The sequence below is a fragment of the Streptomyces sp. NPDC028991 genome (genome assembly GCF_055564775.1).
The window spans coordinates 388,344-446,014 of record NZ_JBVHVP010000002.1; the positions used below are offsets into that span (position 1 = coordinate 388,344).

General features: G+C 72.6%; 46 protein-coding genes and 1 riboswitch (2 of these 47 cut by a window edge). Of the genes, 24 read left to right on the forward strand and 22 right to left on the reverse strand.

What is annotated here, in order from left to right; translation table 11 throughout:
- Both ACZ4V1_RS05935 and ACZ4V1_RS05940 read left to right on the forward strand, forming a co-directional pair.
- On the forward strand, positions 1-68 hold the 3' portion of the coding sequence (locus ACZ4V1_RS05935) for a PspC domain-containing protein (RefSeq protein WP_468329898.1). The gene continues 1,225 nt to the left of window position 1, outside the view; only the last 68 of its 1,293 coding nucleotides appear in the window; its start codon lies off the left edge, out of view; its stop codon occupies positions 66-68.
- A complete protein-coding gene (locus tag ACZ4V1_RS05940) occupies positions 65-811 on the forward strand; it encodes a LuxR C-terminal-related transcriptional regulator (RefSeq protein ID WP_468329901.1) in 747 nt (248 codons plus the stop codon). Before ACZ4V1_RS05935 ends, ACZ4V1_RS05940 begins: the two co-directional genes overlap by 4 nt.
- A 15-nt stretch (positions 812-826) precedes the next feature.
- Here the strand turns inward: ACZ4V1_RS05940 and ACZ4V1_RS05945 are convergent, their stop codons facing one another.
- Positions 827-1,885 carry a C40 family peptidase gene (locus ACZ4V1_RS05945; protein WP_468329904.1) on the reverse strand — a complete coding sequence of 353 codons (1,059 nt, stop codon included), beginning with the start codon at positions 1,883-1,885 and terminating at the stop codon, positions 827-829.
- Between the two features lie 311 nt (positions 1,886-2,196).
- Here ACZ4V1_RS05945 and ACZ4V1_RS05950 point away from each other — a divergent pair, with 311 nt between their 5' ends.
- Positions 2,197-2,550: a hypothetical protein gene (locus ACZ4V1_RS05950; protein ID WP_468329907.1), complete on the forward strand. Its 354-nt coding sequence runs from the start codon at positions 2,197-2,199 to the stop codon at positions 2,548-2,550.
- Here the strand turns inward: ACZ4V1_RS05950 and ACZ4V1_RS05955 are convergent.
- Together ACZ4V1_RS05955 and ACZ4V1_RS05960 are read right to left on the reverse strand one after the other, a co-directional pair.
- Positions 2,528-3,550, reverse strand: a complete 1,023-nt coding sequence (locus ACZ4V1_RS05955; protein ID WP_468329910.1) for a tellurite resistance/C4-dicarboxylate transporter family protein — start codon at positions 3,548-3,550, stop codon at positions 2,528-2,530. The two genes, ACZ4V1_RS05950 and ACZ4V1_RS05955, sit on opposite strands and share 23 nt — an antisense overlap.
- 27 nt (positions 3,551-3,577) lie before the next feature.
- Positions 3,578-4,768, reverse strand: coding sequence for a C40 family peptidase (locus tag ACZ4V1_RS05960; RefSeq protein ID WP_468329913.1), 1,191 nt, complete (start codon positions 4,766-4,768; stop codon positions 3,578-3,580).
- A 7-nt stretch (positions 4,769-4,775) separates the two neighbouring features.
- Positions 4,776-4,953, reverse strand: a riboswitch (cyclic di-AMP (ydaO/yuaA leader).
- Positions 4,954-5,203: 250 nt separating this feature from the next.
- Here ACZ4V1_RS05960 and pcrA point away from each other — a divergent pair.
- A complete protein-coding gene (gene pcrA, locus ACZ4V1_RS05965) occupies positions 5,204-7,711 on the forward strand; it encodes a DNA helicase PcrA (protein ID WP_468329916.1) in 2,508 nt (835 codons plus the stop codon).
- A gap of 93 nt (positions 7,712-7,804) precedes the next feature.
- Here pcrA and ACZ4V1_RS05970 read toward each other — a convergent pair whose 3' ends face one another.
- Together ACZ4V1_RS05970 and ACZ4V1_RS05975 are read right to left on the reverse strand one after the other, a co-directional pair.
- The gene (locus ACZ4V1_RS05970) at positions 7,805-9,427 is read right to left on the reverse strand and encodes a M23 family metallopeptidase (protein WP_468329919.1); all 1,623 of its coding nucleotides are present in this window, start codon (positions 9,425-9,427) and stop codon (positions 7,805-7,807) included.
- Positions 9,428-9,656: 229 nt separating this feature from the next.
- Complete coding sequence (locus ACZ4V1_RS05975; protein ID WP_468329922.1) at positions 9,657-10,739, reverse strand: esterase/lipase family protein; 1,083 nt, start codon at positions 10,737-10,739, stop codon at positions 9,657-9,659.
- A gap of 507 nt (positions 10,740-11,246) precedes the next feature.
- Here ACZ4V1_RS05975 and ACZ4V1_RS05980 point away from each other — a divergent pair.
- Entirely contained in the window at positions 11,247-11,663 is a 417-nt protein-coding gene (locus ACZ4V1_RS05980) for a cobalamin B12-binding domain-containing protein (protein ID WP_468329925.1), read from the forward strand.
- A gap of 283 nt (positions 11,664-11,946) precedes the next feature.
- Here the strand turns inward: ACZ4V1_RS05980 and ACZ4V1_RS05985 are convergent, their stop codons facing one another.
- Both ACZ4V1_RS05985 and ACZ4V1_RS05990 read right to left on the reverse strand, forming a co-directional pair.
- Positions 11,947-13,569, reverse strand: a complete 1,623-nt coding sequence (locus tag ACZ4V1_RS05985) for a DUF5691 domain-containing protein (protein ID WP_468329928.1) — start codon at positions 13,567-13,569, stop codon at positions 11,947-11,949.
- A gap of 44 nt (positions 13,570-13,613) precedes the next feature.
- Positions 13,614-14,972 (reverse strand): SWIM zinc finger family protein, encoded by a 1,359-nt coding sequence (locus tag ACZ4V1_RS05990; protein ID WP_468329931.1) that lies wholly within the window; start codon positions 14,970-14,972, stop codon positions 13,614-13,616.
- Positions 14,973-15,103: 131 nt separating this feature from the next.
- Between ACZ4V1_RS05990 and ACZ4V1_RS05995 the strand changes: the two genes are divergently transcribed.
- The 7 genes from ACZ4V1_RS05995 (at position 15,104) to sucD (ending at position 25,549) form a co-directional block, all read left to right on the forward strand.
- Positions 15,104-16,303, forward strand: a complete 1,200-nt coding sequence (locus ACZ4V1_RS05995) for an ATP-binding protein (protein ID WP_468329934.1) — start codon at positions 15,104-15,106, stop codon at positions 16,301-16,303.
- Between the two features lie 102 nt (positions 16,304-16,405).
- Positions 16,406-19,057 carry a DUF5682 family protein gene (locus ACZ4V1_RS06000; protein WP_468329937.1) on the forward strand — a complete coding sequence of 884 codons (2,652 nt, stop codon included), beginning with the start codon at positions 16,406-16,408 and terminating at the stop codon, positions 19,055-19,057.
- Complete coding sequence (locus ACZ4V1_RS06005; RefSeq protein WP_468329940.1) at positions 19,054-20,223, forward strand: VWA domain-containing protein; 1,170 nt, start codon at positions 19,054-19,056, stop codon at positions 20,221-20,223. Before ACZ4V1_RS06000 ends, ACZ4V1_RS06005 begins: the two co-directional genes overlap by 4 nt.
- Positions 20,224-20,469: 246 nt before the next feature.
- Entirely contained in the window at positions 20,470-21,636 is a 1,167-nt protein-coding gene (locus tag ACZ4V1_RS06010; protein ID WP_468329942.1) for a hypothetical protein, read from the forward strand.
- Positions 21,637-21,797: 161 nt separating this feature from the next.
- On the forward strand, positions 21,798-22,820 hold the full coding sequence (locus ACZ4V1_RS06015; RefSeq protein ID WP_468329945.1) for a hypothetical protein: 1,023 nt from the start codon (positions 21,798-21,800) through the stop codon (positions 22,818-22,820).
- Between the two features lie 634 nt (positions 22,821-23,454).
- On the forward strand, positions 23,455-24,636 hold the full coding sequence (sucC, locus tag ACZ4V1_RS06020; protein ID WP_468329948.1) for an ADP-forming succinate--CoA ligase subunit beta: 1,182 nt from the start codon (positions 23,455-23,457) through the stop codon (positions 24,634-24,636).
- 28 nt (positions 24,637-24,664) lie between these two features.
- Positions 24,665-25,549 (forward strand): succinate--CoA ligase subunit alpha, encoded by an 885-nt coding sequence (sucD, locus tag ACZ4V1_RS06025; protein ID WP_121748769.1) that lies wholly within the window; start codon positions 24,665-24,667, stop codon positions 25,547-25,549.
- Between the two features lie 107 nt (positions 25,550-25,656).
- Here sucD and ACZ4V1_RS06030 read toward each other — a convergent pair whose 3' ends face one another.
- On the reverse strand, positions 25,657-27,027 hold the full coding sequence (locus ACZ4V1_RS06030) for a helix-turn-helix domain-containing protein (protein ID WP_468329951.1): 1,371 nt from the start codon (positions 27,025-27,027) through the stop codon (positions 25,657-25,659).
- A 96-nt stretch (positions 27,028-27,123) separates the two neighbouring features.
- On the opposite strand from ACZ4V1_RS06030, the gene ACZ4V1_RS06035 reads away from it, so the two are divergent.
- Complete coding sequence (locus ACZ4V1_RS06035) at positions 27,124-28,836, forward strand: cell division protein PerM (RefSeq protein WP_468329954.1); 1,713 nt, start codon at positions 27,124-27,126, stop codon at positions 28,834-28,836.
- 349 nt (positions 28,837-29,185) lie between these two features.
- On the opposite strand, the gene ACZ4V1_RS06040 is transcribed toward ACZ4V1_RS06035, so the two are convergent.
- Positions 29,186-29,989 (reverse strand): hypothetical protein, encoded by an 804-nt coding sequence (locus ACZ4V1_RS06040; protein WP_468329957.1) that lies wholly within the window; start codon positions 29,987-29,989, stop codon positions 29,186-29,188.
- 373 nt (positions 29,990-30,362) lie between these two features.
- On the opposite strand from ACZ4V1_RS06040, the gene purN reads away from it, so the two are divergent.
- Positions 30,363-31,001: a phosphoribosylglycinamide formyltransferase gene (gene purN / locus ACZ4V1_RS06045; RefSeq protein ID WP_468329960.1), complete on the forward strand. Its 639-nt coding sequence runs from the start codon at positions 30,363-30,365 to the stop codon at positions 30,999-31,001.
- Entirely contained in the window at positions 30,998-32,569 is a 1,572-nt protein-coding gene (gene purH / locus ACZ4V1_RS06050; RefSeq protein WP_468329963.1) for a bifunctional phosphoribosylaminoimidazolecarboxamide formyltransferase/IMP cyclohydrolase, read from the forward strand. Before purN ends, purH begins: the two co-directional genes overlap by 4 nt.
- 95 nt (positions 32,570-32,664) lie before the next feature.
- On the opposite strand, the gene ACZ4V1_RS06055 is transcribed toward purH, so the two are convergent.
- The 10 genes from ACZ4V1_RS06055 to ACZ4V1_RS06100 all read right to left on the reverse strand — a co-directional run bounded on the left by ACZ4V1_RS06055 (position 32,665) and on the right by ACZ4V1_RS06100 (position 43,249).
- A complete protein-coding gene (locus ACZ4V1_RS06055; protein WP_468329966.1) occupies positions 32,665-33,258 on the reverse strand; it encodes a peptidoglycan-binding domain-containing protein in 594 nt (197 codons plus the stop codon).
- 40 nt (positions 33,259-33,298) lie between these two features.
- Positions 33,299-33,883 (reverse strand): peptidoglycan-binding domain-containing protein, encoded by a 585-nt coding sequence (locus ACZ4V1_RS06060; protein ID WP_468329969.1) that lies wholly within the window; start codon positions 33,881-33,883, stop codon positions 33,299-33,301.
- A gap of 181 nt (positions 33,884-34,064) precedes the next feature.
- Entirely contained in the window at positions 34,065-34,712 is a 648-nt protein-coding gene (locus tag ACZ4V1_RS06065) for a hypothetical protein (protein WP_468329972.1), read from the reverse strand.
- Between the two features lie 11 nt (positions 34,713-34,723).
- Positions 34,724-36,910 (reverse strand): glycoside hydrolase domain-containing protein, encoded by a 2,187-nt coding sequence (locus ACZ4V1_RS06070; RefSeq protein WP_468329975.1) that lies wholly within the window; start codon positions 36,908-36,910, stop codon positions 34,724-34,726.
- Between the two features lie 137 nt (positions 36,911-37,047).
- Positions 37,048-38,460 (reverse strand): protein kinase domain-containing protein, encoded by a 1,413-nt coding sequence (locus ACZ4V1_RS06075; protein WP_468329978.1) that lies wholly within the window; start codon positions 38,458-38,460, stop codon positions 37,048-37,050.
- Positions 38,457-39,200 carry an FHA domain-containing protein gene (locus ACZ4V1_RS06080; RefSeq protein ID WP_468329981.1) on the reverse strand — a complete coding sequence of 248 codons (744 nt, stop codon included), beginning with the start codon at positions 39,198-39,200 and terminating at the stop codon, positions 38,457-38,459. The genes ACZ4V1_RS06075 and ACZ4V1_RS06080 overlap by 4 nt, the downstream gene beginning before the upstream one ends.
- Positions 39,201-39,393: 193 nt before the next feature.
- Positions 39,394-39,864 (reverse strand): hypothetical protein, encoded by a 471-nt coding sequence (locus tag ACZ4V1_RS06085; RefSeq protein ID WP_468329984.1) that lies wholly within the window; start codon positions 39,862-39,864, stop codon positions 39,394-39,396.
- 286 nt (positions 39,865-40,150) lie between these two features.
- A complete protein-coding gene (locus tag ACZ4V1_RS06090) occupies positions 40,151-41,734 on the reverse strand; it encodes a protein kinase domain-containing protein (protein ID WP_468329987.1) in 1,584 nt (527 codons plus the stop codon).
- Complete coding sequence (locus tag ACZ4V1_RS06095; protein WP_468329990.1) at positions 41,731-42,477, reverse strand: FHA domain-containing protein; 747 nt, start codon at positions 42,475-42,477, stop codon at positions 41,731-41,733. The genes ACZ4V1_RS06090 and ACZ4V1_RS06095 overlap by 4 nt, the downstream gene beginning before the upstream one ends.
- A gap of 133 nt (positions 42,478-42,610) precedes the next feature.
- Positions 42,611-43,249, reverse strand: coding sequence for a hypothetical protein (locus ACZ4V1_RS06100; RefSeq protein WP_468329993.1), 639 nt, complete (start codon positions 43,247-43,249; stop codon positions 42,611-42,613).
- Positions 43,250-43,545: 296 nt separating this feature from the next.
- On the opposite strand from ACZ4V1_RS06100, the gene ACZ4V1_RS06105 reads away from it, so the two are divergent.
- The 4 genes from ACZ4V1_RS06105 to ACZ4V1_RS06120 all read left to right on the forward strand — a co-directional run bounded on the left by ACZ4V1_RS06105 (position 43,546) and on the right by ACZ4V1_RS06120 (position 48,189).
- Positions 43,546-44,400, forward strand: a complete 855-nt coding sequence (locus tag ACZ4V1_RS06105; protein WP_468329996.1) for a bifunctional methylenetetrahydrofolate dehydrogenase/methenyltetrahydrofolate cyclohydrolase — start codon at positions 43,546-43,548, stop codon at positions 44,398-44,400.
- A gap of 265 nt (positions 44,401-44,665) precedes the next feature.
- Complete coding sequence (locus tag ACZ4V1_RS06110; protein WP_468330924.1) at positions 44,666-45,103, forward strand: DUF3017 domain-containing protein; 438 nt, start codon at positions 44,666-44,668, stop codon at positions 45,101-45,103.
- A gap of 408 nt (positions 45,104-45,511) precedes the next feature.
- Positions 45,512-46,813 (forward strand): helix-turn-helix domain-containing protein, encoded by a 1,302-nt coding sequence (locus ACZ4V1_RS06115; RefSeq protein WP_468329999.1) that lies wholly within the window; start codon positions 45,512-45,514, stop codon positions 46,811-46,813.
- 386 nt (positions 46,814-47,199) lie between these two features.
- Positions 47,200-48,189, forward strand: coding sequence for a malate dehydrogenase (locus tag ACZ4V1_RS06120; RefSeq protein ID WP_468330002.1), 990 nt, complete (start codon positions 47,200-47,202; stop codon positions 48,187-48,189).
- Positions 48,190-48,250: 61 nt separating this feature from the next.
- Here ACZ4V1_RS06120 and ACZ4V1_RS06125 read toward each other — a convergent pair whose 3' ends face one another.
- A complete protein-coding gene (locus ACZ4V1_RS06125) occupies positions 48,251-49,147 on the reverse strand; it encodes a GNAT family N-acetyltransferase (RefSeq protein WP_468330005.1) in 897 nt (298 codons plus the stop codon).
- A 197-nt stretch (positions 49,148-49,344) separates the two neighbouring features.
- Here ACZ4V1_RS06125 and ACZ4V1_RS06130 point away from each other — a divergent pair, with 197 nt between their 5' ends.
- The 5 genes from ACZ4V1_RS06130 to ACZ4V1_RS06150 all read left to right on the forward strand — a co-directional run bounded on the left by ACZ4V1_RS06130 (position 49,345) and on the right by ACZ4V1_RS06150 (position 56,543).
- Positions 49,345-50,874, forward strand: coding sequence for an aldehyde dehydrogenase family protein (locus ACZ4V1_RS06130; protein ID WP_468330008.1), 1,530 nt, complete (start codon positions 49,345-49,347; stop codon positions 50,872-50,874).
- Between the two features lie 72 nt (positions 50,875-50,946).
- Complete coding sequence (locus ACZ4V1_RS06135) at positions 50,947-52,479, forward strand: GMC family oxidoreductase (protein WP_468330011.1); 1,533 nt, start codon at positions 50,947-50,949, stop codon at positions 52,477-52,479.
- Positions 52,476-53,651, forward strand: a complete 1,176-nt coding sequence (locus ACZ4V1_RS06140) for a quaternary amine ABC transporter ATP-binding protein (RefSeq protein ID WP_468330014.1) — start codon at positions 52,476-52,478, stop codon at positions 53,649-53,651. The genes ACZ4V1_RS06135 and ACZ4V1_RS06140 overlap by 4 nt, the downstream gene beginning before the upstream one ends.
- Positions 53,651-55,585, forward strand: a complete 1,935-nt coding sequence (locus ACZ4V1_RS06145; RefSeq protein WP_468330017.1) for an ABC transporter permease — start codon at positions 53,651-53,653, stop codon at positions 55,583-55,585. The genes ACZ4V1_RS06140 and ACZ4V1_RS06145 overlap by 1 nt, the downstream gene beginning before the upstream one ends.
- Before the next feature lies 1 nt (position 55,586).
- A complete protein-coding gene (locus ACZ4V1_RS06150; RefSeq protein WP_468330020.1) occupies positions 55,587-56,543 on the forward strand; it encodes an ABC transporter substrate-binding protein in 957 nt (318 codons plus the stop codon).
- A gap of 3 nt (positions 56,544-56,546) precedes the next feature.
- On the opposite strand, the gene ACZ4V1_RS06155 is transcribed toward ACZ4V1_RS06150, so the two are convergent.
- Together ACZ4V1_RS06155 and ACZ4V1_RS06160 are read right to left on the reverse strand one after the other, a co-directional pair.
- The gene (locus ACZ4V1_RS06155; protein WP_468330023.1) at positions 56,547-57,269 is read right to left on the reverse strand and encodes an isocitrate lyase/PEP mutase family protein; all 723 of its coding nucleotides are present in this window, start codon (positions 57,267-57,269) and stop codon (positions 56,547-56,549) included.
- Positions 57,263-57,671, reverse strand: partial view of a carboxymuconolactone decarboxylase family protein gene (locus ACZ4V1_RS06160; protein ID WP_468330026.1) — the 3' portion only. It continues 38 nt past the right edge of the window; 409 of the gene's 447 nt are visible here — the last part of the coding sequence; its start codon lies off the right edge, out of view — the gene reads right to left on this strand; the stop codon is at positions 57,263-57,265. Before ACZ4V1_RS06160 ends, ACZ4V1_RS06155 begins: the two co-directional genes overlap by 7 nt.

Here is a 57,671-nt window from a genome sequence, read left to right on the forward strand (position 1 = left end):
TGCGCGCGGTGCCGGACGGCGGCACGGAGGTCGAGCTGGAGATGGAGAGGGCGGAGAATACGTCATGAGCGACCCGACCGAGGCGAACGGAACGGCGGGAACGGGCGAGGCGGCCGGTCCCGCACAGCCGGCGGACGGCGGCGCGGGGGAGCGTCACGTGCGCGTGGTTCTCGTCGACGACCACCGCATGTTCCGCACCGGCGTCCAGGCGGAGATCGGCCAGACCGCGCAGACCGGGGTCGAGGTCGTCGGCGAGGCCGCCGACGTCGACCAGGCCGTCACGGTCATCACCGCGACCCGGCCCGAGGTGGTGCTCCTGGACGTCCATCTCCCGGGCGGCGGCGGCGTCGAAGTACTGCGCCGCTGCGCCCCCTTGATGAGCGACGCCGAGCAGCCCGTCCGCTTCCTCGCCCTGTCCGTCTCGGACGCGGCGGAGGACGTCATCGGTGTGATCCGCGGCGGCGCCCGGGGCTACGTGACCAAGACGATCACCGGCACCGACCTGGTCAACTCGGTTTTCCGCGTCCAGGAGGGCGACGCCGTCTTCTCCCCGCGCCTGGCCGGTTTCGTCCTCGACGCGTTCGCCTCCACCGACGCCCCGCCGGTCGACGAGGACATGGACCGCCTCACCCAGCGCGAGCGCGAGGTACTGCGCCTGATCGCCCGTGGTTACGCGTACAAGGAGATCGCCAAGCAGCTGTACATCTCGGTGAAGACGGTCGAGTCCCACGTCTCGGCGGTCCTCCGCAAGCTCCAGCTGTCCAACCGCCACGAGCTGACACGGTGGGCCACGGCGCGTCGGCTGGTGTGACCGGCCACGCGGGCGTCACACCACCCGCGTAGCCCCCGCGAACGGCATCTCGTCGATCGGGGCGACGCGGACCGGGGCCGACGGGTTCGGGGCGTGGATCATCCGGCCGTTGCCGGCGTAGATGCCGACGTGACTGATGCCGGAGTAGAAGAAGACCAGGTCGCCGGGGAGGAGTTCCGAGCGGGCGACGCGGCGGCCCGCGTCGATCTGGGCGTAGGTGGTGCGGGGCAGGGAGACACCGGCGGCGCGGTAGGCGGCCTGGACGAGGCCCGAGCAGTCGAAGGAGTCGGGGCCGGCCGCGCCCCACACATAGGGGCTGCCGAGCTTCTGGCGGGCGTAGGCGACGGCCGCCGCGGCGCGGGAGTTGGGCGCCTGGGTGGTAGCGGCGGACAGTGGGTCCCTGTCGCCCGTCGAGGAGCGGGAGGCGCGGTCGCCCGTGCCGTGGCCGAGGCGGGCGCGTTCCTCGGCCGTCAGCCGGGAGAGCAGGCGGCGGGCCGAGTCCAGCTTGCCGGTGATCGTCTCGCGGTGACGTTTCAGCTCCGCCCGGCGGGACTTCAGCGAGGTCACCTCGATGCGGGCGGCTCCGCGCAGCTGCTCGATCTCCCGCAGTTCCTTGCGTACCCGGCCCACGGCGGCCGCCTGCCGGCTGCCCGCCCGCTCGACGAAGGCGGCACCGTCGAGGTACCGGTCGGGGTCGGCGGAGAGCGCGAGTTGCAGGGCGGGGTCGAGGCCGCCGCTGCGGTACTGGGCCGCCGCGGCGGAACCCAGTCGCTCCCGGGCGGAGTTCAGCCGGTCCTCCTTGCGGGCGGTCTGGTCGCGTAGGTGCTCCAGGCGTTGCTCGGCGGCGACCGCCTTCTCCTTGGCGCCGTTGTACTTCTCCGTGGCGACCTCCGCCTCCTGGTAGAGCTCCTCCACCTTGGCTCTGACCTGTGCGGGAGTCGGTTCCGGCTCGGCGTGCCCGGTGCCGGCGCCCAGCCCGGTCGCGGTAGCCGCGCCCGCGAGGGTGACCGTGGCCGCCGTACACACCCTCCCGCCGCCCGTCGCGCGCTGTCGCGGCCTGCGGTGCGTTCCCACCTGCGATCCACGTCCTTCCGTACGACTCGACTCCGGTTGCCTGGGAGAGGACGCTAGGCGCGGCGGTAACGGCCCGGTGACGGGATGCGCGGAAGTGGCGGTACCGGAGCGGTCGGCGACCGTAGGTGACCAGGAGTCCGTTCCGCGGGCGTCGCCTTCACGCAGGGTGATGACCGATGTGCCGGATCGGGGACGTGCGGGAGGCGTGAGGTGTTATGGGGCGGGCGGTCGTGCTGGCGCGCACCCGCGTGTCCGCGCCTCCGGCGGCCCGGTGTCGGCCGGTGTCCGGCCTCTCATTAGGCTCCGGCCCCATGGACGTACTCATCCACATCTTCGTCGGTCTGCACATCATCGGTATCGCCTCGCTCCTCGGCGGCTTCCTGACCCAGCTGAAGGCGATGGGCCAGGGCACGGCCCGTTTCGTTCCGGCGATGCTGCACGGCGCACTGACGATGCTGGTCACCGGCGTCATCCTGATCGGCCTCAACCAGGCCGACGACCAGTCCGTCGACAACGTCAAGATCGGCGTGAAGCTCGCCGTACTGGTCGTGATCCTCGGCCTGGTCTACGTGAAGCGCGACGACGAGAAGGTGGAGAAGCCGCTGTTCGGCCTGGTGGGCCTGCTGACCGTGGCGAACGTCTTCATCGCGGTGCTCTGGACCTGACCCGCCCGGTGTCCGCGCCCGCGGACCGCAGCCCGGCTCCGGCCCGGAAGACCGCCCCCGCCGCTACCGCCAGCCACGCGGCCACCGCGATCCACAGCAGCGCCCGACCGGGCGCGTCCAGCCACGGCACGTCGAGGACGGCGGCGACGGACAGCGTCGCCGCCGCCGTCATGCCGAGGGGGAAGACGGTCGACCAGCGGCGCACGTCGTAGCGGAGCCGGGGCCAGGCGATCTCGGCGGCGAGCAGTACGGCGTACCAGGCGAGGTCGAGGGCGAGCAGGAAGACGGTCACGTCGTGCAGGACCGCGTAGTCGTCGTTGTTCCACAGGTACATGCCGGTCCCGGCCGCCGCCAGCAGTTTGGCGCCGGCGAGGGCCGAGATGGCGAGCGCGCCGCCCGCCACCCAGTGGTCCCCGGACCCCCGGGCCACCTGCCGCAGGTCGAAGCGGAACAGCGCGATCAGGTAGAGCACGATCCCCAGCCAGAACGGCACCAGCGACGCGTACGCCAGCCAGGGCGTCGAGGTGGCCGCGGCCAGCGTGGCGCCCAGCACGGCCAGCCCCTCCGTGGCCACGCAGCCCAGGAACACGGCGCCCGGCATCCTGCGCCCCCAGTGGGTGACGACCAGGAGCAGCAGCCCCGGCCACAGCAACGCCGCCAGCACCAGCAGCGCCGCCGCCACGGGTGACCAGCCGAAGAGGGAGAAGCGGGTACCGAGCACGGTCGTCGCGGCGACGGCGGTGAGCGCGCCCGGCGTCCCGGCCCGCGTCACCCACTGCGCGCGCTCGACCAGCAGCAGGTAGACGAAGTTCGCCGCCAGCGTCAGCCAGGCGGCGCAGGCCAGGACCAGGGCGATCCGGGACAGGACCTCGTGACCCGTCAGGTGCAGGGCGACCGACAGGATGCCGGTCGCCATGACCGCGGCCCCGGCGGCCGGCGGACGCTGAGCCCACCAGGCGCGCAGAGGGTAGGGAAAGGCGGGGGAGGTGCCGGATGACATGCGCCCGATGCTAGAGAGCCCCGCGCGTCAGGCCGGGCGCACCACGCTGTGGATCGACGACTCGCCGTCGTAGTAGATCGACTCCTCACGGACGTACGCGCCCGGCTTCGGGGCGTGGATCATCATGCCGTTGCCGATGTAGAGGCCGACATGGCTGAGGTCGTCGTAGAAGAAGACCAGGTCACCGGGCTGGGCCTGGGCGACCGGGACCGTCGTGCCCGCGTCGACCTGGTCGTAGGTGGTGCGCGGCAGGGTCACGTCGGCGGCCTTCCAGGCGGCCTGGGTGAGCCCCGAGCAGTCGTAGGAGCCGGGGCCCGTGGCGCCCCACACGTACGGCTTGCCGATCTGTGCGCGGGCGAAGGCGAGCGCCTTCTCGGCCTTGGTGCCGTAGGAGGAGTCCGGCGTGGTGGACCCGGTTCCCGTACCGGTGTCGCCGGAGCCGGATGATCCGGGGGTGTCCGCGGCGGCGTCGCTCTCCTGCCGCGCCGCCCGCTCCTGCCGCTCCCGCTCCTCGGCCTGCCGCTTGGCGAGTTCCGCGGCCTTGCGGGCGGCCTCCTCCTGCTTCTTCTTCTCGATCGCCGCGAGCCGGGCCTTCTCCTCGGCGGTCAGCTCCGACAGCAGCTCCCGCGCGGTGGCGAGCTTCTTCTGGACGGTGGCCTTGGCGGTCTTGAGGTCGCTCTGCGACTCGGTGAGCGTCTCGAGGCTCTCGGTGGCCTCGCGGCGCTTCTCCATCGTCTCGGACTGCTGGGTGGCGTAGTCGTCGACCGCGTCCTTCTGGCGGCCGGTGAGCCGGTTCAGCAGGTGATTCCGGTCGACGTAGTCCTGCGGCGAGTCCGCGAGCAGGACTGTCGCGGTCTCCGGGATCGAGGCGCCCGTACGGTACTGCGCGGAGGCGAAGGAGCCGAGCTCCTCGCGCGCCTCGTTCAGTTTCTGGGTGCGCTTGGCGACGTCGTCGAGCAGGGTGTCGACGCGTTTGCGCTGCTTGGTGGTCTTCTCCTTGGCCGCGTTGTACTTCTCCGTCGCCGACCCCGCCTGGCGGTACAGGTCGTCGACCTTCTTCTCGACCTCTTCGAGGCTCGGCCTGTCGTCGTCCGACGGTGCCGCGGTGGCCGTCTGGGACAGCAGGGCGACGGAGGTGAGGGCCGCCGTGGCGAGGGCGGGGGGCCGTATTCCTGCGACGCGCGTACCGGTGGGACGCGACTTGCGGTGCGACGCCAAGGAGGCGACTCCTTCCACGCTCCGCCTACCGGGTTAGCTGTCGGGTTCGGGCGGTGGTTCGGAAGGTTTGCCCTACGGCGGGTCCGCCCCGTCGGGGGCGGTACGGCCGATTCACCCCAAGGTTCTCGGTTGGGTCCCCGGCTCCGGGCGCCGTGCGGGCACACCGGACTCGGCGGAGGCCGCGCGGCCCGGCGACGTTCGCCGGAGGGGGTCGTGCGGCCTGTCCGAACCGTAGCCAACTCGTGTGGCGGCTGTGAAGGTTGGTGGGTGATATGCCCGATACATTTTCGTGACCTCCGGGTGGGGCCGCCTCCCGGCCACCGCGCGGTCACTCTTCGTGGTCCGCTCTGTCGCAGCGCGTGCTCATGGCGGGATACCGGCCATTCTCCGGGGTGGCGCCGGGTTGTCGGTGGGGCGCCCTAGACTCGGAGAGCGATGAGCAGCCTCTTTGACGACAGCTTCCTGGCGAGCCTCCAGATCCCCCGCGGTCACGAGGAGGAACCCCCGCCGCCGCCCGACGACGATCACGGACCGGAGCCGGTTCCGCACGATCTGTTCGGCGGGAAGTTCGACGCGCCGCCGGACCGGGACGCCCACTACCGGGACGGCGCCCCGCGCCCCGCCCTGGACGCCGCGGCGCTCCTGGAGGGGCTGAACGAGAACCAGCGCGCCGCCGTCGTCCACTCCGGCTCCCCGCTGCTCATCGTGGCCGGCGCCGGCTCGGGCAAGACCCGCGTGCTCACCCACCGCATCGCCCACCTGCTGGCCGAGCGGAGCGTCCACCCGGGCCAGATCCTCGCGATCACCTTCACCAACAAGGCCGCGGGCGAGATGAAGGAGCGCGTCGAGCAGCTCGTCGGCCCGCGTGCGAACGCGATGTGGGTGATGACCTTCCACAGCGCCTGCGTCCGCATCCTGCGCCGCGAGTCGAAGCGGCTCGGCTTCACCTCGTCCTTCTCGATCTACGACGCCGCCGACTCCAAGCGCCTGATGGCGCTCGTCTGCCGCGACCTGGATCTCGACCCCAAGCGTTTCCCGCCCAAGTCCTTCAGCGCCAAGATCTCGAATCTGAAGAACGAGCTGATCGACGAGGAGGACTTCGCCGCCCAGGCCGCCGACGGCTTCGAGAAGACCGTCGCCCAGGCCTACGCCCTCTACCAGTCGCGGCTGCGCGAGGCGAACGCCCTCGACTTCGACGACCTGATCATGACGACGGTCAATCTGCTGCGCGCCTTCCCGGACGTCGCCGAGCACTACCGCCGCCGCTTCCGGCACGTCCTGGTCGACGAGTACCAGGACACCAACCACGCCCAGTACTCCCTGGTCCGCGAGCTGGTCGGCACCTCCGAGCACCCCGTCGACGTGCCGCCCGAGGCCGAGGTCCCGCCCGCCGAGCTGTGTGTCGTGGGCGACGCCGACCAGTCGATCTACGCCTTCCGCGGCGCCACCATCCGTAACATCCTCCAGTTCGAGGAGGACTACCCGGACGCGACGACGATCCTCCTGGAGCAGAACTACCGCTCCACCCAGACGATCCTCAGCGCCGCCAACGCGGTCATCGAGCGCAACGAGTCCCGCCGGCCCAAGAACCTGTGGACCAACCAGGGCGCCGGCTCGCAGATCACCGGGTACGTCGCCGACACCGAGCACGACGAGGCACAGTTCGTCGCCGACGAGATAGACCGCCTCACGGACGCGGGCGAGGCGAAGGCCGGCGACGTCGCCGTCTTCTACCGGACCAACGCCCAGTCCCGTGTCTTCGAAGAGGTCTTCATCCGCGTCGGCCTGCCCTACAAGGTCGTCGGCGGTGTCCGCTTCTACGAGCGCAAGGAGGTCCGGGACGTCCTTGCCTACCTGCGGGTACTGGCCAACCCCGAGGACTCGGTGCCGCTGCGCCGGATCCTCAACGTCCCCAAGCGGGGCATCGGTGACCGGGCCGAAGCCATGATCGACGCGCTCTCCCAGCGCGAGAAGATCAGCTTCCCGCAGGCGCTCAAGCGCGTCGACGAGGCATACGGCATGGCCGCGCGCTCGGCGAACGCCGTCAAGCGGTTCAACACGCTCATGGAGGACCTCCATACGATCGTCGAGTCCGGCGCCGGACCGGCGACCGTGCTGGAGGCGATCCTCGAACGCACCGGCTACCTCGCCGAGTTGCAGGCCTCCACCGACCCGCAGGACGAGACCCGCATCGAGAACCTCCAGGAACTCGCGGCCGTCGCCCTGGAGTTCGAGCAGGAGCGGGCCGAGAGCGAAGAAGCCGGAACCCTGGCCGACTTCCTGGAGAAGGTCGCGCTGGTGGCCGACTCCGACCAGATCCCGACAGCGCCTGATGATGCTGTTGACGCGGCGGGGTCGGACGGCGACGGCGTCGTCACCCTGATGACCCTGCACACCGCCAAGGGCCTGGAGTTCCCGGTCGTCTTCCTCACCGGCATGGAGGACGGCGTCTTCCCGCACATGCGCGCCCTCGGCCAGGCCAAGGAGCTGGAGGAGGAACGTCGGCTTGCGTACGTCGGCATCACGCGCGCGCGTGAGCGGCTGTACCTGACCCGGTCCACGCTGCGCAGCGCCTGGGGGCAGCCGTCGTACAACCCGCCCTCGCGCTTCCTCGAGGAGATCCCGGCGCCCCACCTGGAGTGGAAGCGGACCGGGGCGAACGGACCAGCGCCCTCCGCGCCGGTCTCGGGCGTGGCGGCCTCGCTGTCGTCGTCCCGTTCCTCGGCGGCGGGGGCGTCCGGTTTCGCCACGGGCCGGTCCGCCTCCGCCGAGCGGGCGACGGTCTCGCTGTCGGTCGGGGACCGCGTCACGCACGACCAGTTCGGTCTCGGGACGGTGGTCGGGGTCAAGGGCACGGGGTCGAACGCCGAGGCGACGATCGACTTCGGAGACACGAAGCCGAAGCGGCTGCTGCTGCGGTACGCGCCGGTGGAGAAGCTCTGAGGGGGCGAGGAGATGCGGCGGGCGCCTCGGGCGCCCGCACGTCTGCCCGGTTCCGGCTGCTGAGACCGTTCCGGCTGCTGAGACGTTACGGCGTCACGACGGGTTGAGACCGTGGCTGCGCAGCCACGAGAGCGGGTCGATCGCCGAGCCGCCCGCGGGGCGCACCTCGAAGTGCAGGTGCGGACCGGTCGAGTTGCCCGAGTTGCCGGAGAACGCGATCGCGTCGCCGGCCTTCACCGTCGTACCGGAGGGGATCTGGTAGCTGGAGAGGTGGCAGTACCACGTCTCCGTGCCGTCCTTCGCCGTCACGATCATCATGTTCCCGTACGCGCTGTTGTACTGCGTGCGGACCGTGCCGTCCGTCGCGGCCATCACCGTCGTGCCGTACGAGACGGGGAAGTCGATGCCGCTGTGCACGGACATCCAGTTGATGCCGGCCTGGCCGTAGTACGCGCTGAGGCCGTGCTGGGCGACCGGGAGCGCGAACTTGGGGCGCAGCCGCTCCTTGCGCGCCGCCTCCTCCGCCGCCCGCCTCTTCTCGGCGGCCTGCTGGGCCTTGAGGTCGATGCGTTCCTGTGTCCGGCTGGCCCGGTCGGCGAAGTCGTCCGCTCCGGCGGCGAGGCTCGTGAGCTGGGTGTCCAGCTTGTTGTTGGCGGTGGACGGTTTCACCGGCGCCGCCCCGGCGCCGCCCGCGTCCGCCGCGGAAGCGGTGGTCTCCGTGCCGTCGTCGCCGCTCAGACCGCCGACGGAGGCGGCGGCGATACCGGCGACGCTCATCACGCAGGCCGACGGTACGGCGATGGTCATCAGTGCCGAGCGCTTGGCGGGCTGGCGGCGGCGGGAACGCGACCCGCCGCGGGAGGCGGTGCGTGCGGCCGGGATCCGGTCGGCCGGGGAGGCCTCTTCCTGGCCTTCCAGGAGAACGGTCACGGTGGGGAGCTCGCCGGTGGCGGCCAACCCGTCGTCGCGCGGGCCGGCTTCCCCGGCGGGAGAGGCGTCCGGCGCGGTGTTCTCCGGCGGCTCCGGCGTCTCCCGCGCTTCCGGCTGCTCCGGTTCCTGGGGTGTCCGCGCCGTGGTGCCGTCCGAGTTCCACTGCGTGGCGTCGTAGGCACCGGTGTCGAACGCACCGGCTGCGAAGGTACCGGTCGTGTAGGCGCCGGTTTCGAAGGCGCCGGTCGCGAAGGTGCCGGTGCCGTAGGTCTGCGCGCCCCAGTCCCACTGCTGGGTGCCGTCGGCCGCGTTGCCCGACTGGTCCGGCTGGGCCCAGGTGCCGGTGTCCCACTGCCCGGTGGCCTCGGCGCTCGTGGCCTGCGGGGGCGCGGCGGCGGGCTGCTGCGGGTCGGTCGTCCACGTCGTCGTGTCGTAGGCGCCGGTGTCGTAGGCGGCGTGGTGCCGGGCCGCGTACGCGTCGTAATTCGGTGTCTGCCCGCTGCCGTTGGACCACTGGGCGGCGTCGTGGCCACCCGTGGTGTCGTAGGAGCCCGTGGTGTCGTAGCCGCCGGTGCCCTGACCCGGGAGGCTGCCGAAGAGAGGGTCGGCGTCGAAGGTCGCCGTGGCGGTGGCGCCGGTGGAAAAACCGGTGGTGCCGTAGCCGCCGTACGTGGTGAGGTCGCCGTACTGGGCTTCCCCTGTGCCGTACGACGCGTACTGCGCCGGATCGGCGTCGGAAGCCGAGGCCGGGGTGGTCATGGTCCCCGACGGGTGACGGTCGTTCACCAACTTCTCTTTCGCCTCGACAACAGGGGCTGCCAGAGCAGTGCGGCGACTGTACCCGGCGGTATACGGGCACGACAATCTTCGTCAGGTTTCACGCATGAAGGAAACGGGCAATCGGCCGTGTTTTGGGGGACGGCGGGCATGACCTTGGCTTTGTGTTCGACGTTTGTTCGAGTCTGAACGGGTGGCGTCGACCGGGTTCCGGGAGCTTCTCGCGGTTTTCAGGGCCTCAGGCGACCGTCAGGCCACCGGCGGACTCGCCGATTCCTTCGGTTCCCGTGGTCCCAGTGGTTCCGGTGGCTCTCGTGGTTCCTGTGGTTTCTGTGGTCCCTGTGGTTTTCGTGCCTGACTCCTGCGCGTCGGTGTCGAGCGCCTGGCGGATCCCGGTGGCCACGGCGGGGTGGACGGGCAGGGCGAGATGGCCGATGCCGCTCACCCGCACGTTCTGCACGGTCAGGTCGGGATGGTCGAGGCAGGCCGTCTCCAGTGGGTCCATCACCCGGTCCAGGTCGCTCCAGAAGCTGACGAACTGCGTACGGCAGCCGGGTGAGGGCCGGGTCAGCTCCTCGAGGACCGCCGAACCGGGGCGCATCTGGCGCACGATCGGGTGTGCGTTGGCCAGTGGGACCACTCGGGTGCCGGCGTGCGGGGTGCCGAGCGTCACGAGGGTCCGGACGCGGAGGTCCCCGGCGAGGCGTTGCACGTAGTACCGCGCGATCAGCCCGCCGAGGCTGTGCCCGACGACGTCCACCCGCTCACTGCCCGTCCGCTCGCAGATCTCCTCCACGTGCCGGGCGAGCAGCTCGGCCGCGGTGCGGATGTCGCAGGTCAGGGGGGAGTAGTTCAGGGACTCGACCTCGTGCCTGCCGTGCTGGGCCAGGCTGCGGCGCAGGAGCAGGAACACGGACCGGTTGTCGATGAAGCCGTGCAGCAGGATGACCGGGGGGCTGGTTCGTGCCGGGAGGCGGGGCGCGGGAGGGACGGGCCGCGGCGCCTGGGGGCCTTGGGAGCCCCGCGGGTCCGGGGAGTCCTGGGAGCCCCGGGAGCCCTGCGAGTCCGCCGCCGGGAGGGTGGACATCGGGCGGCGCTCCTGGGTGATCCCGGAGGGATAGAGGAGAAGGTGCCCGGCGAGGATCGCGACCTCCAGGGCGCTTGCCTTGAGGAGGGTCAGGGAGATGCCGGTCAGTCGGCCAGGGAGAGCCGCCAGCCCCGACAGGCCCGGCAGCCCTGGGAGCCCCGGCAGGCCGGGCAGGCCGGGCAGGAGACGCTGGCAGAGCGGGAGAAGGGGCAGTGCTGCCGTGGTGACCTTCATGGGCCGACCTCCTGTCGGCACGCGCGGGAACGCCTCTGTCCCCCGTGTGCCCTCGTGGAGAGCCGTGACACCAGTGATTGGTGGTATTTGCGAGGTTTGCCGTACTGGCGTGCCGATATGCCACGTCAGAGCCCTGTGAGCTCTGTGGTGCCGGTGATACGGCGACGAGGCCCGCCGCGGCCCTGACCTGCCCTCGCTGCGGCTCTCCGTGCGCGTGTTGCCGCCGCGCCCTGGAGCTCTGCGTGGCGAACGTGTCCCACCGTGTGATTTCCCCCTCTGTATGGACCGTGAAACTGCCGGTTGCGGGATGCTGGCGATAACGTTCGTTCACTTCCCCGGACGATGTGGTGCGGGGCGTCCATGCCGTGCGGGCGGGCACCTTGCGCACTTCGTGCGGGATGTGCACATTGGGTGCGCGTGATGCGCACCGTCCTGCTGTGTACGGCGTCGGCGAAGTGTGCGGTACTTGTCGGTACGGATGGATGTAGTCGCTTCATGGAGGCAGTGATGGGTGTGGCAGCCGGTCCGATCCGCGTGGTGGTGGCCAAGCCGGGGCTCGACGGCCACGATCGCGGGGCCAAGGTGATCGCGCGGGCACTGCGCGACGCCGGTATGGAGGTCATCTACACCGGGCTCCACCAGACACCCGAGCAGATCGTGGACACCGCGATCCAGGAGGACGCCGACGCGATCGGGCTGTCCATCCTCTCCGGTGCGCACAACACGCTCTTCGCCGCCGTGATCGAACTGCTCAGGGAGCGGGACGCGGCGGACATCCTGGTCTTCGGCGGCGGGATCATCCCCGAGGCGGACATCGCCCCGCTGAAGGAGAAGGGCGTCGCGGAGATCTTCACGCCCGGCGCGACGACGGCGTCGATCGTGAACTGGGTACGGGCGAACGTGCGGGAGCCCGCGGAGGCGTAGCCACCTGGTCCCCACCGGCTGGCGTAGCCGTCCCGGCCCCTACTGGCGCGGGGCGCGCACGACGGCCGGTGCTGACGGCCCAGGGGTTGCCTCCGACCGCCCACGCCGCGCTGACGCATGGGTGGTGCCGGTGGCCCACGAGGTGGAGTCGGTAGTCCATGAGGTGGTATCGGTGGTCCACGGGGTGGTGTCGGTGGTCCACGGGGTGGTGCCGGGGCGCGGGTGTCAGCCGGTGGTGGGCGCCGGCGGCGTGACCCCTCCCGGTGTCAAGGCCGCGCACCTCCTAACCCGATCCCAATTCCTCGGCCATCGCGGCCCGCAGGCGCAACGTCCGTACGAGCCGCTGGAACGCCTCCGCCCAGTACCCCCCGGCTCCCGGTGACGCGTCTTCAGATTCGTCCGGTATCGCCAGCAGGCCGTCGAGGCGGCTCGCCTCCGAGGGATCGAGGCAGCGTTCGGCCAGCCCCATGACTCCGCTGAAACTCCACGGGTAGCTCCCCGCGTCACGGGCGATGTTGAGTGCGTCGACCACTGCCCGTCCGAGCGGCGGGGCCCATGGCACTCCGCACATACCGAGCAGTTGGAACGCCTCGGACAGGCCGTGCGTCGCGATGAACCCGGCGACCCACTCGGCACGTTCGCCGGTGCCCAGGGTGCCGAGCAGTTTGGCCCGCTCGGCCAGCGACACCGCGCCCGGCCCCCCGGCCTCGGCTGCCGTGGGTGGTCCGAGCAGGGCCCTCGCCCACACGCCGTTCCGCTGCCGTACCGCGGCCCGGCACCACGCGGCATGCAGGTCGCTCCGCCAGTCGTCCGTCACCGGCAGGGCGACGATCTCCTCGGGGGTACGCCCACCGAGCCGTGCCGGCCAGGTGCCGAGCGGGGCCGCCTCCACCAACTGCCCGAACCACCACGATCGTTCCCCCCGGCCCGAGGGTGGCTTGGCCACGACGCCGTCCCGCTCCATGCCCGCGTCGCACTCGTGGGGCGCCTCGACGGTGATCGCGGGCGGGGCCGGCGAGCGGTCGAGGGACACACAGGTCACGGCACGCGCCGCCATCCGCGCGGCGAGCGCCGATTCCGGCAGCGCGGACAGCAACTCCGCGGCCGTCGCCCGTACGTTGCGGCTGCGGTCGGCCAGCGCCTGCTCCAGGAACGGCTCGTCCGCCGGCGCCAGTCCCGTCCGCAGCGAGTCGAGGAACATCAGCCGGTCCTCGGCCCGCTCGGTGGCCCAGGTCGAGGCCAGCAGCTCGCGCGCGGCAGCCGGATCGCGGGCGCGCAGGGACGCCAGCAGGGCGACCCGCTCGGCGAACAGACCCTCCGCCCAGAGCAGGCGCACCCGCTCCGTGGCCTCGGAGCCGGGCAGCGCGGTGCCTCCGCCCGGCGTCGCCCGCAGGGCGAACCGCCAGTCCGGGTTCAGCCGGGCCAGCCACAGGGCGCGGGGTCCCGCGAACGTCAGCGCCGCCGGACGCAGGTCCGTACGCCCCCGTGCCGCGTCCAGCAGGGCGGGAATCGTCTGGGGCGGCGCCGCGAAACCGCGGGCGTTCGCTGCCGCCAGCCACTGGGGCAGCAGCTCCATCAGGTCGGGCGCGGTGCCTCTGCGGCCACCGCCCGCGGTGCCGGGACGGTCGGTGAGCAGCATCGTGAGCCGACGGGCCGCCGCGGCCGGCAACGGCGGGCGGGGATCCTCCGGAGCCGGTTCCGGGTGCCGGGCCGCTCGGGCCGGGCGCAGTCCGGCGCGTCGGCGAACGGTCTCCGCCGCCGCGGCGTCCAGCAGCGCCGCCGGTGCGCGCGGGCCGGGCTCGCACCCCGGAGGAGTGCGCCGGTCCGTGCCGAGCAGCGCCGAGGTGACGAGTTCCTCCCAGACACCCGGCACGGGTGCGTCCGCGGGAGCGGGCGTCCTGGTCATGCGGTTCCCTTCCGCTTTCTTTCCGTTGCCGTTCTTGGGGGCGGTCAGCACAGCGGCACCGCCGGGCCCGGTCCGGCCGGCCAGGCCGCCAGCGGAGTGAAGCCCCGGTGCCCGCACTCGCCGAAGACCTTGACGGGCGCGCCGCCCGACAGGGCGACCAGGCGCCACAGGCCCGGACGGTCTCCGGCCCTCGGGGTGAGGGGCAGCGCCGTGTCCCCGTCGGCGTCAGCCAGTTGCCAATGGACGCCGTTCGGTACCGGGACGACCTGTTCCAGGGTCACCGGCACCGACTCCAGCCACGGATCGTCCCGGAGCGCCTCGCCGTAACGAACGGCCGCCTGCGACGTGGTCATCCCTTTCGGACGCAGCTCCGTGGGCGCGGGCGGTGCGAACCGTCTGCCCAGGGCCGCTCGCTGCTGCCCGGCGCCCGGATACGCCGACACCTCCGCGTCGAGGGCGAGTCCCACCGGTGGCGCCGGTTCCGGGGCCCGGCCCGCGGCGCCGTAGGAGAGGAGGAACACCGCGCGGTCCGTCTGTGCGCCGTACAGCCAGACGCGCCGGGTCGTCAGCCGTGCGTCCGCGGTGTCGTACTCGGCGAGGACCAGCCAGCGGTCCCGCACCGGGGTGCCGTCCGCGGAGGCCGACAGGCCGACACGTGAACGGACCGTCGCCGCCAGGCCGTCCGGCAGCTGCTCACGGCGCAGCCAGCCCTGGTCCAGAAGATGGAGAAGAGCGCACTCCTCCAGCAGCCGGACCGGCCACCCGGAACCCGACGACGGTATGGCGCCCAGCTCCCGCACTCGCGAGGCCAGCCCCGGCGCCTGGGCATCGACCATGCGGGCCGCCGTCTCCTCCCACAGCTCGTATCCCGTCTCTTCGGCGCCGGCCAGACCGCCGCGCAGCAGATCCGTCAGCCGCTGCTCCAGCTCCGTCGCGCCCGCGGTGATCCGCCCGGCACGTTGCTCCGCCCGGCGCCGCGCCGCCGCCGGATCGGCGGTCCCGGCCGCCGGGCCGGGCGAGTCGGGCGGCCCCTTCTTCTCCCGCGCACGCTCGCGGCGTCCGGCGATCCACCGCTCCGCCCAGTCCGGCGCCTTCGCCCCCGGCACCACAGCGTCGCCGCCCGCCCAGAGCAGCAGTAGTCCGAGCGCGTGCTTGCACGGGAACTTGACGCTCGGGCAGCCGCACTCGTACGCGGGCCCGGACGCGTCCGCGATGTCGACGACCGTTTGATACGGCTCGCTGCCGCTGCCCTTGCACAGCCCCCATACCGCCCCCTCGTCGGAACTCCCCACCTCGGACCACGGCCCCGCCGTGCCGAGTTCGCCGCCCGCTCTGCGTGACGCGGCATCAGGTGCCAGTGCCAGCACCTGGTCCGCGGTCCAGCGCACCCCCTGCTGAGTCATGCCATCGAAGGTAGGCCCCGCCACTGACAATCAGCTGAGCGAGAGCGTTTGTGCAGGTCAGAGCAATTGTCAGTGGCGTGGTGCACCGTGGATGACAGATCGAACCGGCCGAGCTGGAGGGGGAATCAGTCATGCCTGTGTCCGTAGAACCGACGCCCGCCGAACCGAGGCCCGTGGCACCGCCCGCAGTGGTACCGCCGCCCGCGGCCCCGACACCCGTCGAGCCGGGCCGAAGCGGGTCCGCGACCGGGGCGGAGGCGCTGCGTCCGCACGCCGAGCACGCGTTCGCGGCCGAACTCGCCGGGCTGGCCGCGCAGGACGACCGTCCGCGTCCGGCCCGCTGGAAGCTCTCGCCGTGGGCCGTCGCCACCTACCTGCTCGGCGGCACGCTGCCCGACGGCACGGTGATCTCCCCGAAGTACGTGGGCCCGCGCCGCATCGTCGAGGTCGCCGTCAGCACGCTCGCCACCGACCGCGCCCTGCTCTTGCTGGGCGTGCCCGGCACCGCGAAGACCTGGGTGTCCGAACACCTCGCGGCGGCCGTCAGCGGCGACTCGACCCTGCTGGTGCAGGGCACCGCCGGCACCCCCGAGGAGGCGATCCGCTACGGCTGGAACTACGCGCAGCTCCTCGCCCACGGCCCCAGCCGGGACGCCCTCGTGCCCAGCCCGGTCATGCGGGCCATGGCGGAGGGCATGACCGCCCGCGTGGAGGAACTGACCCGCATCCCGGCCGACGTGCAGGACACGCTCATCACGATCCTGTCGGAGAAGACCCTGCCGATACCGGAGCTGGGCCAGGAGGTGCAGGCGGTCCGCGGCTTCAGCCTGATCGCCACCGCCAACGACCGCGACCGCGGGGTCAACGAGCTGTCCAGCGCCCTGCGCCGACGCTTCAACACCGTGGTGCTGCCGCTGCCGGAGACCGCCGAGGCCGAGGTCGAGATCGTCTCGCGCCGTGTCGACCAGATCGGCCGCTCCCTCGACCTGCCGTCGGCGCCCGACGGCACCGACGAGATCCGCCGGGTCGTCACCGTCTTCCGCGAGCTGCGCGACGGGCTGACCGGCGACGGGCGCACGAAGGTGAAGACGCCCAGCGGCACCCTGTCCACGGCCGAGGCCATTTCGGTCGTCACCGGCGGCCTCGCGCTGGCCGCCCACTTCGGCGACGGGGTACTGCGGCCCGGCGATGTGGCCGCGGGCATCCTCGGCGCCGTCGTCCGTGACCCGGCCGCGGACCGTGTCGTCTGGCGGGAGTACCTGGAGACGGTCGTCCGCGAGCGCGCCGGCTGGCAGGACTTCTACCGGGCGTGCCGGGAGGTGAGCGGGTGAACGGTGGGTGGATGCGGACGCGGCGTGGAGTGGCTGTCGCGGTGAGCGGCTCGGCGGGTGACGACGGGGACTCGACCTGGCCCCGTAGGCGAGGGGGACGGTGTGCCGGGCACTGACGAGGCCGGGAGCGGTGGCAGCGGCAGGCCGGGCGGCGCCGGTGATCTCGGGGGCGAACCGCTGCTGCTGGGGGTGCGCCACCACGGGCCGGGGTCGGCTCGGGCGGTCCGGGCGGCGCTGGAGGCGGCCCGGCCGGGGGTCGTGCTGATCGAGGGCCCGCCGGAGGCCGACGCCCTGATTCCGCTGGCCGCCGACGAGGACATGCGGCCGCCGGTGGCGCTCCTCGCCCACTCCGTGGACGAGCCGGGCCGATCGGCCTTCTGGCCGCTGGCCGAGTTCTCCCCGGAGTGGGTGGCCGTCCGCTGGGCCCTGGAACACGACGTCCCGGCCCGCTTCATCGACCTCCCGGCCACCCACACGCTGGCGTGGCAGGCACCGGGGTCAGCGGGGGCGGAGGGAGAACAGGGGGAAGAGGAGGAACGAGGGGGACAAGGGGGACAGGGGGAGCAGAGGGGACAGGGGGAGAGGCCGGAGCCCGGGGAGCCCGGGGAGCCCGGCACGGGCGAGGGGGACGAGCCCGGTGCCGGGCTCCCCGACGTCCGGGCGGATCCGCTCGCCGCCCTCGCCGAGGCCGCCGGCCACGACGACCCCGAACGCTGGTGGGAGGACGTCGTCGAGCACCGCGGCACGGGCGACCGGGACGCGCTCGCACCGTTCACGGCGCTGGAGGAGGCCATGGGTGCGCTGCGGGAGACGGAGGAGGGCGGCGGACGCGACCGGGACCTCGTCCGGGAGGCGTACATGCGGCTCCGGGTACGGGCGGCGCGGCGTGAATTCGCCCAGGGCGTCGCCGTGGTCTGCGGGGCCTGGCACGTGCCCGCGCTCCGGCGCAAGGCCACCGTCGCAGCCGACCGGGCGCTGCTGAAGGGGCTGCCCAGGACCAAGGTGGACATGACCTGGGTGCCGTGGACCCATCGCAGGCTGTCCCGGGCCAATGGGTACGGGGCGGGTATCGAGTCGCCGGGGTGGTACGGGCACCTGTTCGGTGCGGCGGACCGGCCCGTCGAGCGGTGGCTGACCAAGGTGGCCGGGCTGCTGCGGGAGGAGGACCGGACCGTCTCCTCGGCGCACGTCATCGAGGCGGTGCGACTGGCCGAGACCCTCGCGGTGATGCGCGGCCGTCCGCTGCCAGGGCTCAGCGAGACGATGGACGCCGTACGGGCGGTGATGTGCGAGGGCTCGGACGTACCGCTGGCCCTGGTGTACGACCGGCTGGTCGTGGGGGACGTGCTGGGGGAGGTGCCCGCCGGGGCGCCGGCGGTGCCGTTGCAGCGGGACCTCTCCAGGCTCCAGCGGCGCCTGCGGCTCAAGCCGGAGGCGCCGGAGCGGGAGCTGGAGCTGGACCTGCGCAAGGAGACCGACGCGGGGCGCAGCAGACTGCTGCACCGGCTGCGGCTGCTCGGCGTCGGGTGGGGCGAGCCGGCCGCCTCGCGGGGCAGCACGGGCACGTTCCGGGAGACGTGGCGGCTGCGGTGGGAGCCGGAGTTGTCGGTGCGGGTCGCCGAGGCCGGGGTGTGGGGCACGACCGTGCTCGCCGCCGCGACGGCCAGGGCCGAGGCGGACGCCGTCACCGCGCGGGGCCTCGCCGAGGTCACCGCGCTCGCCGAACGCTGCCTGCTGGCCGAACTGCCGGACGCGCTCACCCCGGTCATGCGGATACTCGCCGACCGCGCGGCGCTCGACACGGACGTCGGCCACCTCGCCCGGGCCCTGCCGGCCCTGGTCCGTTCCCTGCGCTACGGCGATGTGCGCGGCACCGACACCGGCGCGCTCGCCGAGGTCGCCGCGGGCCTCGCCGAGCGGATCTTCGTCGGCCTGCCCCCGGCCTGCGCCGCGCTGGACGCCGACGCGGCCGAGGAGATGCGCCGGCACGTGGACGCCGTGCACGGAGCGGTGGGCCTCCTCGGCGACGCCCCAGCGCCGGGCCACGGCGACCTCCGGTCCCGCTGGCGGGCCGTGCTGCGCACCCTCTGCGCGCGGGACACCGTGCCCGGCGCCGTCCGGGGGCGCGCCGTCCGGCTTCTGCTGGACGACGGCGGGCTGGCGCCGGACGAGGCGGCGCGGCTCATGGGCCTGGTGCTGTCCCCGGGGACGCCACCGGCGGACGCGGCGGCCTGGATCGAGGGGTTCGTGGGCGGCGGCGCGGGCGGCGGCATGCTCCTCCTTCACGACGAGCGGCTGCTCGCCCTGGTCGACGACTGGCTGACCGGTGTACCGGCGGAGGCGTTCACGGACGTACTGCCCCTGCTGCGGCGCACCTTCTCGGCCTACGAGCCGGGAGTGCGCCGCACCCTCGGCGAGCTGGTCCGGCGCGGACCGGAGTACCGGGGGAGGGCGACGGCCGCTTCCGGCATACCCGGATTCGCGGCCGGGCTCGACACCGGACGGGCCGACGCCGTGCTGCCGGTGGTCGGGCTGCTGCTCGGCCTGGACCACCCGTCGGGCGCCGAGGGCGAGGCGGACACGGCACGCACCGTTGGTGCGACGGGTGCGACGGGTGCGACGGGTGCGACGGGCGCCGTGGGCGCCGTAGGTATGGGCGCCGTAGGTATGGGCGACGGGACCGCCGGTCCCGTTCCCGGCACCGGCGGGCGTCGGACGGGTGCCGACGCCGACCTTGTGGAGGTGGAAGCGTGACGACCGAGCCGGTGGACGGCAACACGGCACAGGAACGGCTGCGGCGGTGGCGGCTCGTGCTCGGCGGCGATCCGGCCGACGGCACCAGCTGCACGCTCTCCGGGCGGGACGCCGCGATGGACGGAGCGCTCACCGCGCTCTACGGGAAGGGGGACAAGCCACGGGCGGGGCGGAACCGTTCGGCGGGGCTGGGGGCTTCCGCGCCGGCGGTGGCGCGCTGGCTCGGAGACATCCGGGCCTACTTCCCCTCCTCCGTCGTGCAGGTCATGCAGCGGGACGCGATCGACCGGCTCGGCCTCGCCACGCTCCTGCTGGAGCCGGAGACGCTCCAGGCCGTGGAGGCCGACGTGCACCTCGTGGGCACGCTCCTCTCGCTCAACAAGGCGATGCCGGAGACGACGAAGGAGACGGCGCGGGCCGTGGTGCGCATGGTCGTCGAAGACCTGGAGAAGCGGCTCGCCACCCGCACCCGGGCCGCCCTCACCGGCGCCCTCGACCGCAGCGCCCGCATCAGCCGGCCCCGCCACCACGACATCGACTGGAACCGCACGATCGCGGCCAACCTCAAGCACTACCTGCCCGAGTACCGGACGATCGTGCCAGAGCGCCTCGTCGGCTACGGGCGGGCGTCCCGGTCCGTGAAGAAGGAGGTCGTCCTCTGCGTCGACCAGTCGGGGTCGATGGCGGCGTCCGTCGTGTACGCGTCCGTGTTCGGCGCGGTGCTGGCGTCCATGCGGTCGATAGACACCCGGCTCGTCGTCTTCGACACGGCGGTCGTCGACCTCACCGACCAGCTCGACGACCCGGTCGACGTGCTCTTCGGCACGCAACTGGGCGGCGGTACGGACATCAACCGCGCGCTGGCGTACTGCCAGTCACAGATCGCCCGGCCCACGGAGACGGTGGTCGTGCTGATCAGCGACCTGTACGAGGGAGGCATACGGGACGAGATGCTCAAGCGGGTCGCGGCCATGAAGGCGGCGGGGGTGCAGTTCGTGACGCTGCTGGCGCTGTCCGACGAGGGAGCACCCGCGTACGACCGGGAGCACGCGGCGGCGCTCGCCGCACTGGGCGCGCCGGCCTTCGCCTGCACGCCCGATCTCTTCCCGGAGGTGATGGCGGCGGCGGTCGAGAAGCGTCCCCTGCCGATACCGGATGCCGGGTGACGATTTGTCGATCCGAGGTGGCCCGATTCCGGTCGGTAAAACGGATATGACTACCCATCGGCGGCGCCGGGCTTGCACAACCTCCGGAGTCCCGTGCGAGGATCGCGCGTCGTATCGAAGTGTCGTATCGAAGTGTCGTGTCGATGCGTCGTGTCGATGTGGTGTTCGCATTGTTCGATGCCTGCGTTGTCCGGTGCGTTGTCCGGCGCGCGACCCGTTCCGCCGCACGGGAGGAATCCCCAGCTCTTGATCTGCTCAGCAGTCCTGCCCGGTGCCGCTCTGCGCGTGATGCGCACAGCGGCCGGGCGGCGTGCGCTGCACGTGGCGCTGCTGGTGGGTGGGTTGCTCGTGCTCGGGATGTTCTGCGGAGAGCGGGCACAGGCGGCCGAGGGGGCGCCGTCCGTGCGGGGTGCCATCGGTCAGGTCGTCGACGTGCCCCTGGAGCCCCTGGAGCGCCCGCGGGAAGCACGGGAGTCCACCGTCCCGCAGGACTCTCGGTCTGACCAGGACTCTCGAGCCGGCCATGACTCGCGGGCCGACCAGGAAGCCCGGACCGGACAGGGCTCCGTGGCCGGACAGGGCTCCGCGGCCGGCCGTGAGCCCGCGGCCGGCCGGGAGCCCGCAGTCGGCCGGGAGTCCGCGGCCGTCCCGGAGTCCGCGGCCGTCCAGGATTCCGGGGCCGACCGGGGCTTCGGAGCCGGCCAGGGGTCCAGCGCGGTGCTTTCGGGGCTTCGTCCCGTGGCCGAGGACGTCGTCCGGTCCGTTGAGGACCGGGTCGTGCGGCCGGTCGGTGACGCGGCGGGGAGGGTGACCGACGGCCTCGGAGCTGTCGCGCGGACGGAGGTGCCGCCCTTGGAGGCGTTGCCGCCGCTTCCTTCCTCGCCCTCGCCGACCCCGCCCTCGCTGCCGTCGTCGCCTCCGCTGTCGATGCTGCCGGACCCGTCCGGCCTGACCGACGTTCCCGGTCGGTCGACGCCGGTCGTCCCGGTCCCGTGGCCCGGGCCTCCGACCACGGCGCCGGACACCTCCGACACCTCCGACACTTCCGACGCCGCCGACGAGGCAGCCACCATCGGCGTCCGGGCCTCCGGCGGTGCCGGAGTCGCGGCGTACGCCGCGTACGGACCGACCGCCGTCGGCGGCGGGGCGCCCGGCGAGACGCACGTCGACGCCGACCGCGCCGTGCCCGCGCCCACCGAGCACACGCCCGCCCACGGGGCACCCGCCGGCGACCCCGACGGCAGGCTGGGCGCCGGGGCCGGTGCCGACCACGGCACCCCGCGTCACGGTGACGCACACGCGGTCACCCCGCATCACCGGATCCCGTTCCGACTCGTACCCGGCGCGCTCGTGCGCGTCGACGCGGCCGAGACGCGGGACCGGTACCGGGACATTCCCGTCTCTCCCGCCTAGAGCAGGGGCTTCCCCCGCCGCAGACCCGCCGCGCGGGGGCGGAGAGGTCTGCCCACCGTCCGGATGCTTCGCATTCTCCCGGGCGGTTGCCGCCGGCGCCGCATCACCCGGCCCGGCATCCGGAAATGTTCCCAAGCTCTTCGAAGGACCCTGACGCACCCATGAACACGAACATCCGCCGTTCCATAGTCATCGCCGCCGGCGTCACCGGCGCCTGGGCCCTGGGCTCCGCCGTGGCCAGTGCCGACGAGCTGCCGTCCGCCTCCGTGTCCGTCCCGGACGCCGTGACGGACACGGCTGTCGTGACGGACACGGCCGCCGAGGCCACCGAGGACGCCCCCGAAGCCGCGACCGACAACGCGACGGACGTCGTAGCGGCCACCGCCGACCAGACCGACGCCGTCACCGACGGCCGCACCGACGCCGACGCCGACGCCACCGCGCAGGCCGAGGCCGCCGCCGCCACCACCGACGACGTCGACTACCTCTTCGGCCCCCTCTCCGCCTTCGCGCCCGAGCTGGACCGGGCGCAGGCCGCCGCCCACGAGACGGGCGGCGCCGTCACCCCGCCGGTCGCCGACCGGGCCGTGGCCGGTGCCGTGCCGGTGGCCGAGAGTGTCGTCGCGGACGTGCGGCCGTACGCCACCGGAGTGGCCGGCCAGGTCACCGGCGACACCAGGGACGCCGTACTGCCGCCGGTCGCGAACACCGCCGTGGACGGCGCGGTGCCCGTCGCCGGGCAGGCCGTCCGGGACGCCGGCGGACTCGCGGAAGGTGTCGTGGGCGACGTCCGGCCCTTCGCGGGCGGTGTCGTCGGGGCCGTACCGCCGCTGGCGCACGGTGTGACCGGACAGGCCGGGGCGTTCGCGCACGGCGTCACCGGCGCCGTGCGGCCGGTCGTCGACACCGTGGCCGAGACGGTCCAGCCGGTCGCCGAGGGCATCGGCGGCAGCGCCACGACACTGGCGTACGGCGTCGGTGGCGAGGCGGCCCCGTTCACGCACGGCGTCGCCGGGCAGGCCGCCCCCTTCGCGCAGGACCTGACCGGGACCGTCCGGGACACCCCGCTGGCCGACCACACGGTCACCGGAGCGGAGGAGCTCGCGGAGTCGGTGACCCCGGCCTACGCGACGGACCTCCAGCACAGCGCCTACGGCGCGCTCGGCAACCCCTACGGGGTCTGACGTCCCACCCGCCTGGACATCGGGGATGTCAGGCGGACCACGGGCTTCGCGGAGCGCACGGCCCCGGACGGCCCGGCCGAAAGCCGTCGGCCTCCGTCCGGCCGTAGCCCCGCGGATCGGGTGGCCGGTCCCCATTGGGGTGGGGACCGGCTACCCCGCACCTCGGAGGGGCCGCACCCAGCGGCCCCCGGGGCGTTCCACGGGCCTCACCGGGTCAACCCCAGCCCGGTGAGGCCCCAGCCGGTTCGCGGTCCGGTGAGGCCCCCCGCCCCCGCCTCCTCCGGCCCCCGGAGCCGAAGCCTCCCCGGTTCCCGAAGCGCCCCGCCGAGCACCCCTTCCGCCCCTTCCACCGCCTCCGCCGCCCCTATCCACCGCTCCCTCCGCCACTCCCGTCGCCCCTCACGCCCGGCACGCCGTGCCAGTGAGCGCGGCATCATGTGACAGGCATCACCGCTCAGGTGTGACCCACGATTTAGAGACCCTCCGCAAGCGGCGATAACCTGCGAGACGGACATGCCGCGCGCTCGGACACCGTGTGCGCCCCCCTTGTGACTCACAGCGGACGTCACGTTGCCCTTCGCGGCACGCCCACGCATCCAACGAACCGCGAGATCACTGATAGGGACGGAAGCGCGTGGACCTGTTCGAGTACCAGGCGAGGGACCTCTTCGCCAAGCACGATGTACCGGTGCTGGCCGGTGAAGTCATCGACACGCCTGAGGCGGCGCGCGAGATCACCGAGCGTCTGGGCGGCAAGTCCGTCGTCAAGGCGCAGGTGAAGGTCGGTGGTCGCGGCAAGGCCGGTGGCGTGAAGCTGGCCGCCTCCGCGGACGAGGCCGTCGCCCGGGCGACGGACATCCTCGGGATGGACATCAAGGGCCACACGGTCCACAAGGTGATGATCGCCGAGACCGCCCCGGAGATCGTCGAGGAGTACTACGTCTCCTTCCTCCTCGACCGTGCCAACCGCACCTTCCTCTCCATCGCCTCCGTCGAGGGCGGCGTGGAGATCGAGGAGGTGGCGGCCACCCGTCCGGAGGCCGTCGCCAAGACCCCGATCGACGCGATCGACGGCGTGACGCCCGAGAAGGCGCGCGAGATCGCCGAGGCCGCGAAGTTCCCGGCCGAGGTCGCCGACAAGGTCGCCGACATCCTGGTCAAGCTGTGGGACACCTTCATCAAGGAGGACGCCCTCCTGGTCGAGGTCAACCCGCTGGCCAAGGTCGCGGGCGGCGACGTCATCGCCCTCGACGGCAAGGTGTCGCTCGACGACAACGCCGAGTTCCGTCACCCCGACTTCGAGGCCCTCCACGACAAGGCCGCCGCCAACCCGCTCGAGGCGGCCGCCAAGGAGAAGAACCTCAACTACGTCAAGCTCGACGGTGAGGTCGGCATCATCGGCAACGGCGCGGGTCTCGTCATGAGCACCCTGGACGTCGTCGCCTACGCCGGTGAGAAGCACGGCAACGTCAAGCCCGCCAACTTCCTGGACATCGGCGGCGGTGCCTCCGCCCAGGTCATGGCGAACGGCCTGGAGATCATCCTGGGCGACCCGGACGTCCGCTCCGTGTTCGTCAACGTCTTCGGCGGCATCACCGCCTGTGACGAGGTCGCCAACGGCATCGTCCAGGCGCTGAAGCTCCTGGAGGACCGCGGCGAGAAGGTCGAGAAGCCGCTCGTCGTCCGCCTCGACGGCAACAACGCCGAGCTGGGCCGCAAGATCCTCACCGACGCCAACCACCCGCTGGTGCAGCGCGTCGACACCATGGACGGCGCGGCCGACAAGGCCGCCGAGCTGGCCCACGCCGCCAAGTAAGCACTCAGGACGAGGACACCAACACACCATGGCTATCTGGCTCAACAAGGACAGCAAGGTCATCGTCCAGGGCATGACCGGTGCCACCGGCATGAAGCACACCAAGCTCATGCTGGGTGACGGCACCAACGTCGTGGGCGGCGTCAACCCGCGCAAGGCGGGTCAGTCCGTGGACTTCGACGGCAACGAGGTACCGGTCTTCGGCACCGTCAAGGAGGCCATCGAGAAGACCGGCGCCAACGTCTCCGTCATCTTCGTGCCGGAGAAGTTCACCAAGGACGCCGTCGTCGAGGCCATCGACGCCGAGATCCCGCTGGCCGTCGTGATCACCGAGGGCATCGCCGTGCACGACTCGGCCGCCTTCTGGTCGTACGCCGGCAAGAAGGGCAACAAGACCCGGATCATCGGCCCGAACTGCCCCGGCATCATCACGCCGGGCCAGTCCAACGTCGGCATCATCCCGGGCGACATCACCAAGCCGGGCCGCATCGGCCTGGTCTCGAAGTCCGGCACGCTGACGTACCAGATGATGTACGAGCTGCGTGACATCGGCTTCTCGACCGCCGTCGGCATCGGTGGCGACCCGATCATCGGCACCACGCACATCGACGCGCTCGCCGCGTTCGAGGCCGACCCCGAGACCGACCTGATCGTCATGATCGGCGAGATCGGCGGCGACGCCGAGGAGCGTGCGGCGGAGTACATCTCGAAGAACGTGACCAAGCCGGTCGTCGGCTACGTCGCGGGCTTCACCGCGCCCGAGGGCAAGACCATGGGCCACGCGGGCGCCATCGTCTCCGGTTCGTCCGGCACCGCCCAGGCGAAGAAGGAGGCCCTGGAGGCCGCGGGCGTCAAGGTCGGCAAGACGCCGACCGAGACGGCGAAGCTGGCCCGCGCCATCCTCGCCGGCTGACACCGCCCCGCCGGCTGGCACGGCCTCGTCGGCCGACGAGGCCCTGCCGGTACGCCGAGTGGCCCGCCCCGTGATCACGGGGCGGGCCACTCGGCGTACCGGCGGCGTCACTCGATTCGGGGCGTCAGCCGCTCCGGTCCGTCCTGCAACTGGTCCCGCAGCTTCTGCCGCAGCTCCAGCTCCTCGTCCGACAGCGCCCCCGGTGCCACCTTGGGCGGCACCCCACGCACCGTCTCACCCGGTGAGACGGGCGGCTCGTAGTGCGTCGGCGCGGTGCGCAGGGTCAGGGCCGTGGTCCCGATCAGGGCCGCCGTGAAGGCGATCGCGGCCCGGGTCCAGAACCGCGCCCGCCGTTCGCTGCCCAGCCGCACCGCCGGCGGCCTGGCCGCCCGCAGCCGTTCGGTCGACGCCAGCTCGGCCAGCCGCCGGTGCAGCGCCCGCGGGTCGGCCAGCGCGGGCAGCCGGTCGGCGACGGCCTCGCGGGCGCGCAGCAGCCGGTTCGCCGCGGCCGGGGTGCTCGCCTCGGTCTCCGCGGCCGTCTCGGGCAGGCCCAGGCCCACACCGTCGTGCAGCAGGAGTGTGCGGCGGTGCGGCGGGGGGAGTCTGAGCAGGGCGTTCAGCAGGGTGCGGTCGCCAGGGTCGGCGGGGGGCGGCTCCGGGTGCCGGTGGCGCAGTCGGAACCGCTGCCAGGGCGAGAGCGCGTACTCGTACGCCGCCGCCCGCACCCAGCCCACCGGGTCGCGGTCGCGGGCCACCTCTGGCCAGTGCTCCCAGGCGGCTTGGAAGGCACGTTCCACCGACTCGCGCGCCAGTTCACGGCGGCCGGTCAGCAGGAAGGTCTGCCGTACGAGCGCGGGGGCGCTGAACTCGTACAGCGCGTCGAAGGCCTGAGCGGGTGTCAGCGCGGCGGGCCCGGGCCTCGGCTCGGGCTGCGGTTCCGGTGCCGGTCCCGACTCTGCTGCCGGCTCCCCTTCGGCCAGTGGTCTCGCCGGGAGTACGAGGCTGTCGACGGCCTTCTCGGAGGCCTTCGCCGATCCGGTACCGACGGCCACGACGACGGGTACCGCCCCCGGAGCCGCCCCCGGAGCCGCTGCGGGAACCGCTTCCCGAGCCGCCTCCCGAGCCGCCTCCCGAGCCGCCTCCCGAGCCGCCTCCCGAGCCGCCTCGGGAATCGCATCCGGAACCGCCGGCGCAATCGCACCCGAAACCGCCTCCGGTACGGGTTCCGACGTCGGCCCGGTGGCGGGCGACGGCTGGGCCCGCCGTGCCGCCACCTCCTCGGCCAGGGTGTTCAGCAGCTTCGCGTACGCCTCCCGCTTCCGGCCGCGCGGGGTCGTGCGGCCGCTCTCCCACGCACGGACCGTCTCGCGGGTGACACCCACCCGCTCCGCGAGCTGAGCCTGCGTCAGGGCGGCGGTCTCGCGCAGACGTCGGCGTGCCTTGGGAGGGGGGAGCGGGGATGCGGGGCTCCGGGTCACAGCGCACCCCTTCGTACGAAAAAGTACATAAACATATATTGAGCGACACAGCGGAGCTTCGCCTGTTACGACGGTAAAGCGCGTGTCGTTGGGAGCATGGCGGTCGTGATGCAGACGACCGCTCGCAGAGCCCCGTTGTCCCTGCTGCGCACCCGGTGGCGCGACCGGTCGCCCGGGCTTGCCGCCGGCCTCCTGGGCGGCGCGGTCGCGGCGGGCCTGGGACTGGCCTCGTGTGCCGTGCTCGTGACGGTGCTTTGGATCAGCTCGCCGTACCCCGACAACGGACCCGGCGGCGCGCTGCACGTCGCCGCGTCGCTGTGGGTGCTGGCGCACGGGGCGGAACTGGTCCGTGCCGACACGCTCTCCGGTGCCCCCGCGCCCGTGGGCGTCACTCCGTTGCTGCTGCTCCTGCTGCCGGTGTGGCTGCTGCACCGGGCGGCCCGGGACGCCACCGACCCCGGCGACGGCGTGGGGGTGGCCGTGGGCGCCGGTGCGAAGGCGGGGGTCGGTGTGCGCCTGGGCGGGGGCGGGATCCTCCCGGACGCCGGACCACCGCCCGTCTCCGCGCGCAACGCCTGGGCGGGGGTCGTGTTCGGCTACCTCGCCATCGCCACGCCCGTCGTGCTGTACGCGGCGGGCGGTGCGCTGCGGCCCTCCGGGTGGGCGGCACTGTGCCTGCCGCTGGTGACCATGGGCGCGGCGGGCGCGGGCGTGTGGACGGCGTTCGGCCGGCCGGGCGGGCCGGTGGGGCGGGTGCTGCGCGTGCTGCCCCGCGACCTGCGGGAGCTGTTGGTGGAACCGGACGCGCGCCTGGGCGCCGCCACGCGCGCCGCGGGCGCCGGTGCGGCGGCGCTCGTCGGCGGCGGTGCGCTGCTGCTTGCGGTGTCGCTGGTGTGGCACGGCCCCGCCGCGCGGGAGGCGTTCGGGCAGCTGACCGAGGGCTGGTCGGGGCGGTTCGCCGTGCTGCTGCTCTGTCTGACGCTGGTGCCCAACGCGGCGGTGTGGGCGGCGGCGTACGCCCTCGGACCGGGATTCGTGCTCGGTGCCGGCCATGTCGTGGACCCCTTCTCCTCCGCCCCCGCACCGCTGCTGCCGCCGTTTCCGCTGCTGGCGGCCGTGCCGGACGCGGGCCCGGGCACGCCTGTGCACTGGGCGGCCGGGGCGGTGCCGCTGGTGACGGGGGTGGTGGTGGGGTGGTTCACGGCACGGGCGGCCACGGCGGGTGTGGTCACGAGGGATGCGGCCACGGCGGGTACCGGTACGGGGGCGGGCACGGGTGCGAGGTCGGGCGTGGGCGTGGGCGCGGGTGGGGCTGCGGTGGGGCCGCGTGCGGAGGTGGTGCCCGGTGGTGACGAGGCCGCCGGGATGTGGTCATGGCGGCGGACCGTCGCCGCCGCGGTACTGGCCGCCGGGCTGTGCGCGGTCCTCGTCGCCGTGCTGGCCGCGCTGGCGGGCGGTCCGCTCGGGGATGGCGCCCTCGCCAGGTTCGGGCCGGTGTGGTGGCAGGCCGGGGGCGCGACGCTGGTGTGGGTCGGGGTGGTGGCGCTGCCGGTGGCGGTGCTGGTGAGGGCCTGGCGGGGCAGGCGTTGGAGTCGCAGCGCGTCGAGGGCGGAGGCACCGGCTCCGGAGCCTGTGGTGGAGGGCGGGGAGGCGGATGGCACCGCTGGACGTCGGTGGGGGCGGGTGCCGCTGCTCTCGGTGGGGCGGTGGCGGGGGCGCGGGGACGCGGACGGCGATGGTGGTGGTGCCGAGGCACCGTACGATCTGCTGCCGGTCGACGCCCCCGGGGAGGCGCCGCGCACGCCTTGAGCCGCGCACGCTCGCGGACGCCCTGAGTCGCGCACGCCTTGGACTGCGTACGCCCTGAGTCGCGCACGCCTTGGACTGCGTACGCCCTGAGTCGCGCACGCCTTGGACCGCGGACGCCCTGAGTCGCGCACGCCTTGGACCGCGTACGCCGTGAGCCGCGCACGCCGGCTGTGGCGGGCCGGGGCCCCTTCGCCCGAAGCTGCTTGCGCGCCCTCGCCGCCCTCGCCGCCCTTGCCCTTTCCGTCCCCCGGGGCCGCGCCCCCGGATCCCGCTTCGGCCCCGAGCAGGCCTCGGCCTCCAGCGCCGGGCGGGTTGAGACGGCCGCGCCCGGCCTCGGGAAGCCGGTGTGTCAGTCCTCCGAGCCCAGCAGATCCCGGAGCTGCTCCGGGAGGTGGGTCTCGCAGTTCTGCTCCGCCGCGTTGGTCAGGGCGTCGTTCCGGCAGGTGTAGTAGTCGCTGTAGACCAGCTGGGCGCCGAAGGACGCGGCGACCAGGACGATGGCCAGGGAGGACGTGACCAGGCCGCTGATCGCGGCGGTTCGCTGCGGGCGGCCGGTCTGCTCGGCGGGCGGGGCCGGGGTGTCCGGATCCGAGGCGGCGCGGGGCTTGGCGCGCAGCGCGCTGATGCCCCAGTACAGGGCCAGGGCGCCGAGCAGCAGCGCCACGTACGGCCAGGTGAAGAGCGCGAAGAAGAGGGCCCACATGCCGCACAGCAGGGCATAGCGGGCGCGTCGCTGGGCTGGATCCGTCGGGTCCCAGCGCGGCCCCGTGCCGCCGCCCGACCCCTCGGGGCCGGAACCGGAACCGGAACCGCCGGGCCGCTCGCCGAAACCGCCGGGGGAGCGGCCCGGCTGCCGGTCGCTCCACTGCCGGCCCCACGGCGAACGCCCGCCGTCGCCCCGGGAGTCGCCGCCGTCGCCCGACGGGTGCCGCGGCTGCCAGGGACGGTCCGGCGTGCCCTCCGGGGGCGGTGCGAACGGATTGTCCTTCCCGTCGTCCTTCTCGGTGGCGCCGTCCCGCTCGCCGCCGTCCGTCCGGTCCGACGGGGTGTCGGGCGGTGAAGAGGGGCGCTCCCGCAGCAACACGGTGCTGCGCTCCCCTGGCTGCGCCGACTGCTGGGGGAGCGTGAGCAGTCGCAGGCTGCGGTCCGGCATCAAGTGAGCGTCTTCCCCTTGGCGACAATGAACGGGCGATCTGGTGAAACGGTCGATCTGGTGGAACGGTCGATCCGGTGGAACGGGCGTACCGGTCGGCACGACTGGTGAACGCGTGGCGCGCGGGCGGCGTTCCCGGTCCGGCTCCACGCAGACGCTACCTCCCGGCCACGCCCCCGTCCCGAGGGGGCCGCCCGGTGTGCCGGTATCGTTGCTGACGGTCGGCCGCTTCGTAGACTTCCCCGTATCCCGGGGCGCGAAGCATTCGTATGACTGCACAAACAGACGAACGTACAAAACATACGGCTGTGAAGAGCGACTGCCGTACGAATCCGACCCGCACAGACCCGCTCCCCCGAGAAAGGCCCCCACCGTGGCCGCCAAGCCCGTGGCCCAGCGAGCCAAGCGCCTAGTGGTGCTGGTCTCCGGATCCGGCACGAACCTGCAGGCGCTCCTCGACGAGATCGCCGCCACCGGCGTCGAGGCCTACGGAGCCGAGGTCGTGGCCGTCGGCGCCGACCGCGAGGGCATCGAGGGGCTGGCCCGTGCCGAGCGTGCCGGACTGCCGACGTTCGTGCGGAAGGTCAAGGACTACGGGACCCGCGACGAGTGGGACGCGGCGCTCGCCGGGGCCGTCGCCGCCCACGAGCCGGACCTCGTCGTCTCGGCCGGGTTCATGAAGATCGTGGGCAAGGAGTTCCTGGCCCGCTTCGGGGGGCGGTTCGTCAACACCCACCCCGCCCTCCTCCCCAGTTTCCCGGGGGCCCACGGTGTGCGGGACGCGCTCGCGTACGGCGCCAGGGTCACCGGATGCACCGTCCACTTCGTCGACGACGGCGTCGACACCGGACCGATCATCGCGCAGGGCGTGGTGGAGATCCGTGACGAGGACGACGAGAGCGCTCTGCACGAGCGCATCAAGGAAGTCGAGCGAAGGCTGCTCGTCGATGTCGTGGGGCGGCTCGCCCGCAACGGCTATCGCATTGAGGGACGAAAGGTAGTTATCCAGTGACCGCCACCGCCGAGAGCAACAAGCGGGCCATCCGTCGCGCGCTCGTCAGCGTCTACGACAAGACCGGGCTCGAGGACCTCGCCCGCGGGCTCCACGAGGCGGGCGTCGAACTCGTCTCCACCGGGTCCACGGCCGGCCGCATCTCCGCCGCCGGTGTCCCCGTCACCAAGGTCGAGGAGCTCACCGGCTTCCCCGAGTGCCTGGACGGCCGCGTCAAGACCCTGCACCCGAAGGTGCACGCCGGCATCCTCGCCGACCTGCGTCTGGACAGCCACCGGCAGCAGCTCGGCGAGCTGGGCGTGGAGCCGTTCGACCTGGTCGTGGTCAACCTCTACCCGTTCCGCGAGACCGTCGCCTCGGGCGCCACCCCCGACGAGTGCGTCGAGCAGATCGACATCGGCGGCCCGTCCATGGTCCGCGCCGCCGCCAAGAACCACCCCTCCGTCACGGTCGTCACCAGCCCCGCCCGGTACGCCGACGTGCTCTCCGCGGTGAAGGACGGGGGTTTCGACCTCGCCGCCCGCAAGCGGCTGGCCGCCGAGGCCTTCCAGCACACCGCCGCGTACGACGTGGCCGTCGCCTCCTGGTTCGCCTCCGAGTACGCCCCGGTCGACGAGTCGCGGTTCCCGGACTTCCTGGGCGCCACGTACGAGCGCGCCCACACCCTGCGCTACGGCGAGAACCCGCACCAGCCCGCCGCCCTCTACACCTCCCCCGAGGGCGGCGGCCTCGCGCAGGCCGAGCAGCTGCACGGCAAGGAGATGTCGTACAACAACTACACGGACACGGACGCCGCCCGCCGTGCCGCGTACGACCACGACGAGCCCTGCGTCGCGATCATCAAGCACGCCAACCCGTGCGGCATCGCGGTCGGCGCGGACGTCGCCGAGGCGCACCGCAAGGCGCACGCCTGCGACCCGCTGTCCGCGTTCGGCGGCGTGATCGCGGTCAACCGCCCGGTCAGCAGGGAGATGGCCGAGCAGGTCGCGGAGATCTTCACCGAGGTCGTCGTCGCGCCGGACTACGAGGACGGGGCCCTCGAAGCCCTCACCAAGAAGAAGAACATCCGCGTGCTGCGCGCCCCCGGGGCCCCCGCCGCCCCGGTCGAGGTCAAGCCCATCGACGGCGGCGCCCTCCTCCAGGTCACCGACCGCCTCCAGGCCGACGGCGACGACCCCGCCACCTGGACCCTGGCCACCGGGGAGGCGCTCTCCGAGGCCGACCTGGCCGACCTGGCCTTCGCCTGGAAGGCCTGCCGGGCCGTCAAGTCCAACGCGATCCTCCTCGCCAAGGACGGCGCCTCCGTCGGCGTCGGCATGGGCCAGGTGAACCGCGTCGACTCCGCGAAGCTCGCGGTGGAGCGGGCGGGCGCCGAGCGCGCGCAGGGCGCGTACGCCGCCTCCGACGCCTTCTTCCCCTTCCCGGACGGCCTGGAGATCCTCACCGCGGCCGGTGTGAAGGCCGTGGTCCAGCCGGGCGGTTCGGTCCGCGACGAACTGGTCGTCGAGGCGGCGAAGAAGGCCGGCGTGACGATGTACTTCACGGGGACGCGGCACTTCTTCCACTGACGCGGACGCCCGTGCCCCGGGCCGGTGCCCCGGGCCCGTGCCCCGGGCCGGTGCCCCGGGCCCGTGCCCCGGGCCGGCCCGGGGCACGGGAGGGGTCAGCGTTGACTGACGGTCTTGCTGCGGTGGTAGACGCGTGTCCCGCTCTCGAAGACCTGGACCCCGTCGCCCTGCATGATCTTGTGGAGATGGTAGGCGCCGCCGTCGTGGTACTTGGAGCTGTCGCCTCGGTGGAGCTCAACGAAGCCGAAGGGGCCGCCGCTGCGGTATCTCACGACGGAGCCGCTCCACTGGAGTCGGTCGTCGGCCTTGCTCCAAGTGGCGTCGCCGACCATGCCGTCGTCGTCGAGGCCGTGGCGCTGCTGCCACTTGATGGTGGCCGCCCTGGTCTGCGAACCGAAGTACCCGTCGACGTCCTGGAAGTCGAGCAGGTGCTCGGAGACCAGGATGCTCTGCCAGAGCATGACGATGTCGGTGTTCGAGGACTCCCCGCAGCCGGAGCACAGTGAGTTGCCGAGTTCGTCGAAGTGGTCGCCGAAGTCGTCGGTCAGGGAGCCGGCGCCGTCCACGAACGAGGTGCTGTAGGCGCCGGAGTTACCCGCGTACGCCGCGTGTGCGGGGCTGACGGTCAGCATCATCGACAGTCCTGCGGCGAGAGCCCCGAGACCGAGTCTGCAGCGAGTCCTGCGCATGTGTGTGTCCTCCTGGCATCGAGAGATCAGGTGTGCGGGTTCAGAGGGTGGTCAGGGAGCGGAACTGGATCCGGTAGCCGCGCATCGACTTGACGCCGTCGTACTGGTAGACCTCGTCGAGTCTGTAGGCCCCGCTGTCCGTGTCCTTCGACGTGCTGCCGCGGTTGAAGATCGCCGCACCGGTGTTGTACTTCCCGGTGTAGGACACATCGATCCTGGACAGCCATACGAGCCGGTCGTCGGCCTTGCTCCAGGTGTTGTCGCCGACCTTCCCGTCCGCGCTCAGGCCGTAGCGCTGCTGCCACTTGATGGTGGCGTTCCTCGTCGTGGGGCCGAACTGGCCGTCGATGTCACTGAGATCGAGCAGGTCCTCGGCCGCGAGGATGCTCTGCCAGAGGACGACGATGTCGGTGTTCGAGGATTCTCCGCAGCCGTAGCAGAGAGAGTTGCCGAGTTCGTCGAAGTGGTCGCCGAAGTCGTCGGTGAGAGAGCCGGCGCCGTCCGCGAACGAGGTGCTGTACGCCCCGGAGTTCTGTGAGTACGCGGCATGCGCGGGACCGATGGTGAGCACCGTGGCCAGTCCCGAGGCCAGGGCGGCGAGGCCGATCTTCCATTGCTTCTTCAACGTGAGTTCCCTTCCGGCGGAGGTCGTGTGCTCAATGTGCGGGATGTGCGGGAGCCGGAGTACCTGCAAAGTTCCAGGGCGCGCCGTGCGGAGCTGGTCGGCCGGTGCACACAGCAGGCGACTGGACCGGGCCCCTCGTCACTCTTCGCGGACGGGGCCTGGGCCCTGTTCGTCGGTGGGCTCAGCCTCGGGCGGACCAGGGTGCGGTGAGGACACCGGCCCCGGCTCCCAGCCGGTCGGACCACTCCTGGAACTTCGGGGCGACGCGCAGCAGCTCGCCGCTGCCCGGCCCGGCAGCCAGGTAGTAGAGGGACTCGTCGACGGAGTCGTCGTCGCCGCCCCAGCGGACCGTTCCGGCGCAGTCCCCGACGATCTCCCGGATCGTTCGGACCTGCTGCGGGAAGTAGCTGCCCCGCGACCTGGCGCCGGGGACGATCCGCAGGGCCGTGCCCGAGGACAGATTGGATGCGGGGCTCGTCAACGGTGTGCGGCCGATTCTGCTCCAGCCCCGCAGATCGCCGGCGCGGAGCTCTTGGACCTCGTAGTGGAAGCGGCGCGCTATGTGCAGCAGAAGCAGTTCCGGCAGCCCGATCCTCACGTCCACGTGGAGTCCGGTTCCCGAGACGGAGCGGGTCAGGACCGTCGAGACGTGGTTGGCCTGGTTCTGGATCTCCCAGCCGTTCTGCGAGAGCGGGCGCCTCGTCGGCCGGGCGTGAGGGGTCGACGCGGTGCGGCCGGCTGCCGTGGCCGCGCCGGTCGGAAGGAGAAGAGCGGATGCTGTCGCGGTACCGACGGCCAGGACGGAACGTCGGTTCAGGTGTGCGCTCATGTCGAAGCCCTTCAGCTCGTCCGGATGGTCCGGTTGTACTGCTCCAGGACCTCGTACAGGCCGATCAGTTCGCGCCCGTATTTCTCGGCTCCGTCGCCCGTGCCGTTGTAGCGGGCGAGGATGGCCTGCGAGTCGCTGACGCTCGTGTCGAGGCCGGGGCGGGCGACGCCGATTTCGGCCGCGTCCCAGAGGGTGACGTAGGCGGCGGTGGTGATGTTGTAAATCGGGTCTTCGTGCAGGCGGGTCCACACGGACGACCTGTCGGCGTCGGTGAGGCGGCTGCCGTTGATGATGCCCTGGTCGATGCAGTAGTTGCGGGCCTTGATGGCCGTCGCGGCGAAGATCTGCCCCCACCCGGTGCTGGAGTCGTCCCGGTCGCCGTTCTCGACCGCGTCGTCGGCGAGCGCGTCCAGGGGGTTCCACTTGCGCAGTTCCCACAGGACGGGAGCCTGCACCAGCGCCTTGCGCAGGCGCAGCACCCTGGCGAGGTCGGTGAACAGCCGGTCCATGCCGATGACGGCATCGAAGGCCTTGGTGGTGGAGATACCGCCGATGGTGGCCCAGTCGTCGTCGTTCCAGTTGTCGCCGCCGGTCTCGGGGACCCCGATCGACACCAGGTAGTCCCGGACGTCTCGCAGGGCGGCGTCGTGGTAGGAGTCGTCGAAGTCGGTGTCGAGGCCGGCGGCGTCCAGAGGCGGGTCGAAGGAGTCCTGCCCCTCGTCGCGGCCGGACACGATGTCGACGTCGATCTCGATCCTGCCGTCGCCGGAGCCGATCCACTTGGTGACGATCTGGTCGAAGGCCCAGTTGCTGGGCAGGGGGTGGCCGAGATTTCCGGAGAACCCGCTGGACATGTCGGACACGAAGCTCGTGACGGCGTATCCCTGGTTGTGGACGCGCTGGCACACGTTGCGGGGACCGTAAATGCCCACGTTGTAGTCGGAGTTCTCGCCGATCGTCCGGAAGATGCCCTTGAAGTGGGGAATGATGTGCTCGGTGACCTCCCAGTCGACGGCGTCGTAGTCGACGGCGAAGTAGATGGTGGTGCCGCCCTTGAAGCCGTAGAACCTCGCCCAGTCGATGGCCGCGAGCGCGGCGTGTACGCCCGCGCCGTAGAAGAAGTCGTCCACGCTGCGGTTCCACGTCTGGTAGATCGGGAAGCAGCGCAGGCCGTTGCGGGCGATGGTGTCCAGTTCTCCCGGCTGGATCTGCTTCTCCGGCACGGAGCTCCCGCCAGGGGTGAGATAGCGGCCGACGATCCTGATGCCCTCGGACTTGAGGGTCGCGGCGCGGGCGTTGGTGATTCTGGTGACGCCGTCGCACGCGCCGCCCTTGCGGTCCTGGTCGCCGTAGGAGACCAGCAGTGATGCCCAGGTCCGGACGTCTCCCCTGCCGGTCTCATCGAGCGCCGCGAACCGCTGGAAGGAGCTGACGGCCTTGGACAGGGTGCTGTCGAAGGCCGCAGTGAACGCGCCGAACCGCTGATTGAAGATCATCGCTGCGGAGAACAGGCGCACCCAGTTCCCCGAGGCCCCGACGGCCAGGACGTGCCGGCTCAGTCCGGCTTTGGTCTTGTCGCCGAACCAGCCGGTCGCGACGTCGTCGGACATGCCCATCTCGTACTGGACGGCAAGGATCATGGACTTGGCGACGTCACGGGAGTAGTGGCCGTCGCACGGCATGACGAAGAAGTCGCGGCGCTTGACGTAGCGGCCGTTGAGCCACCGCTGGATGTCACGGACCGTGTCCGATCCGTTGTTCACCACCACGTAGGCGTCCATCGTCAGCAGCGCCTTGAAGACCTTGGGGACCAGGTCTGATCCGGGGTAGGCGGCGGCGACGCCCATCCGCTGCATCATGAGGGTGACCGAGTCGGCGGTGCGTTCGTCGTAGATCCCGTTGATCCCGCTCCCGTCGTAGCCCTTGGCGTAGAGCGCGGACTGGATGATCATGGTGACGTTGGCGGGGGTGTCGCGCAGGCCGATGCTCGGCCAGGTCGCCTGCAGTGTGGCCAGGGTCTTCGGACCGAAGTTGTCCGACAGATCGGTGATGTCGAGCTCGTACTGGAGGGCGCGGGTCAGGGCGTACATCAGCTGCCAGCCGGTGTTGCCGTCCTCCTCGACCTTCATGCCGATCTTGTCTGTGCCGTAGACGCTGTTCACGAATCTCTGGGCCCTGCGGACCATCTCGTCTGCCACGTGACGTCCCTTTCCGGAGGGGTGGGGGTTCACCGTGGCCGTGATCCGAGTGCGGGGGTACCTCCAAAGTTGTAGGGCGGCCATGGCCGGGCGTCCGTCCCCCGGAGCGCTCTCGACGGTCGGAAGGCTCTCGACCGTCAGGCCTCCCCGTCCTTCCGCAGCGCCCGCCAGGTCCTCGGTCCGACCATCCCGTCCGCGTCCAGTCCCGCCCGCTTCTGGAAGATGACGACCGCGCCGTGGGTCATCGGGCCGAAGTCGCCGTCCACCTCGCCGACCTCCTCGATGCCGTGCAGATGCCTGAGCAGGCACTGCAACTCCCGGACCTGGCTTCCTCCGTCTCCCCGCTTGATGGTGAAGTCCCAGGTGCCGCTGTGGCCCGCCATGTAGCCGGGGCCGTGGACGGCGTCCTCGTAGACCACGGGCTTCTCGCAAGTGGGGGGCGCCGCGGCGGCCGGGGCCGAGTCCCACGGGGTGGTGTAGGCGAGGCTCACCGCGCCCACGATGGCCGCCGCGAGCGCCGCCGCCAGGGCCGGGCGACGCCATCGCCGGGGACGCAGCCTCGGCAGCCGGGCCGAGCGGGAGGTGCCCGCGGCCTCCTCCACCCGGCGCAGCAGCGCGGCGGAGTCGGTGGTGCGTTCCGCGTGGGTCGGGGCCAGGCAGTCCCGCAGGATGTCCCGCCAGACCTCGGGGAGGCCGGGGGACAGGCGCAGTTCCTCACGGCCGCGCGCGTAGCGCATCGCCGCGTCGGAGCGTGCCTCCGAAGTACCGCCGGGCAGTGGGAACTCCCCGGTCAGGACCACGTGCGCGAGGACGCCGAAGGCCCAGACGTCGGCGGAGGGGCGGATCCGCGTCCCGCGCTCGTCGACCTCGGGCCACAGGAGTTCGGGCGGGGTGTAGTCCGGGGTGGCGAAGGCGGGGGTGTAGGCGTGGGTGCCCTCCATCTCCGCGGCGAGGTTGAAGTCGGCGAGCCGGGCCGTACCGTCCGCCATCAGCAGCACATTGGCCGGCTTCAGGTCACCGTGCACCCAGCCCGCGTGGTGCAGTTGGTGCAGTCCCTCGCAGATCTGGGCCAGCAGGGCGGGCCCGGCCTCCGGGGACGGGGTCCGGGCCAGTACGGTGTCCAGGGACCCCTCGGCCCGCTCCAGCACCAGGACGGTGGCGCCGTCCAGCTCCGGATGGTCCGGGTCGTCGACGGTCAGCGTGTCGTACATCCGGATCAGCCGGGGCGAGCGCAGCCGCCGCAGCAACTGCACCTCGCGTTCGGCCAGGTCGCGCAGGTGGTGCAGCTGGCGCGGGGTGCGGGTGCCGGTGGACAGGAACTTCAGCGCCGCCCGGCGCGGCAGCTCACCGCCGTCGGAAACGCGGCCGGCCGTCGCCTCCGGGGCCGGACCGGCCGTCGCCTCGGAGAAGCGGCCGGCCGTCGCGTCGCAGGCGTGGCGGGTCGCGTCGTAGACCGTGGCGAACGCGCCGGACGCGAGCGGCTCGCGCACCTCCCACGGCCCGATCCGGTAGCCCTTCGGCACCGGGACCGCGTACGGCCGCCCGGTCACCGTGCCGCTCCGCTCGGGGCCGGGGCGAGTACGACGAGGTCGTCCTCGCGGACCAGGTCGAAGCGGAGGGCGAGCGAGGCCAGGGACTCCTTCTTGCCGTGGGTGCGCCTGCCCGGCTCGGCCGTGTCCGGGCCGGGTCGCAGCCGCAGCTTGACGGCGAGGTAGTCGATGTTCCAGTAGACGGCGGAGCGGCTGACCTTGGGCCAGCTCGGGCGCAGCCGTTCCACTATCTCCTCGACGGCGGGCAGCGGGGCGCGGGGCTCTCCGCGCAGGCGCCGCTCGCACAGGGCGGCCAGGACCGCGAAGTACCGTTTGGTGCGGTCCAGGGCGAACGCCGGGACGGTGCCGGTCCCCTCCAGCCCGCGGCGCTCGACGCTGCGGAAGGCGTGCCGCGGTGCCCAGACGTCGAAGGTGAGCAGGTCACCCGCGGCGGGCAGGGTCACGCGCGCCAGCTCGAACGGTACGGGCGCCTCCACACGGCCCGGCGCGACCTTGATGTGTTCGCCGGCGCCCTCCGGGTTCTCCACCACGTAGGTCTGGTCCTCGCTGAGGTTGCTCAGCAGCCAGAACGTCCGGTGCGCCGCGATCTCCCCGGCGACCCGGGGCACCCCCGCGTGTGCGATGGCGAGTCCTCCGCCGCTCGGTTCGGCCCTGCCGAACTCGATGCGTTCACCCGGGCTGATCCTCAACTGGTCGGCCACGCTGCCGCACGACGGCGGCACGACGATGACGCTGTACATGGAGTCGTCCCCCTCCCCCGATTGCTCGGGGTCAACCTTCCCCAGTCCAACGAGGAGCAGCGTACGGGAGGCGAGTGAGGGCAACCTAAGCGTTCGGACGCGTCGGCGAGTCGGTGACACCGGATGACGAGGCGGCCCCGTTCCCTCCGCGGAGGGAACGGGGCCGCCTCACGGGCGGGCCCGGGTGAGCGGATCAGCAGGGGCGCAGGTACCAGATCGGGTCCCAGGTCGCCGTGCCGGCCTGGTAGGCGGTGGACGTCCAGCGGACGCTGCGGTCCTGGTTGTAGAACTTGGCGACCGTGCCCCGGGTCTGGTTGTTGGTGAACGGGCCGTCGCCCGTCCAGTTGGAGAGCTTCCACATCTGGCACTTGTAGAAGTCGAACTTGGTGCCGTTGACGATCATGCACAGGTGGCCGTAGTCGCAGGCCAGGTCCTGGGCGCCCTTGGTCCGGGGCGCGTCGGTGACGGTCAGGCCCCGGTACTCGACCGCGTCCGCGGTCACGCGCAGGGGCTGGTGCTGGTCGGCCAGTACCTGGTCGGCCTTCTGCTGGAGGCTGGTCACCCGGGTGCCGCCCGGGGCGTCGCCGGCGGCGGCCGCGACCGTGGAGCCGGCTACCAGGGCCGAGGCAGCGAGGAGCAGCGCGGCGGGCTTGATGATGTTCACTGTCGTTCCCCCATGAACGTCGTTGTCCGTACCGTCGAAGCGGTGTGCTCACACCGTGCCCGCGGCGCCCGCCGAGCGGTACCTCGCAACTCTCAGGGTCACCTTCTCCCCGGCGGCGGGTACGGCTGCCAGGTGAGCATGCCGATGGCCGAGTCGACCGCGCCGCCCGCGGGGGCTACTCCGCCGGCACGGTGGTGGAACGCCACCCCTGGCAGCCACCCCTGACAGGGCAGCGCACGGCCTCCGGCTCTCCCCGTCGGAGAGTGGCACCTCAGAGTTCTCAGGGTCACTTCCTGCCCGGCGGCGTGTACTCCTTGAGGTGGTGAGCGACGCGGTCGGCGTAGTCGCGGTACTTCGGGGGAACCCCGCCCGCGTCGTTCACCTTGTCGTACGACGTCCGGTAGGCCACGGCGATCAGCACCCGGCGGTCGCCCGGCAGGCGGGCGTCGAGGCGCGGGGTGATCCAGCACAGGTAGCGGCCCATCGCCGGGATGGACTCGGCGGGCGGGAACGGGGGCTCGGGGACGGTCTCGCCGGGGGTGCCGTCCTCGTTCATCCACCAGCGCAGGACGCTCGGGGTCCAGCGGGCGATGCCGTACTCGTTCTTCGCGGGGTCGGAGAGGTCCGGGTCGAAGTCGCTCTCCACCTTCAGCAGGGCCGCGATCAGGGGCGGGCTGACCTCCTCGCGGTCGCAGTCGTGCGCCGTCTCGACGATCAGCAGGCGGTAGGCGGCCGGTACGTCCCGGTCGGTGCGCAGTTCGCCGGCGCCGTAGGAGGCGGCGGAGACGGTCGCGGTGCCGCCCGGGCCCCCGCCGGGGGCGGGGCCGGGGCCGTCGTCGCCGGCCCGGGTGCTGACGCCGTAGCCGAGCGCGGCGACGGCCACGGTGGCGGCCACCGCGGCGAGGACCGTCCGCAGGGGACGAGTGCGGCGTGGCAGGGCGGACCGGACCGCCCGCGCCGACCAGACAGACCGGGCGGTACCGCCCGTGGCCGCCGCCACGCGCCGCGACAGGGCGTGCGTGCCGATGCGTTCGGCGTGTGTACGGGTCAGGCACGCGCGCACGATCTCCCGCCACGCCTCGGGCAGCGCGGGCGACAGCCGCAGCTCCTCGGTGCCGCGCGCGTAGGCGGCTCCGGCGTCGCGGCGGGCCGACGGGGTGCCGCCGGGCAGCGGGAAGGACCCGGTGAGGACGAGGTGCGCGAGGACGCCGAAGGCCCAGACGTCGGCGGAGGGGCGGATGCGGCGGCCGCGTTCGCCGATCTCGGACCAGAGCAGCTCGGGCGGGGTGTAGTCCGGCGTGGAGAAGGCCGGGGTGTAGGCGTGGGTGCCTTCCATTTCCGCGGCCATGTTGAAGTCGGCGAGCCGCGCCGAACCGTCCTTCATCAGCAGCACGTTGGCCGGTTTCAGGTCCCCGTGCACCCATCCGGCGCCGTGCAGCTGGGCCAGGCCCTCGCACACCTGGGCGAGCAGCGCGGGTCCGGCGGCCGGGCGCGGCGACGCCGACAGCAGCGCGGACAGGGCCCCCTCCGCCTTCTCCAGTACGAGGACGGTGGCGCCGTCGAGCGAGGGGCGGGCCGGGTCGTCGACGACCAGGGTCTCGTACATCCGCACCAGCCGGGGGCGTCGCAGTCTGCGGTGCAACTCCACCTCGCGCTCGACGAGTTCGCGCAGGTGGGTCAGCTGGCGCGGGGTTCCCGTGCCGGTGGGCAGGAACTTCAGGGCGGCCGTGCGCGGCAGACCGGCGTCGCCGTCGCCGACGCGGCGGGCCTCGTACACGCTGCCGAAGGCGCCCGTCGCGATCGGGTCCCGCACCTCCCAGGCGCCGACCCGGTAGCCCTTGGGCACGGGGACGGCGTACGGCTCGGTCACCGGGGCACCCGGCGCGGCGGTGCCGCGAGGACCGCGAGGTCGTCCTCCCGTACGAGGTCGAAGCGGAGCGCCATGGACACCAGGGACTCCTTCTTGCCGTTGAGCCGCGCGCCCGCCTCCGCCGTCTCCGGGCCCGGCTTCAGCCGCAGCTTCACCGCGAGGTAGTCGATGTTCCACTGGACTGACGTGCGCGACGCGGCCGGCCAGCCGGGGCGCAGCCGCTCGACGACCTGCTCGACGGTCGGCAGCGGCGCGTGCGGGGCCCCGCGCAGGCGGGGTTCGCACAGGGCGGCCAGGACCGCGAAGTACCGTTTGGTGCGGTCGACGGAGAAGGCCGGGGCGGTCGGCTCGCCGTCGGTGCCGTCCTCGGCGCGCAGATAGTCGTGGCGCGGTGCCCACACCTCCACCGGCAGCAGGTCGCCCGCGGCGGGCAGCACGATCCGCGAGAACTCGAACGGCACCGGGGCGTCCAGCCGGCCCGGCGCCACCTTGATGTGCTCGCCGGCGCCCTCCGGGTTCTCCACCACGTAGGTCTGGTGGGCGGAGAGGTTGCTCAGGGCCCAGAAGGTGCCGTGGGCGGTGATCTCGCCGGCTCTGCGGGACACTCCGTCGTGCCCGATCAGCAGGCCGCCCTCGGGCACGGACCGCCCGAAGAGGAGGCGTTCGCCGGGTGCGAGCCGGTACTGGGTGCGGGTGGGTTCGTCCTCCGTGGTCGGCGGAGGTACCACGATGATGCTGTACAAGGTGCGTCTCCCCGTGCCTGACGGCTACCCACGTCAGACTATTGGGACGCACCGGGGCCGTGTCTCCCCTCGTACGGGTGAGACACGGCCCCGTGGCGTGATTGGCGCGAAGTGTGCCGTGGCGGACGCCGGTTCAGTACTGCGGTCGGTTGAACCAGTAACTGCCGTTCTTGTTGGCGCAGAAGACGATGATCAGGATGCCGAGGATCAGGCTGATCAGGGCGAAGATGTTGGCGCCCAGCAGGTTGATCACGCTGGCCAGCGTCACGACCGAGCCGTAGACGATCGCGGAGACGCGCACGCCGCCCCGGCCGGTGGCGAACTTGACACCTGTGAATATCGCCCAGAACGCGAACGCCAGGATGATCACGCCGAGCCCGATCATGAGGCCCGCACCGATGTTCGTGACGGTCTCCGCGTCCTGCGCCGAGACATTGGGGTCGGAGTTGACCTCGTCCTCGATGTAGTCGGCGAACCAGGAGCTGGCCGCGATCATCAGCACGCCGCCGACGGCCTGGCAGGCGCCCAGCACGAACAGCATCACGCGCGCGGCCTTCACCGTGCCGGGCATGGACGTGGGGACGGGCGCGTGGCCGCCGCCGTAGGGCTGGACCGGCGGGGCCGCGGGGTAGCCGTAACCGGGCTGGCCCTGGGGCTGCTGCTGGGGGTAGCCGTAGTTCGGCTGCTGGCCGTGCTGCTGGCCCTGCTGGCCCTGCTGGCCCTGCTGGCCCTGCGGCGGACCGTAGGGGTTGTTCGGGTCGCCGAAACTCATGCGGGACTTCCTCCGTAGCTGTCACGTGCGGGGACGACGCGCGGCTCGGCTCGGAGGAGTTCTGCGTAGCGGTTCGTCCCCCCGGTACGGCCCCGCGGCACTGTGCTACTGCCCAATCGTTCTTGACCTATCTCTTACTTGTCCAGCCCGGCCGCAAGCTGTTGTGCAAGCGCAACAACGCCGATCATGATCCGACACGGTGGGACGCGCCCCGTGACGCCCGGCCGGTGCCCGCCGGGTGCCCGGATGACGGCCGGATTGGAACCGCGGGCCGGTCATCCGCGAGGATGGGGGGCATGACCGCCCAGATTCTCGATGGCAAGGCCACCGCAGCCGCGATCAAGTCCGAACTGACCGCCCGCGTGGCGGCGCTGAAGGAGAAGGGCGTCACGCCCGGCCTCGGCACCGTCCTGGTCGGCGACGACCCCGGCAGCCAGAAGTACGTCGCCGGCAAGCACCGCGACTGCGCCCAGGTCGGCATCGCCTCCATCCAGCGCGAACTTCCGGCCACGGCGACGCAGGAGGAGATCGAGGCGGTCGTCCGCGAACTGAACGACGATCCGGCCTGCACCGGCTACATCGTCCAGCTGCCGCTCCCCAAGGGCATCGACGAGAACCGCATCCTGGAACTGATGGACCCGGACAAGGACGCGGACGGTCTGCACCCGATGAACCTCGGCCGCCTCGTGCTGAACGAGCCGGCCCCGCTGCCCTGCACCCCCAACGGCATCCTCACCCTCCTCCGCCGCTACGGCGTGGAGATCAAGGGCGCCGAGGTCGTGGTCGTCGGCCGCGGTGTCACGATCGGCCGCCCGATGCCGCTGCTGCTCACCCGGCGCAGCGAGAACGCCACCGTGACCCAGTGCCACACCGGCACCCGGGACCTGGCCGCCCACCTCAAGCGCGCGGACATCGTCATCGCCGCGGCCGGCTCCCCGCACCTGGTCCGCCCCGAGGACGTCAAGCCGGGCGCGGCCGTCCTCGACGTCGGCGTCTCGCGCAACGCCGAGGGCAAGATCATGGGCGACGTCCACCCCGGCGTGTCCGAGGTCGCCGCCTGGATCTCCCCGAACCCCGGCGGTGTCGGCCCCATGACCCGGGCCCAGCTGCTCGCCAACGTGGTGGAGGCGGCGGAGCGCAGTGCCGGCTGACGACACCCGCGCCGAACACCCCGAACACCCTGAGCACTCCGAGCACCCCGGGAGCCCGGTGACTTCGGAGAACCAGGGGCGCCTTGGGGGCAAGGGGATCTCGGCTGACAAGGGGGACCACCCGGAGGACCAGGGGATTCCGGAGGGCCAGGCGGACCCGGAGGGCCAGAAGGCTCCCGAGGGCCCGGAGGCTCCGGAGGGTCGGAAGGCTCCCGAGGGTCCGGGGGCTCCGGAGGGTCAGAAGGCTCCCGAGGGCCCGGAGGACATCACCGTCCGGGACCCCGTCAGCGCGCCCGACGCCGAGGGCAGGCCGCGGCGTGTCACCCGCCGGTTCCCGCTCTTCACCCGCGACACCGCGCGTCCCGAGGGCGGTGGCCGGGCCGCGGCCGGCGACGCCCCGGCCCCCGCCCGGCAGTGGCCGATCCTCCTCGTGGCCGGCCTGGTCGGGATCGGCCTGCTGCTGACCGCGCTGGACGTGTTCCGCTACGGGACGCTGCTGGTCGGCGCCGCACTGCTGGTCGGCGCCGCGTTGCGCTGGGTGCTGCCCGACGTCGGCATGCTCGCCGTGCGCTCGCGCTTCACGGACATCACCACCTACGGCGTCCTCGGTCTCTCCATCGCCCTGCTGGCGTTGATGATCCAGCCGAACCCCGTGCTGGAGATCCCCTTCCTGAAGGACACCCTGCACTTCACGGTGAGCTAGCAGCGCCGAATCGTCGTACGGCTCCGGTACGGCGGCCCGTCCTCACCCCCGTGGAAGGACGGGCCGCCGTCGGGACCAACCCTCCTGCACGGCGAACGCCCTGTTCAACGCCTGTCAGGTCGCTGTGGCACGGAAGTGACCGTTCCGGTACTCCGCTACGCGAGCCGTGAAAAACGGGGTTCGGTTACGGGCACGGGAACGCCGGTGGGACACTGGACCACGGGTCGACGGGCGTGCGACGGTGCATGTTCGCGACCCCTGTGCTCCTGTGCGCCCCCACCCCGGGAACTGAGATCCTGACCGGGCGCATCCCTGTGGGTAGCCAGAACGGGGACTTCGCGCGGGACGCCGCTCGAGGACCAAGCGGGGGAACGAACAGCACGTCACCGGGGGGAAGAGGGGGAAGCAATGCCTCGTTGGAAGGCCTTGCCGGATGAACTCGATCCGCAGATCAGAGAGTTCACGAGCCAGCTGCGCCGACTCGTGGACCGCAGCGAGCTGAGCGTCGCGTCGGTGGCCGACGCCACGGGCTACAGCAAGACGTCCTGGGAGCGCTATCTGAACGGCCGGCTGCTGGCGCCGAAGGGTGCCGTCGTGGCGCTGGCCGAGGTGACGCGGACCAATCCCGTCCACCTGACCACCATGTGGGAGCTGGCCGAGCGGGCCTGGAGCCGCTCGGAGATGCGTCATGACATGACCATGGAGGCCATTCGGATCTCCCAGGCGCGTGCCGCTCTCGGCGAGCTGGGCACCCCCGCGGCCACGTCGGGCAACGGCGGCAGGAACGGCAAGGGGAGCCGGACCGGCCGCCACGGCGGCGGTGCCACGGCCAGGCCCGGGATCGCCGGGCCGGCGGGTGTGGCGCCCACCTTCCCGCCGACGGTCCCCGCGCAGCCGACGGCCGCCGACAGCCCCGACTCGGCCGTCGGCACGGTCCGGGGCGGCGGTGCGCCGGGCCCCGCTCCCTCCGTCCCCTCGTCCGGTGGCGCGTCCGACGGCAACTCGTGGGGCATGGCCGGATACCGGGGACCGGCGCCGACCGGTGACCGTACGGGGCGCTCCGTGCCCCGGGCCGGCTCGGGGGAGACCGCGCGGGGGCCGGCGACGCCGCCCGCCGCGCCCGACGGCCTCGGGCCCTCGGGCGCTCCGGCACCCTCGGGCTCCTACGGCGAGCCTCCGCACGGCGGCTTCCCCGCGGAGGGCCGGCCCTCCGGGGGCGGCGGCAAGCGGATGACGACGTTCGTCGCGGGCGTCGTCGGCGTGCTCGTCGTGATCGCGGGCGCCTTCTTCCTCCTGAACGACGGCGACAAGGAGAACGAGGGCGCCAAACCGTCCCCGTCGCCCACCGTCAGCTCCGGCCCCGGGCTGCCGCCCGGTGTGAAGTGCAGCGGCGACGCCTGCACCGGCAAGGACCCGGAGATCATGGGCTGCGGCGGCGACCTGGTGACCACCGCCGCCACCGCCACCGTCGGCACGGCCGCCGTCGAGGTCCGCTACAGCAAGACCTGCGGCGCCGCGTGGGCCCGCGTCACCCAGGCCGCGCAGGGCGACGAGGTGCAGGTGAGCGCGAGCGGCGAGAACCAGCAGACGGACACGGTCACCGGGGCCGCCGACACCGTCGCGTACACCCCGATGGTGGCGGTGAAGTCCGCGGCCGACGCCAAGGCGTGCGTGACGCTGGCGGCGGGCCGGAAGGGCTGCACGGAGTAGCCGCCGCGCGGGGCGTGAGCGCGGGCGTGGCCGTACGGGGAAGAAAAGTCACCCGGGGCGGGCATGGCTCGCGGTGACAGGGGCACGCGAGAAGTACCCCCACGGGAGTCCGGCAACGGTATCCCCGAACGGCGGTCGCCTTCGTCCCCCCTCTCCCGGACAGGCGGCCGCCTCTTCACGACCCCGTTTCCGCGCGGTTTCCGCGCGCCCGTCCGCGCCTGCGGGTGACCCGGCGCCGGCCCTGTGGGCCGGGCCACACCGACCCGGACGTGCCGGGCACCGGAGGCGCGATAGCCTGACGGCTGGATCGATCTCTTGATACCAAGAGATCGATCAAACGCCCGGGGCAGGGACGCCCCACCGCCAGCTGTCATACGGAGAACGCCATGACCCGCACTCCCGTGAACGTCACCGTCACCGGCGCGGCCGGCCAGATCGGTTACGCCCTGCTCTTCCGCATCGCCTCCGGCCAGCTGCTCGGCGCGGACGTGCCGGTCAAGCTGCGCCTCCTCGAGATCACCCCGGCCCTCAACGCCGCCGCGGGCACCGCGATGGAGCTGGACGACTGCGCGTTCCCGCTCCTCCAGGGCATCGAGATCACCGACGACCCGAACGTCGCCTTCGACGGCGCCAACGTCGCCCTCCTCGTCGGCGCCCGCCCCCGTACCAAGGGCATGGAGCGCGGCGACCTCCTGGAGGCCAACGGCGGCATCTTCAAGCCGCAGGGCAAGGCCATCAACGACCACGCCGCAGACGACATCAAGGTCCTCGTCGTCGGCAACCCGGCCAACACCAACGCCCTGATCGCCCAGGCCGCCGCCCCGGACGTACCGGCCGAGCGCTTCACCGCGATGACCCGCCTGGACCACAACCGCGCGCTGACCCAGCTCGCGAAGAAGACGGGCTCGTCGGTCACCGACATCAAGCGCCTGACCATCTGGGGCAACCACTCCGCCACCCAGTACCCGGACATCTTCAACGCCACGATCGCCGGCAAGAACGCCGCCGAGACCGTGAACGACGAGAAGTGGCTGGCCGACGACTTCATCCCGACCGTCGCCAAGCGCGGCGCCGCCATCATCGAGGCCCGCGGCGCCTCGTCGGCCGCCTCCGCCGCCAACGCCGCCATCGACCACGTCCACACCTGGATCAACGGCACCGCCGACGGCGACTGGGCCTCCATGGGCATCCCGTCGGACGGCTCCTACGGCGTCCCGGAGGGCCTGATCTCCTCCTTCCCGGTCACCTGCGAGGACGGCAAGTACGAGATCGTCCAGGGCCTGGAGATCAACGACTTCTCCCGCGCCCGCATCGACGCCTCCGTCAAGGAGCTGTCGGACGAGCGCGAGGCGGTCCGCGGTCTCGGCCTCCTCTGAGCCCCCCCGCCCGTCACGGGCCCCGTTCCGGTGCCGGCCGGGACGGGGCCCGTGCCCGTTCTCAGGCTCCCGGCAGCCGTTTCTCGAACCAGTGCCCGGCGTAGACGTGGTCGGAGTACGCCGGGATCTCCCGGTAGCCGGCCGCCTCGTACATCGCCCGCGCCTCGGTGAGCACGGGGTGCGTGTCGAGCCGTACGACGCCCAGACCGCGGGCGGCGGCCTCGCCCTCCAGCGCGTCGAGCAGGCGCCGGGCCAGCCCGAGCCGCCGGGCGCCGGGATGCACCCACACGTGCTTGATCTCGCCGGCCCCGGATGCCGTCCGCCGCAGCGCCCCGCAGCCGGCCGGCCGCCCCTCCTCGTACGCGACGAGGAACGCCCCGGCGTCCCCCGACACCTCCTCGGGCCCCACGAGGTCGGCGGGGTCGAAGCCCTCGGGGAAGCGCGCGTCCAGGTCGGCGCCGTAGGCGTCCAGGCAGGCGCGGGCGTCCGGGGTGCGGGCGTCGACCGGTGTGACGGTGACGGCGGCCAGCCGCAGCAGGCGCTGGGCGGTGGCCACGGCGTCGGTCAACCGCCGGCGCTGGTCCGGGATGAGCCCTTGGAGCAGCCCGGAGACGAGCCCGTCGGTCCGGCGGTCGTGCTCCGCCACCTCGGCCCGTCCGGCGGGGGTCGGCTCGACCGTACGCAGCCGGCTGTCGCCGGGGTGCACGCCCAGCCGGACCATGCCCTGCGCCCGCAGCGCCTTCACCATCCGGCTCAGGTACCCCGCGTCCAGGCCGAGGCGGACGCGCAGGTCCCGCAGGGACACCCCGGAGCCGCTCTCGGCGATCTCGAAGAGCAGCCGGGCCTCGCCGAGCGGACGGCCCTGGCCGAGACAGCGGTCGTCGAGCACGCCGATGCGGCGCGTGAAGTAGCGGTTGAAGCCGCGCAAGACGGTGGCGTCCTCTGACACTGACCTCATTCCTCTGACTTTAGTCAAAGGAAAACGACGCGCCCATGCACACTTAGTGCCTTTTGCCCCTTTGCTCAGTGATGCGCCGCACTTTCGGACACCGATTCGGCATGCATACGGGGCGGTTGGGCAGGGGCTCACGGTCCCCGACAGTGACACGCGTGTGACACAGGGGGGTGGATCAGGAACGGAAGGCAATACCGATCATGGCGAACAGCACGGAAACCCCGGCGGAGCGCGCGCACCGGACCATTCACGCGGGAGGCGAGTGGCTGGCGGCGTCCTCCGGCGCCACCCGCGACATCCTCGACCCCGCCGACGCCCTGCCGTTCGCCGTGGTCGCGGAGGGCGACGAGAAGGACACCGACCTCGCGGTGGCCGCCGCCCGGCGCGCCTTCGACACCGGCGAGTGGCCGCACACCCCGGTCGCCGAACGCGCCGCCCTGCTGCGCCGCACAGCCGACCTCCTGGTACGCGACCGCGAGCCGCTCGGCCTGCTGGAGAGCCGCGACGCGGGCAAGACCGTCGAGGAGGGCCGGGTCGACATCGACTGCGTCGCCGACGCCTTCCGCTACTTCGCCGACCTGGTCGCCGGCGAGGCCCCCGGCCGGGTCGTCGACGCGGGGTCGCCCGAGGTCCACAGCGTCGTCGTGCACGAGCCGGTCGGCGTCTGCGCGATGATCACGCCCTGGAACTACCCGCTCCTCCAGGCCAGCTGGAAGATCGCCCCGGCGCTCGCGGCCGGCAACACCTTCGTGATCAAGCCCAGCGAGATCACCCCGATGACCACCGTCGCCCTGATCGGCCTGCTGGCCGAGGCCGGTCTCCCCGCCGGCGTCGCCAACGTCGTCACCGGCCCCGGCCACACCGTCGGCGCCCGGCTCGCCGAGCACCCCGACGTCGACCTGGTCTCCTTCACCGGCGGCCTGATCAGCGGCACCAAGGTCGCCCAGGCCGCCGCCGTCACCGTGAAGAAGGTCGCCCTCGAACTCGGCGGCAAGAACCCCAACGTGGTCTTCGCCGACGCCTGCGAGACCGAGGAGGGCTTCGACACCGCCGTCGACCAGGCCCTCAACGCCGCGTTCATCCACAGCGGCCAGGTCTGCTCGGCCGGCGGCCGCCTCATCGTCGAGGAGTCGGTCCGCGAACGCTTCGTCGCCGAACTCGCCCGCCGCGCCGCGAAGATCCGCCTCGGCCGCGGTACCGAGGACGGCGTCGAGTGCGGCCCGCTCGTCTCCGAGCAGCAGCGCGCCAAGACCGAGAACTACGTCGCCTCCGCGCTCGCCGAGGGCGCCGAACTGCGCTGCGGCGGCAAGCGCCCCGAGCCGTCCCCCCAGCGGCCCGCCGAGGGCTACTTCTACGAGCCCACCGTCCTCGACCACTGCCACCGGGAGATGAAGGTCGTACGGGAGGAGGTCTTCGGACCGGTGCTCACCGTCGAGACCTTCCGTACCGAGGACGAGGCCGTAGCCCTCGCCAACGACACCGAGTACGGTCTGGCCGGTGCCGTCTGGACCGCCGACGCCGGACGGGCCCGCCGGGTCGCGGGCCGGCTCCGCCACGGAACCGTCTGGATCAACGACTTCCACCCCTACCTCCCGCAGGCGGAGTGGGGCGGCTTCGGCAAGAGCGGCGTCGGCCGCGAGCTGGGCCCCGCGGGCCTCGCCGAGTACCGCGAGAGCAAGCACGTCTACCAGAACCTCGCGCCGAAGCCCGTCCGCTGGTTCGCGGGCTGACGCCGCCGCACCCCGCCCACACCCCGTCCGGGCCGCCCGGCTCCCCGTCCGCTCACCCTCTGGAGTACCCCCATGCCCGAGACCTCCCACGTCTACGACTACGTCGTCATAGGCGGCGGCACCGCGGGATCGGTGATCGCCTCCCGCCTCACCGAGAACCCGGACGTCACCGTCGCCGTCATCGAGGGCGGCCCCAGTGACGTCGGCCGCGACGACGTGCTGACCCTGCGCCGCTGGATGGGCCTGCTCGGCGGCGAGCTGGACTACGACTACCCCACCACCGAGCAGCCACGCGGCAATTCGCACATCCGGCACAGCCGCGCCCGGGTGCTCGGCGGCTGCTCCTCCCACAACACCCTCATCGCCTTCAAGCCGCTGCCGTCCGACTGGGACGAGTGGGAGGCGGCCGGCGCCAAGGGCTGGGGCGCGGTGCCGATGGAGGCGTACTACGCGCGACTCAAGAACAACGTCGTCCCGGTCGACGAGAAGGACCGGAACGCCATCGCCCGCGACTTCGTCGACTCCGCGCAGAAGGCCCTGGAGGTGCCCCGCGTCGAGGGCTTCAACAAGAAGCCGTTCACCGAGGGCGTCGGCTTCTTCGACCTCGCCTACCACCCCGAGAACAACAAGCGGTCGTCGGCTTCGGTGGCGTACCTGCACCCGGTGATGGACGAGCGGCCCAACCTCACGATCATGCTGGAGACCTGGGCGTACAAGCTCCGGCTCGACGGCACCCGCGCCGAGGGCGTCCACGTCCGCACCAAGGACGGCGAGGAGATCCTCGTCAAGGCACGCAACGAGGTCGTGCTGTGCGCCGGCGCCGTCGACTCGCCCCGCCTGCTGCTGCACTCCGGCATCGGCCCCCGCGAGGACCTCGAAGCCCTCGGCATACCCGTGGCGCTCGACCTGCCCGGTGTCGGCGAGAACCTGCTCGACCACCCCGAGTCGGTGATCGTGTGGGAGACCAACGGCCCCATCCCGGAGAACTCCGCGATGGACTCCGACGCCGGTCTGTTCGTGCGCCGCGACCCCGGACACGCGGGCCCCGACCTGATGTTCCACTTCTACCAGATCCCCTTCACGGACAACCCGGAGCGCCTCGGCTACGAGCGCCCGGAGTTCGGCGTCTCCATGACCCCGAACATCCCCAAGCCGAAGAGCCGCGGCCGCCTCTACCTCACCAGCGCCGACCCCTCCGTGAAGCCCGCCCTGGACTTCCGCTACTTCACCGACGAGGACGACTACGACGGCCGCACCCTCGTCGACGGCATCAAGATCGCGCGTGAGGTCGCCAAGGCCGAGCCGCTGGCCGGGTGGCTCAAGCGCGAGGTGTGCCCCGGTCCGGACGTGACCGGCGACGAGGAGCTGAGCGAGTACGCCCGCAAGGTCGCCCACACCGTCTACCACCCGGCGGGCACCTGCAAGATGGGCGCCGCCACCGACGAGCGGGCCGTCGTCGACCCCGAGCTGCGCGTCCGCGGCCTCGAGGGCATCCGCATCGCCGACGCCTCCGTCTTCCCGACCATGCCCGCCGTGAACCCGATGATCGGCGTCCTCATGGTCGGCGAGCGCGCCGTCGAGCTGATCGGCGGTGACGCCCGATGAGCACCTCCACCAACGCCGGTACGCCGCCGGGTACGTCCGAGGCCACCGACACCGCCGCCCCGGTCTTCTCCGTGGACGGCCTGTGGAAGGTCTTCGGCCCCAAGGCCGCCCGCATCCCCGCCGACCCGGAGCTGGCCGCCCTGAGCCCGGCCGAGCTGCGCTCGCGCACCGGCTGCACGGCCGCCGTGGCCGACGTCTCCTTCGACGTGCGCAAGGGCGAGGTCTTCGTCGTCATGGGCCTGTCCGGCTCCGGCAAGTCCACCCTCGTACGCTGCCTGACCCGGCTGATCGAGCCGACCGCGGGCTCCATCGCCATCGACGGCGAGGACGTCCGCGCCATGGACAAGTCCCGGCTGCGCGAACTGCGCCGCCACCGCGCCGCGATGGTCTTCCAGCACTTCGGCCTGCTCCCGCACCGCACGGTCCTCGACAACGTGGCCTACGGCCTGGAGATCCAGGGCATGGGCCGCGCCGAGCGCCGCGAGCGTGCCGCCGCCATCGTCGCCAAGGTCGGTCTGGAGGGTCTGGAACACCGCAGGCCCGGCCAGCTCTCCGGCGGTCAGCGCCAGCGCGTCGGCCTCGCCCGCGCACTCGCCGTCGACCCCGAGGTCCTGCTGTTCGACGAGCCGTTCAGCGCGCTCGACCCGCTGATCCGGCGGGACATGCAGGAGGAGGTCGTCCGGCTGCACCGCGAGGAGGGCCGCACCATGGTCTTCATCACCCACGACCTCCAGGAAGCCCTCAAGCTGGGCGACCGCATCGCGCTGATGCGCGACGGCCGGGTCGTGCAGCTCGGCACCCCGGAGGAGATCGTCGGCTCGCCCGCCGACGACTACGTCCGCGAGTTCGTCCGCGACGTCCCGCGCGAGCAGGTCCTCACCGTCCGTACGGCCATGCGCCCCGCGTCCTCGGCCGACGAGGCCGGCACCGGCCCCGCGCTCCGCCCCGAGGCCACGGTGTCGGAGGCCATCGAGGCCGTCGCCCGCGCCGGCTCGCCGGCCCGCGTGATGGACGACGGCCGCTGCCTGGGCGTGGTCGACGCGGACGCCCTGCTCGGCGTCGTCGCCGGGACCGGCGGCGCACGCCGCGAGGCCACGGAACGCCCCGGGGAGGCTGATGCCCCCGGGACGGAACTCGCCAAGGAGGCGGATCAGCGCAAGGAGGCGGTCTGATGGCCACGGTCACCGCCACCGCCGCCCGCCCCGGCGCGCTGCGCCGCCCGGCCGCCCGCAAGCTGCTGGCCCTGGCGGTCGCCGCCGCGATCCTCGTCCCGTTCGCCGTCACCCAGTGGGGCGGCACCACCTGGCCGTCCGCCCTCACCGTCGACGTCTCCGAGCCGCTCGGCAAGGCCAGCGACTGGATCATCGACAACCGCGACAGCCACCCGCTGTTCCTTTACTTCTTCGGCCACGTCAGCAACGTCGTCGTCATCGCCGTACGCGCCGTGTACCTCGCCCTCCTCGCCGTCGGCTGGGCCGGGGTCACCGCGATCGGCGCCCTCGTCGCCTGGCGGGTGGCCGGCGTGCGGCTGGCGCTGGGCACGGCCGCCGCCTTCCTCGCGTGCGGGCTGCTCGGCATGTGGGTGCCGACCATGCAGACCCTCGCCCTGATGGTCGTCGCGGTCCTCGCGTCGGTCGCCGTGGGCGCCCTGCTGGGCCTGGCCGCCGGTCTCTCCGACCGGATGGACCGCGTCCTGCGCCCGGTGCTCGACACCATGCAGGTGCTGCCCGCCTTCGCCTACCTCCTCCCCGTCGTCCTGGTCTTCGGCATCGGCGTCCCCGCCGCCGTCCTGGCCACCGTCGTCTACGCCGCCCCGCCGATGGCCCGGCTCACCGCCCTCGGCCTGCGCGGCGCCGACAAGGAGGTGCTGGAGGCCGTCGAGTCCCTGGGCACCACCGCCCGCCAGCGGCTGCTGACCGCCCGGATCCCGCTCGCCCGCAAGGAGCTCCTGCTCGGCGTCAACCAGACGATCATGATGGCGCTCTCCATGGCCGTCATCGCCTCCGTCATCGGCGCCGGCGGCCTCGGCGACCGCGTGTACCAGGCGCTCGCCTCGGTCGACGTGGGCGCGGCCCTCGCCGCCGGCATCCCGATCGTGCTGCTCGCCGTCGTCCTGGACCGCGTGACCGGCGCGGCGGGGGAGCGGCTCGGCGAGCCCGGGAAGTCCCCGGTGACCTGGCTGTACGCCCTGGCCGCCGCCGTGGCCGTCGCGGTCGCCGGACGGCTCGCCGGCTTCCTCGACTGGCCCGACGCGTGGGAGGTGGACATCGCCGAGCCCGTCAACCGGGCCGTCGACTGGATGACCGCCCACCTGTACTCCGGCGTGCCCGTCGTCGGCGGCACCGCCGACTGGGCCGGGCACTTCACCAGCTGGATCCTCAACCCGCTCCGGGACGGCCTCCAGTGGCTGCCCTGGTGGTCCGTGCTCCTGATCGTCGCCGCCCTGGCCTGGCTGATCGGCACCTGGCGCACCGCGCTCACCGCCGTTCTCGCGATGGCCGCGATCGGCGTGCTCGGCGTGTGGAACCCGTCCCTGGACACGCTCTCGCAGGTCCTCGCCGCCGTCGCCGTGACCCTGGTCATCGGCTTCGCGACGGGCATCGCCGCCGCCCGCAGCGACCGCTTCGAGCGCCTGCTGCGGCCCGTCCTGGACGTCTTCCAGACGATGCCGCAGTTCGTGTACCTCATCCCGGTCGTCGCCCTCTTCGGCGTGGGCCGCGCGCCCGCCGCGGCCGCCGCGGTCGTCTACGCCCTCCCGGCCGTCGTCCGCATCACCACCCAGGGCCTGCGCCAGGTGGACCCGGCCGCCCTGGAGTCGGCCCGCTCGCTCGGCGCCACCAGCGGTCAGCAACTGCGCCAGGTCCAGCTGCCGCTGGCCCGCCGCTCCCTGCTGCTCGCCGTCAACCAGGGCGTCGTCCTGGTCCTCGCCGTCGTCATCATCGGCGGTCTGGTCGGCGGTGGCGCGCTCGGCTACCAGGTCGTCTTCGGCCTGGCCCAGGGCGACCTGGCGACCGGCCTGGTGGCCGGCGCGGCGATCGTCTGCCTCGGCCTGATGCTCGACCGGGTCACCCAGCCGACCGAACGCCGTCCGGAGAAGGGAGCCTGACATGCGGATGCGTACCACCACCGCCATCGCCTCGGTCGCCGCGCTGACGCTGCTGACCGGCTGCGGCGCCGCCGACATGACCAAGCAGGCGTCCCCGTACGCCAACGCCCAGGGCGCCAAGACGGTGACCCTCTCCGTGCAGTCCTGGGTCGGCGCCCAGGCCAACGTGGCCGTCGCCCAGTACCTGCTGGAGCACGAGCTGGGCTACCGCGTCGACACCGTCCAGGTCGACGAGGTCCCCGCCTGGGACGCGCTCAGCCAGGGCCGGGTCGACGCCATCCTGGAGGACTGGGGCCACCCCGAGCAGGAGCAGCGCTACGTCCAGGACAAGGAGACCATCGCCCCCGGCGGCGACCTCGGCGTCACCGGCCACATCGGCTGGTTCGTCCCGACGTACTTCGCGAAGAAGCACCCGGACGTGACGGACTGGAAGAACCTCGACAAGTACGCCGAGCTGATGCGCACCGCGGAGAGCGGCGACAAGGGCCAGCTGATGGACGGCTCCCCGTCCTACGTCACCAACGACAAGGCCCTGGTGAAGAATCTCGGCCTGGACTACAAGGTCGTCTTCGCCGGCTCCGAGGCGGCCCAGATCACCCAGATCCAGCAGTTCGCCAAGGAGAAGAAGCCCTTCCTGACCTACTGGTACACCCCCCAGTGGCTCTTCGAGAAGGTGCCGATGACCGAGGTGAAGCTGCCGCCCTACAAGGAGGGCTGCGACGCCGACCCGGCGAAGGTCGACTGCGCCTACCCGGTCACCGAACTGCAGAAGTACCTCAACGCCGGATTCGCGAAGGACGGCGGCGAGGCGGCGGAGTTCCTCAAGAGGTTCAAGTGGACGACCGAGGACCAGAACCAGGTGTCCCTGATGATCGCCGAGCAGAAGATGCGGCCCGAGGAGGCGGCGAAGAAGTGGGTGGACAGCCACGAGTCCGTCTGGAAGAAGTGGCTGCCCTGACCCTCACCTCGCGAGTCCGGCGGCGATGTCCCGCAGCGCCCGCACCGCGCGCCGCTGGAGACCCGGCCCGAACGTGATCCTGGTGGCCCCGAGTCCGCCGAGTTCGGCGGGCGAGGGGCCCTGGCCGGGCAGCGCGCCGACGTTGACCGGCCCCTGGATCCCGGCCCGCAGCAGCGGCAGTACGCCGACGGGGGCGCCGATCGGGTACACGCAGTCGGCGCCCGCGGCGACGTACAGCGCGGCCCGCTCGATCACCGCGCCCGGGTCGTCGACCCCGCGGACGAACGTGTCGACGCGGGCGTTGACGAACAGCCGGTCCCCGGCCGCCGCCCGCACCCCGGCCAGCCACTCCGCGTGCTCCCGCGGGTCCTTGAGCACCCCGTTCGCGGAGTCCTCCAGGTTGCAGCCCACGGCGCCCGCCTCCAGCAGCCGCTCCACCAGCTCCTTCGGCGCCAGCCCGTACCCGTCCTCGACGTCCGCCGACACGGGCACGTCCACGGCCCGCGCGATCCGGGCGACCGCCGCGAACATCTCCTCTGCCGGGGTCTGCCCGTCCTCGTAGCCGAGACAGGCCGCGACCCCCGCACTGGGCGTCGCGAGCGCCGGGAACCCGGCCTCCGCGAACACGCGGGCGCTCGCCGCGTCCCAGGGGCCGGGCAGGACGAGCGGGTCCTCCGGGGCGCGGCCGTGGTGGAGGGCGCGGAATCGGTCGCTCTTGGTCACCATGCACTGCTCCCCGGAGGAATCCGCCGGCCGACCATCAGCCGGTTCCAGCTGTTGATCGTAGTGATCAGTGCGAGCAGGTGGGCCAGCTGGGCGGCGTCGAAGTGCCGGGCGGCCTCCTCGTACACGTCGTCCGGCACGAAGCCCTCGGTCAGCACCGTGACCGCCTCGGTGAGCGCCAGGGCGGCCCGTTCCCGCGCGTCGAAGACCTCCGCGGCCTCCTCCCAGGAGGCGAGCAGACCGAGCCGCCGTTCGTCCACCCCCTGCTCGCGTGCGATGCCGAGGTGCATGTCCAGGCAGAACGCGCAGTGGTTGAGCTGCGAGGCGCGGATCTGCACCAGCTCCGCGAGGGCCGGGTCGCCCAGGCCCTGTTTGGCGGCGGCGCTCAGGGACCGCAGCGCGGAC

What these genes read in the sequence shown, in the direction of transcription:
- ACZ4V1_RS05940 (WP_468329901.1), top strand. Translation starts at nt 65, where the DNA reads ATGAGCGACCCGACCGAGGCGAACGGAACGGCGGGAACGGGCGAGGCG.
- ACZ4V1_RS05950 (WP_468329907.1), top strand. Translation starts at nt 2,197, where the DNA reads ATGGACGTACTCATCCACATCTTCGTCGGTCTGCACATCATCGGTATC.
- ACZ4V1_RS05955 (WP_468329910.1), bottom strand. Translation starts at nt 3,550, where the DNA reads ATGTCATCCGGCACCTCCCCCGCCTTTCCCTACCCTCTGCGCGCCTGG.
- pcrA (WP_468329916.1), top strand. Translation starts at nt 5,204, where the DNA reads ATGAGCAGCCTCTTTGACGACAGCTTCCTGGCGAGCCTCCAGATCCCC.
- ACZ4V1_RS05975 (WP_468329922.1), bottom strand. Translation starts at nt 10,739, where the DNA reads ATGAAGGTCACCACGGCAGCACTGCCCCTTCTCCCGCTCTGCCAGCGT.
- ACZ4V1_RS05980 (WP_468329925.1), top strand. Translation starts at nt 11,247, where the DNA reads ATGGGTGTGGCAGCCGGTCCGATCCGCGTGGTGGTGGCCAAGCCGGGG.
- ACZ4V1_RS05985 (WP_468329928.1), bottom strand. Translation starts at nt 13,569, where the DNA reads ATGACCAGGACGCCCGCTCCCGCGGACGCACCCGTGCCGGGTGTCTGG.
- ACZ4V1_RS05990 (WP_468329931.1), bottom strand. Translation starts at nt 14,972, where the DNA reads ATGACTCAGCAGGGGGTGCGCTGGACCGCGGACCAGGTGCTGGCACTG.
- ACZ4V1_RS05995 (WP_468329934.1), top strand. Translation starts at nt 15,104, where the DNA reads ATGCCTGTGTCCGTAGAACCGACGCCCGCCGAACCGAGGCCCGTGGCA.
- ACZ4V1_RS06015 (WP_468329945.1), top strand. Translation starts at nt 21,798, where the DNA reads ATGAACACGAACATCCGCCGTTCCATAGTCATCGCCGCCGGCGTCACC.
- sucD (WP_121748769.1), top strand. Translation starts at nt 24,665, where the DNA reads ATGGCTATCTGGCTCAACAAGGACAGCAAGGTCATCGTCCAGGGCATG.
- ACZ4V1_RS06035 (WP_468329954.1), top strand. Translation starts at nt 27,124, where the DNA reads ATGGCGGTCGTGATGCAGACGACCGCTCGCAGAGCCCCGTTGTCCCTG.
- ACZ4V1_RS06040 (WP_468329957.1), bottom strand. Translation starts at nt 29,989, where the DNA reads ATGCCGGACCGCAGCCTGCGACTGCTCACGCTCCCCCAGCAGTCGGCG.
- ACZ4V1_RS06055 (WP_468329966.1), bottom strand. Translation starts at nt 33,258, where the DNA reads ATGCGCAGGACTCGCTGCAGACTCGGTCTCGGGGCTCTCGCCGCAGGA.
- ACZ4V1_RS06065 (WP_468329972.1), bottom strand. Translation starts at nt 34,712, where the DNA reads ATGAGCGCACACCTGAACCGACGTTCCGTCCTGGCCGTCGGTACCGCG.
- ACZ4V1_RS06080 (WP_468329981.1), bottom strand. Translation starts at nt 39,200, where the DNA reads ATGTACAGCGTCATCGTCGTGCCGCCGTCGTGCGGCAGCGTGGCCGAC.
- ACZ4V1_RS06100 (WP_468329993.1), bottom strand. Translation starts at nt 43,249, where the DNA reads ATGAGTTTCGGCGACCCGAACAACCCCTACGGTCCGCCGCAGGGCCAG.
- ACZ4V1_RS06105 (WP_468329996.1), top strand. Translation starts at nt 43,546, where the DNA reads ATGACCGCCCAGATTCTCGATGGCAAGGCCACCGCAGCCGCGATCAAG.
- ACZ4V1_RS06115 (WP_468329999.1), top strand. Translation starts at nt 45,512, where the DNA reads ATGCCTCGTTGGAAGGCCTTGCCGGATGAACTCGATCCGCAGATCAGA.
- ACZ4V1_RS06120 (WP_468330002.1), top strand. Translation starts at nt 47,200, where the DNA reads ATGACCCGCACTCCCGTGAACGTCACCGTCACCGGCGCGGCCGGCCAG.
- ACZ4V1_RS06125 (WP_468330005.1), bottom strand. Translation starts at nt 49,147, where the DNA reads ATGAGGTCAGTGTCAGAGGACGCCACCGTCTTGCGCGGCTTCAACCGC.
- ACZ4V1_RS06130 (WP_468330008.1), top strand. Translation starts at nt 49,345, where the DNA reads ATGGCGAACAGCACGGAAACCCCGGCGGAGCGCGCGCACCGGACCATT.
- ACZ4V1_RS06135 (WP_468330011.1), top strand. Translation starts at nt 50,947, where the DNA reads ATGCCCGAGACCTCCCACGTCTACGACTACGTCGTCATAGGCGGCGGC.
- ACZ4V1_RS06140 (WP_468330014.1), top strand. Translation starts at nt 52,476, where the DNA reads ATGAGCACCTCCACCAACGCCGGTACGCCGCCGGGTACGTCCGAGGCC.
- ACZ4V1_RS06145 (WP_468330017.1), top strand. Translation starts at nt 53,651, where the DNA reads ATGGCCACGGTCACCGCCACCGCCGCCCGCCCCGGCGCGCTGCGCCGC.
- ACZ4V1_RS06150 (WP_468330020.1), top strand. Translation starts at nt 55,587, where the DNA reads ATGCGGATGCGTACCACCACCGCCATCGCCTCGGTCGCCGCGCTGACG.
- ACZ4V1_RS06155 (WP_468330023.1), bottom strand. Translation starts at nt 57,269, where the DNA reads ATGGTGACCAAGAGCGACCGATTCCGCGCCCTCCACCACGGCCGCGCC.